The organism is Algoriphagus sp., assembly GCF_039969895.1.
Lineage (GTDB): Bacteria > Bacteroidota > Bacteroidia > Cytophagales > Cyclobacteriaceae > Algoriphagus.
Window position 1 is genome coordinate 692,059 of the sequence record NZ_JBDVMZ010000012.1, and the last position, 57,671, is coordinate 749,729.

The following is a 57,671-nucleotide window of genomic DNA, read 5'->3' on the forward strand; positions in this document are numbered from 1 at the left end:
ATTTGTCCTACCTTCCAGGTTGTTATAATTGGCATTGGTATTTACTGCATATCTTCCATCAGGGTGTAAGCCTCTTGGTGTTGCAAAGCTATATGGAAAAGGATCATCCCAGAATGCTTGATTTTGTGTATACTCTGTAAAGAAACTAAGATTGTTTGGGTCAAAATTTGTAAATGAACCATCCACGATTAACTCTTCCGCTATACTAATGGAGGTTGTACTTGTACATCCATTCGGAGAGGTAGCTGTAACGGAATATGACCCAGCGATATCAACTACAATAGATGCGGTCGTTTCTCCTGTACTCCACGCCCAAGTCGTCCCAGTTACATTTGAGTTGGCTACTAAAAGTACAGCTCCATCCACGGCGCAATAATCGGTCTGTAATGTAATGACCGGTGTGGGATCTACCGTAATCGTAAAAGATTCTGAAGGACCTGGACATCCATTCACAGTTGGGGTCACGGTAATCGTTGCCGTGATAGGTCCTGGGCTTGTATTTTGAGTTACAAATGCCGGAATGTTCCCTGTACCGGATGCCGCCAAACCAATTTCTGGATGACTATTTGTCCAATTGTAAACCACACCGGCGACTGCATTTCCAGTAAAGTTCACAGCTGCTGTGGACTGCCCGGAGCAACCTACATTTTGATCGATAGGATCATTTACTGTAGGTCTAGGCCGTACCAATACATTTACTTGGAAGGTGTTTCCAACACATCCGTCTGGTGTGGTAGGAGTGACTGTATAGGTTACTGTCTGATCCACAAGTGAAGTATTGGTCAAAGTCTGTGAAATGTTAGATTGGAGACTGGTTTGATTTGACTCTCCAGTAACATTTCCATTAGGAGAAACGGTCCAAGTGTAGGTGGTTCCTGAAGGGATTGACCCGTTTGTTCCATTCAATGGTGTGACCGTAAAAGTACTTCCGCTGCACACGATAGTTCCTGTAATGTCTGTTATAACAGGCGTCACATTGACATCCGTAGAATTGGTTACAGCAGACACTGCTGTACATCCTCCTGCATTGCTGTAATTCACCGAAACATTCTTGGTGCCGCTTGTTAACCATGTGAGTGTTACAGTATGGTTGGTAGGTCCAATGCCTCCACCAGTAATTGTATAATCAGTTCCTGCAGTTCCAGGTACTGTCCAGATATAATTAGACTGTCCGGATTGGGTAGAGTAAGTGACTGGAGAACCTATACAAAGATCAGAAGAAGGAGCTGTAGTAAAAGTCGGGGCAGGGAGTTGGTTGACATTTATAGAATTGGTAACAGCTGTGGAGGCTGTGCAATTATTAGAATTACTGTAATTAACAGAAACATTCTTAATACCACTTGATAGCCAAGTCAAGGTTACTGAGTTGTCAAATTGCCCAATACCTCCTGCTGTGATAGTATAATCGGATCCGGCAGTGCCAAGCACAGTCCATAAGTAATTGTCTTGTCCTGACTGGGTAGTATAAGTTACAGTGGTTCCCACACAGACATCAGTACTTGGTTGGATGCTGAAAGTGGGTACTGGAAGGGAATTGACGATAGTTGAATTAATTACTGCGGCAGCAGCTGTACAATTAGTTGAATTTGTATAATTAACTGATACGTTTTTAGTGCCAGCTGTCAACCAAGTAAGTGTTACCGTATTGCTGGAAGTGCCAATGCCACCAGCTGTGATGTTGTAATCAGTTCCTGCTGTTCCTGGTAAAGTCCAAACATAGTTAGATTGACTAGGCTCAGTGGAATAAGTTACAGAGTTTCCCACACAAATCTCATTCGGAGGAGTTGTGGTAAATGAAGGCACCGGGAGTGCATTTACCGTGGTAGAATTTATTACAGCTGATGCTGCAGAACAATTACTTGCGTTTCTGTAATTGACTGAGACGTTTTTCGTACCCGATGTCAACCATCTAAGTGTGACTGTGTGGCTAGATGCTCCGATTCCGCCTGCGGTAATATTGTAGTCGATTCCCGCAGTTCCTGCTATTGTCCATGTATAAATGGATTGACCTGGCTGGGTAGTATAGGTTATTGGAGCGCCGATACAGACTTCAGAAACAGCAGGTGAAGTAAATGTTGGTGTAGGTAGCGCATTTACTATTGTGGAATTTATGGTTGCAGCAGCAGCGTTACAATTATTTCCATTTGTATAATTGACGGATACTAGTTTGGCGCCATTTGTTAACCAGGTAAGTGTAACTGTATTGCTAGTATTTCCAATGCTCCCTGCAGTAATGTTATAATCAGTACCTGCTACGCCTGGAATTGTCCAGATATAATTGGATTGCCCCGATTGGGTGGAATAGGTCACTGAAGTTCCTAAACAGACTTGGGTAGGAGGTGGAGCAATAAATGTTGGAACTGGAAGCGCATTTACAATAGTAGAATTGACGGTTGCTGAAGCTGCAGTGCAATTGTTTGAGTTGTTGTAATTTATAGATACATTTTTAATTCCGGCAGTCAGCCAAGTCAAAGTAACCGAATTATCCGTTGCTCCAATTCCTCCTGAAGTAATGGTGTAATCCGTTCCAGCCGTTCCAGGGATTGTCCAAACATAGTTCGACTGACCGGTTTCAGTAGTATAGGTTATGGAAGCACCCACGCAAATTTCGCCTGCAGGTGTTGGAGTCAAGGTTGGAATTGGCAATTCGTTCACCACAAAGGCTCCAGAAATACTGGAAGTTTGATCAGGACCACAACCTCCAGAACTTGACACTACAACGTAATAATATACAGGCACGCCATTGGCGACATTTGAAGGAGGCGTAAAAGTATTAGAACTGGTTCCAACTGGGGTATCTGCTCCCGTATTAATTATACCTGTTGTATTACTGTACCATTGATAAGACAAGGTTCCAGTTCCAGAAGCGGTAACAGAAATTGGACTAAATGGACCTTGACCCTCGCAAATTATATCTCCTGAAAGATCCTCTGAGTCAATTGAAGTTAATGGATTGACGATAAATGCTCCTGAAATTGAAGATGTCACCGTACCGCAACTTGGGCTTGTAGCAGTAGCATAATAATATCTTGGTAATCCATCAGCCACACTTGCATCAGAAGGTGGAGTGAAAGTAGCGTTGTTTTCACTGGTGAGCAAAACACCTCCTGAATTATTTGCTGTAGTATTCTGATACCATTGATAGGCTGCAGCAATACCACCATCCCCTGTTGCCGCAACTTCAAGCTGAGTGAATGTTCCAGTTCCAAAACAAAACACCTCATCGGCAGCACCAGGATTCAAATCTATATTTATTGAAGTTCCTGAAGGAGAAACTATATATGCACCAGTAAGGTCTGAGGCTACCGGACCACCACAAGTGCCAGATACCACCACATAATAATAGGAAATGCCCTCTGGAGAAGAGGGTGGAGTAAAGGACGCAGAGGTGGCACCACTTACCTGTGTTCCCGGGTCTGTGCTTATTGGAGAATTGTCTGGTTTACGATACCATTGGTAACTTATACCAGATCCTGTTGCAGTAATTGTAATAGGGTCAAAACCATCTCCAAAGCATTCAGTATCACCGACCTGACCCGGATCAATCACAGGATCAATAGAAACAGGAGTGCTAATTTCAATGGAATTTGAAGCTGGTGTTGGAATGGAGCAGCCTTTCGCATCGGTGTAATTGACGGTAACGGTTTTGGTACCAGAACTTAACCACTGGATAGAGATAGTGTTACTGCCGTTTCCTATTCCTCCTCCTGTAATAGTGTAATCTACACCTTCAGTACCGGGAATAACCCAAACATAATCTGATTGTCCGTTTTGGGTAGTATAAGTTACGGCATCGTTGAGGCAAACCGGATTAGTTGGCTCTGAGGTAAAGGTAGGTAAAGGAAGCGGAGTCAGATTAATTGAATTGGAAGCTGGTGCAATTCCCGCACATCCATTTGTATCTGTGTAATTAACGGAGACTGTTTTTATGCCATCTGTTAACCATAGTAAGGAGACGGTACTACTATTATTGTTAATGCCACCTCCTGTAATCGTGTAATCTGCACCTGCAGATCCAGAAATTGACCAAACATAATTCGATTGGCCTGATTCTGTGGTATAAGTAACCTCTTCTCCGATACATACCGGATCAGATGGCTCGACTGTGAAAGTTGGAACTGGAAGCGGATCAAGTGTAATGGTATTCGAAGCTAATGAAGCACTGGTACAACCGTTTGAATTTGTATAACCAACTGTGACTAATTTAGCTCCATTGGTCAGCCACTTAATAGAAACCGTATTACTGCCGGAGCTTATTCCTCCTGCCGTAATGTTGTAGTCTGTCCCTTCAGTTCCCGACACAGTCCAGGCGTAGTTGGATTGTCCTACCTCTGTGGTATAGGTTACTACATCACCTATACAAACCGGATCTGAAGGCTCAATAGTAAAGGTAGGAACAGGGAGGGGATTCAAATCTAAAGTGCTAATTGCAGGTGAGACACCTAAGCAGCCATTTGAATTAAAATAATTTACCACAATGGTTTTTTCTCCATTTGTCAACCAAATGATAGAAATCGAATTATCACTTGTGGTTCCACCGCTTACTAAATTGTAATCAGTTCCCGCATTTCCAGAAATCAACCATTCATAGTTTGTAATTCCAGAGCCAGACTGAGTCGTATAGGTGTATTCTTGTCCTATACAAACTGGACCGGTAGGTGCTGTGAGGAAAGTGGGAACTGGTCTTTGATTTAAAGTAATTGTATTTGATGCAGGACTCACTCCTTGGCAACCATTGGAATTTTCATAATTCACAGTCACAGTTTTAGAGCCCGTCGTCAACCACTCCAGAGAAATTGAATTAGTATTGATTCCACCGGCTGTAATTGTATAATCCGTTCCCTGTACTCCTGTTATATTCCAATCGTAGTTTGCACGTCCGGATTGTGTAGTATAGGTTACCACTTGTCCTAGACAATAATCGCCAGACGGTTCAATATTAAATGTAGGTACCGGTAGGGGACTTACAGAAATAGGGCTACTAATAAAAGTAGCTGCAGAACACCCACTAGAATTTGAATAACTCAGAAATACTTGTTTTGTACCTTGGGTCAACCAGGTTAGAGTTAAAGAATTGCTGGTACTGGTTCCACCGGAAGAGATAGAATAATCTATGTTGGCCACCCCAGAGATCTGCCAATCATAGTTGAATTGCCCAAGCTGAGTAGAATAAGTAACCTCTTCTCCTATACACACAATTCCAGATGGTTGGGCTGTAAAAGTTGGCGTGGGTAGAGGGTTGATAGTTAAGGTACGTGTCGCCACATCATTTGCACAGCTCCCTGATCCAGCTACCGTATAACTAATGGTAGTAGTGCCACTTGTAAGCGCGATAACATTTCCGGTAGAGCTATTGATGGAGGCAACAGAAGGATTGCTGGAAGACCAGACACCGCCAACTGTTGTAGAAGTAAAGACATTATTGCCACCAACACATAGTTCATTTACCCCACTTAATGTTCCGGCATTTGCTAATTTGGTCACAGTAATTGATCGGGTTTCTGAATCAGGTGGACAACCTCCCGAACCAGCAACTGAATAAGTAAGAATAGCAGTGCCTGGTGCTATTCCAGTTACTATTCCTGTTGAAGGATTTACCGTAGCAACGGATGGATTACCTGATGACCAGATGCCACCAGAGCTTGTAGAAGAGAAGCTACGGGTACTTCCTTCGCAAACTTCCTGAATGCCACTCAGAGTTCCTGCATCAGGCGGTGCAGTCACGTTGATACTGATACTTGTTTCCGGTGCTGGGCATCCTCCGCTGGCGGGAAGTCTATAGAAAATAGCTACTGTACCCGCTGAAATCCCCGTCACCAAACCTGTACTGGAAACTGTGGCAATAGCTGGATTGGCCGAAGACCAAGTGCCAAAAGCAGTAGTAGATAATAGCTGAGTACCCCCACCTATACAGATATCCTGATTTCCGCTCAATGTTCCAGGGCTGATGGGCGCGTTAACAAAGACCGTCCTTGAAGAAGTAGCTACGGAACAGCCCGTTATTGTATACCGGATAGTTGCTGCCCCTGCACTTATTCCTGTAATCACTCCAGTGGATGGATTAACTGTAGCTATAGCAGGATTAGCAGATGACCACACTCCTCCCGACATAGTGGAGGTAAAAGTGGTGTTGCCTCCAACACAAATGGATTGAGGCCCATTTACAATGCCTGCGGTCAGACTATAAGAAATTTTGATTCTTCCAGCTCCGCCATCACCGCCAGTGTAATAGGTGCTACCATTCCTAGGTGATCCACCACCACCTCCCCCCCCAGGAATTTGTCCTGGTTGTCCTACAGTATTTGAAGTATTTATTCCAGGCCCACCATTTCCACCTTCACTTCCTGCTGGGATTGAACCAGGTGTAAGTACTCCTCCATTGTTACCATTTGAATTAGCATAACCTGAAGATCCACCACCGCCACTATTTGAATTATTAGAACCACCTCCGTTTCCTCCACGATAGGTTGCATCATTTCCCGTACCTATTGTGGCTCCAGCACCACCATTAAAATCGTCACCTACTCCAGAACCTCCATTAGCGCGTAAACCAGAACCAAAAGTCGTATTTCCCCCATTTATATTGCCCGTAGTGCCTCCTCGACCAACAGAGTAAACGAAAGTATCATTAGGGTTGACGGAGATTATAGATCGAGAATATCCTCCTCCTCCGCCTCCTCCAGCTGCCCAGCTTCCACTAGTTCTTCTTCCGCCTCTTCCTCCGCCTCCCCAACCTTCTACAATAACTTCAGTAACTCCATTGGGAACCACCCAAGTTCCTGACGGATTGGTAGCGAAATCAAGGGTTTCTACACATCCACAATCCTCCACGATGATAGTTCCTGTTGCAGAAGCTACTCCACAAGTGCCTAGGAGTTCTATGGAATAGGTAAACGTTCCGAGCTCTGTTGGATTACCGGTTATATTTATATCTCCAGTAGTAGAATTAAATGTAGGTGTAACGCCAGCCGGAAGATTTGTTATCGTTCCAATCCCAGTGACTCCTGTTGTGCCATGCGTAAGGTTAACATTTCCGGTAAAGAAGCAGACTGTCTCTGTAGTCACAGGAGTTACTGTCTTACCAGGATTAATCCGTATGGTTTTGGTAACAACTGCAGAACTGCAAGATCCACCACTAGCGGTAAGTTGTAAGGTGATAAGGCCCAACGCACTATCGTTTGCTCCTGCTGTGTAGGTAGCAGTGGCAGGATTATTGGCATTGGTCCAGGTTCCGTTACCATTCAGATTAGTCCAAGTACCATTTACAGCAGCTCCGCCTATGCTTCCTCCCATAGGAGCAGAAGTTTCTCCGTCACATATTGCTGCTAAGGCTGCTCCGGCATTTGCCACAGGGCTGCTCGTGATGGTTAGCGTTTTTGTAGCTGTGGCTACCCCACAGGTTCCCCCTACAGTTGTTAAGGTTAATGTGATAGTTCCTGTTTCTGATGCACCAGCTCTATAAGTAGCATTTGCCGGATCGTTCGGATTGTTCCAAGTGCCGGAGCCTCCTGACCAAGTTCCTCCAGACACGGATCCACCTACCGATCCACCCATAGAAGATGTGGTTTGGCCTTGGCAGATTCCAGTCAGTGCTGGGCCCGCATTGGCCGTAGGGAGTTGATTGACTGTTACTTCTACCGGAACTGTTGTGCTCTCACATCCGGCAGAGCTTATTGCAACTCTTCGATATTGGGTAGTTTGTGTCAATCCACCAGGAGGATCATAACTTGCCGATGTAGCTCCACCTATAATAGTCCAAGTAGTGAAAGGAATGACAGCTCTTTCCCAGCGATAACTAGACCCACTTCCTGCGACATTATTTGAGATTATTCCCGGATTTCCTCCACTGCAAATCGCTTGTGTTCCGGCGATGGATCCGGCATTTGGAGGACTTTGCACGGTAACTTGAATAGGAGCAGTCGTTGATTCACATCCGGGTGTAGCGATAGATACTCTTCGATATTGGGTAGTTACTGCTAATCCTGCAGGGGGATTATACGTCGCTGAGGTGGCTCCTCCTATAGGAATCCAAGTAACGAACGGACTTATAGCACTTTCCCACCGGTAGGAAGAACCCGTTCCGGCTGCTGTACTGGAAATTATGGCAGGATCACCTCCTTGGCAAACAGACTGTGCTCCAGAGATTGCACCAGCAGTGGGAGGTGCGACGCTATAGGTGATTAATACCTCACCTCGGGCACCATCGCCGCCACGATGTGTTACAAATCTAGAAGTTGTTCTAGACCCTCCTCCTCCTCCTCCAATAGCATCTCCGGGATCACCATCACTATTATTTTGGCCTGCACCTCCATCACCTCCAATACCTCCATTACCTCCATTGCCACCTCGACTTGAAGTTGCATTTCCTCCATTGGTCCCACCTGTGAATGTTCCGAATCCTGAATTAATACCTCTAGCTCCTCCATTTCCATTAATATTTCCTCCTTGACCACCATTAGCTTGTGCCAATGTGGATCCGCCTCTTATTACACTGGAATTACCTCCATTTTCTCCACTGTTGCCGTTCCCTCCAGCTCCTCCAGATCCTACCGATATGTTAAGAACCTGTCCTGCGAAGACTCCAACGGTTCTTGTAGAGTAAGCACCACCACCACCACCGCCACCTGGCCCACCGCTACCAAAAATCCAAAAATCATAAGACCCGGCACCGCCGCCGCCGCCGCCCCAGGCTTCAATAGTGATAGAGGTTACACCAGCCGGCACTATCCATGTATCATTCCCGGTAGAATTAAATGTTATGGTATTTGCACATTGACCTATACTTTCCCCTATTATTCCAATTCCTAGAGCCAAAATCAAGGTAAACTTGGCAAGGATAGAATTAAAAATGGTCGAAATGTTTGACTGACCCCTTAAATGTTTCACCACCAAAAAAATCCATAAAATTCCAAGTAGGAATTTCATTGTTGAAACTCCTTTATATATTGATAAAATTGCAAACCGAAGCTGGTTTTTTTGATGCATTTGGCTATAGAATTCGTGTGAAAATAAGTGAATTCTCCTCTAAAGGTAAACTTAATTTTTCAAGTACATAAAAACGTATTTTGGACTAAAAAATACTTTCTTAATCCTAGTTCTAATTAGAATCCAGTTAAATAAAAAAATATTGCATCAACACTAAAAGAAATTCATGAGCTTATATGTGATGCGTTCTGACTATCCACCAAGGTAAGATTTTATGTGGGATTAGCATCTTTTTCATTTCGATAACTGGGTCTAAGGATTGGGTTTATCGGATAATAAATTCTACAGTAATGCCTCACAATGACAAATTGTGAGCTGAGGCTGCAGAAGAAAAAGTTGCTAGAAGCATGACCTATCATGTCATGAAAAAAGCACGATCAAAACATTTCTCTGATCGTGCTTTTTTTCTACAGAACTATTGAAATCTACCTCTTCAAAATCACCTTATGATATTCCCTCCTGGCACCCCATGCGATCTCTATAGTATAGACTCCAGCAGCTTTGGATTCAAAATAACGGCTAACCAAGGCACCCATCTCTCGTATGTCGGTAACTTGAATTAGTTCATATTGGCCAGTAGGAGCAATCACCCGCAAAGTGATTGCTTCATCACGGTAGGCAGAAGGATCTAGTATTTCTATATTAAATGGATTTCCAGTAGTTGGATTCGGGAATATCCTCCAGCTAGTTACTCCAGGTAAGGCTTCTACCTTGATGGCTCGTGTCTCGCTGTAGGTGGAGTCTCCATCGAAATCGACTTGCTTTAGACGATAGAAGATATTTCCTCCAGCACCTGGAAGTTTTTGGTCTCTAAATTCATAATCCACTGGTTCATCAGAATAACCGGCGCCCGCAACCTGATCGATTGTTTCCCATTCGTCCATAGAATTTATAGATCGCTCGATCTCAAATCGATCATTTTCCCATTCTTTGGCCGTAGCCCAAGTCAGATCTCCAGATCTAAAGCCTGGGTTATACTTAGCATCGAAGTATAGGTATTCTACTGGGAGGATACGGTAGTTGGGGTAGCGGATGTAAATGACGCCAGGAAAACCATCTCCTCCGCGACTTCCTCCAGCACCTCCGCCAGATCCGAATGTAGTAGCAGTTTGGCCTACTCCAGAATTGGTTGCGCCACCTCCAGCAAAGTAGATATTTGAGTTTGCGGTATATTGACTTCCACCGAGGCCTTCAATATTTGATGTTGCGCCAATAGCTGTTCCTCCACCTCCTGCACCATAATAGGTAGCTTCTCCAGATATGTTGTAAGCAATTCCATTTCCTCCATTTCCTCCATTCATCTGAGTTCCACCTCCGGAACTTAGGCCATTGACACCAGGGCCTGTTGCACCTCCGCCACCTGCTCCAGCACTACCGAAAGAATCAGTGAAGGCATTTCCACCACTATATCCCGTACCGGCACTGATCCCACCAGTAGAAGCATTCAACAAATACGCCGCTCCACCACCACCGGATGCATCACCAGAACCATTTGCACCCTGCCTAAAAGAAGCATTCGAATCAGTAGAACCTCCCCCTGCTCCTCCCTGAGCAGTCAAGTCAGAAAATGAATTAGATCCGGAGTAGTCAAAAGTAGCTCCTGCAAAGGACGTTGCTAATCCATCTAAGCCTCTTTCACCTGCATTAGCTCCTCTTCCTTTAGTTCCTATCGATAGGTTGAAAGTTGCATTTTGAAGTCCAATTTCTCCACCCATTGTAATTCCTGTATACTGCCGGTAAATAACGGCACCACCACCTCCACCACCCGCAGCCGGACCAAAACCTCCGCCTCCGCCAGCACCGACAACCAATACTTCAAATTCTTCTAATCCATCAGGTGCAGTCCAAGTACAAGGTCCCTCAGCGCTAAATCTTAAAACAGTAAATCCTTCTGAGTCAATGTAATTGCTGCCATTATCCAGCTGAGAAGAGCAAGGAGTAACAGTGGGACAGTCAAAACTAAAAATAATCCTTCCATTTGGTCCAACTGCGGTGACAATTGCTGCTGCAATCCGGTCAGCTTTAGGCTCTGATGCGGGAACTTCAGTGGCAAATACATCACTTCCATCGAAAACAACGAATATCGCCCCACCCGGGACTACAGTCATGGTTTCAGCACTGGAAGATGAACCATCTCCAAATGCTTGAATGGTTACTTGGGATACTCCTGCAGGTACATAGAAAATTTTATTTCCATCGCTTTGCAAATAGGTTGTGCTGCAATTTACCCCATATGGAATGTTCGTGTTTGTAGGAGGGAAGTAGGTGCAATTATCCCCGTTGTTTCGAATGGAAATGATCTCTAGGATACTCGTTCCTTCATTGGAATAAGATTGGGAATTGAAAGTAAGTACTCCGTTGGTAGTTACTGTACCTGTCACAGTTTGATTAGTAGCCGAATTTACCCCAGTAGAGTTGTAAACTACGGTATAAGTTCCTGGTACAAACCCTCCACTATAGACACTAAACTCGGAAGTGTATGGAGGAGAACCAGCAGAAGGGTTTAGGACATCAATGTCTGTGATTGGATAGCTTTGATTTGTAGCTGTGATCGTACCGGTAGTAGTTGCAGTAGCGCAGGTATTTCCGGTAGTTGTCACAGTGTAAGGAAATGATCCTGAAACTGTTGGTGTACCGCTTATTGTCAGTGTTGTACCGGATACGTTAGCCATTACTCCTGCAGGCAAGCCTGTTACTATTGCTCCTGTTGCTCCGCCTCCCAAGGTTAACGTTATATTTGCCAACGCTACATTTTGGCATACCGTCTGGTTACTTCCCGCGGAGATGGTATGAATTGGACTAACGGTAATTGTACCATTCGTTGTCGCGGTAGTGCAGGCATTACCGGTTGTTGTAACAGAATACGGGAATGAACCTGATACAGTAGGTATGCCACTTATTGTTAAGGTTGTACCGGAAACACTAAAAGTTATGCCCGCAGGTAATCCCGTTACAGTTGCACCTGTCGCCCCACCTCCCAAGGTCATTGTTATGTTTGTTATAGCGACATTCTGACATACCGTTTGATTACTTGCTGCAGTGATGGTATGGACAGGAGTTACAGTGATTATTCCTCCAGTTGTTGCTACGGTACAAGAATTACCGGTTGTTAATACTGTGTAATTGAAAGGTCCAAAGACTGTAGGTGTCCCGCTTATGGTGAGGGTAGTACCGGATACATTGGCAGTTACACCAGCAGGCAGGCCTGTTACCGTTGCACCGGTCGCTCCGCCTGCCAGTGTCATAGTGATCGGAGTCATTGGAGTATTTTGGCAAACCGTTCGGTCGCTTCCAGCGGTGATGGCATGGATAGGGGCTACGGTTATAGTTCCATTTGTCGTTGCTGTAGCACAAGTATTGCCGGTTGTTGTGACTGCGTAATTAAAGGAACCTGTAACTGTAGGGGTCCCACTTATTGTTAAAGTAGTTCCCGATACATTGAATGTGACTCCTGCAGGTAAGCCTGATACAGTGGCACCGGTAGCTCCACCACCCAAAGTCATGGTGATTGGCGGCATAGCAGCATTTTGACAAACTGTTGGGCTGCTTGCTGCCGTGATGGTATGAATTGGATCTATAGTAATGGTGCCCACTGTTGAGGCGGTTGCACAGGAATTTCCGGTTGTAGTGACATTATAAGTGAATGATCCCGATACCGTTGGCGTACCGCTTATGGTCAGGGTGGTTCCCGAAACGTTCGAAGTTACCCCGGTCGGAAGTCCTGTGACCGTCGCTCCCGTAGCTCCTCCACCTAGGGTCATGGTAATAGGTGACATAGCAGCGTTTCTGCAAACTGACCGGTTGGCGGCTGCGGTGATGGTATGAATAGGAAGAACAGTAATTGTTCCAGTGGGTGCCACTTGACCTGAAGTACATCCACCAGTCATACTAACAGCATAATTGAATGATCCTCCAGCTGGTACATTTGGTGTTCCGCTGATAGTCAAAACATTTCCTGACCATACTCCCGTTACCCCGGAGGGAAGTCCAGAAACAGTAGCTCCAGTGGCCCCGGTGGTAGTATAAGTAATTGGCGTTATAGCTATACCACTACATATAGTCTGAGTAGTAGTAGCGGCAGCTGAAGTTCTAGTTATTGTATTAGTTGGATTAACTGTAATGTCAACAGTTCGCGTAGCTCCTGTACAATTACTTGACCTTGGTGTAATAACATACCGAACAACCGCAGGGGTAGACCCTGTATTGGTAAGCGTTTGATTAATCGGCCCTGCGACAAAAGAAGTTTGGTTGCTAAATCCTGTAGCTGATCCACTCACTAAGCTAGCTGTCCAAGAATAGGTAGTTGGATTATCTGTGATATTACTACTTAAGGCGATGGCTGTGGAGCCGCCGCTGCAAATATTCGATGATGCCGGTGTCGCTGTGAGAACAGGTGTTGGGCGTATCCTTACTGTGAAGGATGTAGGTGATGAGCTACAAAGCTCCGCCCCTGTAGAAAAATTATAAACTCTAGGTGTGATAGTTATAGTGGTTGTAACGGTTGCATTCGTATTATTTGTGGCCGTAAGCGATGGAAGAGTAGCTTGAGAAGTTCGGAAAAAGCCGAAGAAGAATGGAGCACTAGTTGTTCCAATTGGACCTCCTGTTGAAGGACTTATGAAATTGGGATCTGCAGTCCAAGAATATCGGACAGCTGAAGAAGAGAAATGGCCTGGAGTTTCTACCTCAGGAGCAAATGATGTACCTGGACAAATTGGTGAAGAAGGAATGGTAGAATTATCGACCTGTGCTGGAAAAGATAGACCATTTAAGTCGTTAATTACTTCCACAAATATGATATTACTTACAACTACACCACATTGGTCAGTTGCCACAAGTCTGTAATACCAGTTATTTCCATTGGCGTTAAATGGATTTGTGGTTGGAGGTTGATAGGTAATTCCTGTAGCACCGGCAATATTGTCAGCAGTGGTCCATCCTGTCGAAGATGCCCTTCTTTGCCATTGATAAGTATAGTTGTTGCTTCCACCTGTAGCTGCTGTACCAACCAATAGGGCCGGATCATTAAAAACACAAACCGTTTGTGATGAACTTACTACAGGCGCTACTTGAGGGGCATAAATAGTTACATTAACATTCACTGGTACACCACGACAAAAGGAAGGGGCAGGTCCGATCGGGGTTATGGTATAAGTGGTAGTAATGTTGGAAGTAGTGTTATTTTTAAAGGTACCAACTAGCGTAGTTCCAGACGTAGTTCCCGAAAGTGCCGTGCCTGCACCGGTTCCTACCAGACCAACCGGGTTGGTTCGGCTCCATTCATAGGTAGTTCCGGCCAAGTTTCGGGGCGCCGGAGAAAGTGTGATGATCGTTCCGGAAGCGATGTTGTCGCACCTAAATTGGGATGCAGGAGTGGCAGTAACGGTAGGTAATTGATTGACTGTAATGGTCTTTGTCGTAGAGACCGAGCAGGTTCCTAGTGAAGCAGTCAAGGTTAATGTGATTGTGCCAGACTCGGAGGTGGATGGGGTGTACGTTGCAGTAGCAGCATTAGTAGCATTAGACCATGTACCAGCACCACCTGTCCAAAGGGCTGTCGCACCTCCCGGGCCCACACTTCCACCCATTGGTGGTGAGGGTTGTCCTTGGCAAATCGGGCTGGTAAATGCAGTTCCTGATGAAACTGTTGGATTAGGATTAATAGTTATTGTCTTGGTCGAAGTGACGGTGCAAGATCCTAAGGTTGACATTAAGGTAAGAGTGATCACTCCCGACTCGGATGCACCAGCAGTATATCTTGCGGTGGCAGCATTAGTTGCATTGGTCCAAGTACCAGCACCCCCACTCCAAAGAGCAGATGCGCCTACGGTGACACTTCCACCCATGGCCGCTGATTGTTGACCTTGACAAATGGCAGCTAATGCAGGCCCAGCATTTACCACCGGATTCGGATTAACAGTTATTGTTTTGGTGCTACTAGAAACACATGATCCATTGCTTGCAGTCAGGGTAAGTGTAATGGAACCTGATTCAGATGGAGACGCGGTGTAGGTTGCTGTTGCAGGGTTGTTGGCATTGGTCCAAGTGCCCGTACCACCACTCCAGGTCCCGGTGGTAGCTCCTCCACTTACATTTCCTCCCATTGCCACCGAGGTTTGGCCTTGACAGATCGCTGGCAGAGTCGAACCCACATTTATAATTGGATTTTGATTTACAGTAATATTTTTAGTGACTGTAACTGATCCGCAAAGGCCTCCGCTAGTGGTCAGCGTAAGGGCAATATTTCCTGACTCAGATGCACTTGCGGTGTAGGTTGCTGTTGCTGGATTGTTTGCATTGGTCCAAGTACCTGCTCCACCGCTCCAAGTACCGCCTGTGGCATCACCGCCCACGCTACCTCCCATAGGGGCAGAGGTTTGTCCTTGGCAAATCGCGAACAAAGGTGTTCCAGCATTGGCGGTAGGATTTTGATTTACAGTAATGGTTTTTGTAGTGGTAGTAGTGCCACACGTACCGCCACTTGAAGTCAGGGTCAAGGTGATTGATCCTGATTCAGTTGGACCAGCAGTGTAAGTAGCTGTTGCAGGATTGTTGGCATTGGTCCAGGTACCTGCTCCACCACTCCAAGTACCTCCGGTTGCCCCGCCACCAAAACCTCCTCCCATGGGAGCCGAGGTTTGTCCTTGGCAAATTGCCGCTAAGGCAGGCCCCGGGGTTACTGTAGGATTTGGATTGACTGTAATTGTTTTTGTAGTGGTAGTAGTGCCACATGAACCGCCGCTTGAAGTTAGGGTCAAGGTGATTAATCCTGATTCAGTTGGACCGGCAGTATAAGTAGCTGTTGCTGGATTGTTGGCATTGGTCCAGGTACCGGCTCCACCACTCCAGGTTCCGCCTGTGGCCCCGCCACCATAACCTCCTCCCATGGGAGCCGAGATTTGTCCTTGGCAAATTGCCGCTAAGGCAGGCCCCGGGGTTACTGTAGGATTTGGATTGACTGTAATTGTTTTTGTAGTGGTAGTAATGCCACATGAACCGCCGCTTGAAGTTAGGGTCATGGTAATTGATCCTGATTCAGTTGGACCGGCAGTATAAGTAGCTGTGGCCGGGTTGTTGGCATTTGCCCAGGTACCTGCTCCACCACTCCAGATTCCGCCTGTGGCCCCGCCACCATAACCTCCCCCCATGGGATCCGAGGTTTGTCCTGGGCAAATTGCCGCTAAGGCAGGCCCCGGAGTTACTGTAGGATTTGGATTGACTGTAATTGTTTTTGTAGTAGTAATGCTACATGAACCTCCACTAGAAGTCAGGGTCAAGGTGATTGATCCTGATTCAGTTGGACTGGCAGTGTAAGTAGCTAGGGCGGGATTAGTTGCATTGGTCCAAGTACCGGCTCCACCACTCCAAGTACCTCCGGTTGCCCCACCACCAAAATCTCCTCCCATAGCTGCCGAGGTTTGACCTTGGCAAATTGTTGCCAGTGTAGGTCCCGGAGTTATTGTAGGAATTGGATTGACTGTAATTGTTTTAGTAGTGGTAGTAGTGCCACATGAACCGCCACTTGAAGTCAGGGTTAAGGTGATTGATCCTGATTCAGTTGGACCAGCAGTGTAAGTAGCCGTTGCAGGGTTGTTGGCATTGGTCCAGGTACCTGCTCCACCACTCCAGATTCCGCCTGTGGCCTCTCCACCAAAACCTCCCCCCATGGGATCCGAGGTTTGTCCCTGGCAAATTGCTGCTAAGGCAGGCCCTGCGGTTACGGTAGGGCTAGGAACGACTGTGATAGTACCTGTGGCTGTATTCTGACCTGTAGTACAGCCACCAGTCATTGGAATTGAATAGTTGAAAGTTCCTGAAACGCTCGGTATTCCCGATATAGTTATGGTATTTGAAAACCAAGAAGCAGTAACTCCGGTAGGTAAATTAATTGGTATTCCAATACCAGTTGCACCAGTTGTAGTATGTGTAATTGAAATACTTGTAGTATTGACGCAAAGAGTAGGACTGTTTGATGCTGCCGTGACTGTATTAGCAGGTAAGATATAGGTGATCACAATTAGTCCATCTGCTCCGGAACCTCCAATTGCAGAAGATCCACCACCCTGTCTTCGTGCACCACCACCACCTCCTCCAGGGCCCAGACCTGGAAAACCATCCCAAGGGCTTCCACCTGAAGTTTCGGGATTTCCATCACCTCCATTACCTCCTCCCGCAGGGGCAATTCCTCCGGCAGGTCTAGTTCCATCGTCTCCATTTGCTAGAGTTCCAGCAGAAGAGCCTCCTCCTCCGTTAGAACCTCCTCCTCTCGATTCACCATTTCCACCTGCATACCTAACTGATCCAACACCTAGAGCCCCGCCAGCTCCAAATTGTACTCCCCCTGGCTCATCCGTTGGAGCAGATTCTCCTCCTCTAGCCAAAACTAAGGCTGCGGCTTCATTTGAAAGCGAAAACCAAGAGTTACCCCCAGGTAAATCACTCGTGCTTCCAGAACCTACCGAAAAATTGAAATTGGTTAATGGGATCACAGTTACAACACTTCTAGAATATCCACCGCCTCCACCACCACCTCCACGGCCATTAGTAGAAACTCTTGAAGTACCTCTACCTCCTGCTCCCCACGTCTCTACTGTGATGGAAGTTACTCCCGCAGGAACTTGAAAGGTCTGGAGGCCAGTGGTTGTGAAGGTTTGGGTAGTCGGACACTGTCCATACCCCTCATATATACTCAAAATCAATGAGCAAATCGTCAAAAGAACTGAGGTCTTGAAGACCTTCTTTTGAAAAAGGTGGGATATTTTTAAAAAGGATCTGAGCATCATTAAGAATTGGATTCCTAATTTCGAGGGTGATGAATCCAATTTAAATCGGTTCAAAATACATAAAAATATCTTCAAAAAATGACCATATTTTTTAATGGTCTAATAATCAGAAAACTAAAAAAAATTCTATAAATGAAAATTTTGAATTTCATTTATTAGGGTTGGTAGAAGAGCGGAAGGTTTTTGTAGAGCTACTGTCATTTCTCCTAAGCAGATACTGACTTTCTGATTTGCAGAAAAAAGCCCCGTCCATGGGTGGGCGAGGCTAGCTTTAGTTTGGGTGAATCAGGATTTACCCATTCATACTGATCAAAAACTCCGCATTGTCGCGGGTTCCTTTCATTCGCTGAAGTAGGAATTCCATGGACTCCTGAGAGTTCATGTCGCTCATTAGCTTACGAAGGATCCATACTCGTTGCATCTCTTCTTTGTCCATGAGTAGATCTTCACGACGAGTACCTGAGTTAAGTACGTCGATAGCTGGATAGATTCTTCTATTGGAAAGCTTACGATCCAATGCGAGTTCCATGTTACCAGTTCCTTTGAATTCTTCAAAGATCACCTCGTCCATTTTCGAACCTGTCTCTACCAGAGCAGTAGCGATGATAGTCAAAGAACCTCCATTCTCTACGTTTCGTGCTGCACCGAAGAAGCGCTTTGGCTTGTGAAGTGCATTGGCATCCACCCCACCAGAAAGTATTTTTCCAGAACTTGGAACCACGGTATTGTGTGCTCGGGCAAGTCGGGTGATAGAATCCAATAGGATTACTACATCATGACCTACTTCCACCATACGCTTGGCTTTTTCCAAAACGATGTTCGAAACCTTCACATGTCTATCAGCCGTCTCATCAAATGTGGAGGAAATCACCTCTGCATTCACAGATCTCGCCATATCTGTCACTTCCTCAGGACGCTCATCGATCAGTAGGATCATCAGATGGACTTCCGGGTGATTTTTGGTAATGGCGTTCGCTATCTGCTGCAGCAATACTGTTTTACCTGTTTTGGGCTGAGCTACGATCATACCTCTTTGGCCTTTGCCGATCGGGGCAAAAAGATCTACTACTCTGGTAGAGAATTTATCGCCAGAAGTAGAGAGGTTTAATCTTTCTTCAGGGAAAAGGGGTGTAAGGTATTCGAAAGGAACACGGTCTCTGATTTCGTCTGTGGTCTTGCCGTTTACCGTGGCTATTTTTAGCAGGGCAAAATATTTTTCACCTTCTTTTGGCGGACGGATTGAGCCTTTGATATGGTCACCGGTTTTCAATCCGAATAGTTTTACTTGACTAGGTGATACATAGATATCATCCGGGGAGGCAAGGTAGTTGTAATCCAAGGAGCGAAGGAAGCCGTAGCCTTCTTGCATCATTTCCAATACACCTTCATTTTCTATCACACCGTCGAATTCGCGAGGGTTCACTCCTGGACGACGACGATTAGATGGTGGACCTGTTTCGGCTGCAGGAGCCATAGTTTCGTCCGCAGATTTGAAATTCTTTCTTTTTGGAAGTTCTATTTCTTGCTCTTGCTTAGGCTGAGAAGGAGCTGTGGCAGGTGTTTCTTGTTTGTTTTCTGTAGATGGCTCTACTTCTTCGAAGACTTTTCGTCTTGGTCTGAAGGTTTTTGGCTCTTCAGCATTTGCTTCAACTTTTGGCTGTGGCTGTGATTTTTTCTCGGGACGCTCGTTTGGAGCCTCTTTCTTAGCTTTCCAGTCTGGCCTAGCTTCCTTTGTTCTAGGTTCAGGCGCTTTTTGGGACTCTTCGGCAGGCGTTTCTTCTGCTTTAGGGATTGCTGTTACGTTCTGTCTTTTGAATTTCGGCTTGTATTCCGATTCTTCGTTTGGTTTGGCAGCAGCAGGTTTTGGGGCTTCTGCTGGTTTCTCGGCTGCTTTTGGTGGCTCTTCAGCTGCGGAAGGCTTCTTTTTTGGTAAGGCTTGCTCTGGGGTGATGGCTTGCTGGTCGAGAATTGCATAGACGAGTTCGTCTTTCTTCAGAGATTTGTGATTTTTGACACTAAGCTCCTCAGCGATTTCCTTCAGTTCAGACAGTAACCTGACTCTGAGTTCTTCTATGTTGTACATAAAGAGGGTATGAAATAAATAAAATGTAGTAAATGCGGTATTTGGGATCGTGGATGATTTTCTGAGCAAAAAAGATCTGCAGGAAACACTCAAGTCAAAGTGGGCTGACTTGCTCATTCACGGTGATGGCACAATATTAAGGTTTGAGTTTGGATAATACAAATTATTGTTTTGGAAATGTGTGATATGGAAAGGGTGGGCTTTTTGAGGCACAGAGGTTCAAAGAGAATTGAACAGGGAAGGAGAAATTGAAAGATTGTCGATAAGTTAGTAGGATGTGAAGGCAATAAGTGCGCCTTAGCGCCATGGCGGGAGACCACGAGAAATTTATTCATTGATCTGCCTCAAAATCGCCAAGGATTTCCAGTTTCCCGGATTGTCTAGGTGTTGGCTATAAAAGTCCAGCAAGTGATCCAATAGTTTTTGACGTAGGGCCTTATTGATTCTGACGGTATTGGAAAAAGACTCTTGCATGAGGATGCTTAGGTAGTTTTCGGCTAGCGTAAGCTCTGCAGGTGAAAATGGTTGAGATCTACTTTCTGCCAAAAAGCCCAGTGCTTCCTCCGGAGCGAAACCTAAATAAATGGCATTTTCCAGCAAAAACACGAGTGGGAATTGAGCTAGCTGAGCCTCTTTGTGATCAAGTTCTACAATGCAATTATGTAAAAAATCAAAAAGAGATTCATTTTGATAATTTTCATAAATAGACTTGCTGATCACCTCCGTGATAAAGAGCGCCAGACCCGTTCGGGTGAAATCAAAAGGGATTAGCTGATGAGCTCGGGCCAACTGAGCTTCAGAGATTCGTTGAAGTCCTCCATTATCTTTATCATAGACGACAAGATCGAGAAGGGTAAGTGGCTGATATAAAGCTGTTTTAGACTTGTTGCCTTGAGATCGCACACCATTGACTAGGTAGGACTTTAGTCCTAGCTCCCGGGTGAAAATCTTCACGATAATGCTCGTTTCCTTGTATCGAATGGCACTCAGCACTATTCCTTGGGTTTTTTTGAGCATTGCTTGGAATTAACAGTATTCGTCCTTTTGAGGCATTCGTTGGTTAGGTGACTTCATTTTTTTACATTCATCATTCATCATTATAGCAAGCAGAAAGGTATAACAGCAAAACATCAGTCATCCAGCATATGACATCCTACTATTTCTTATCCTCATAAAAACACTTCCTACACCGTGCTTCATAGCTTTCCTTTTCACCCAAGACAACTTTCTCTTTGGCATCAGAAAGTCTAAAGGAAAATGCAGCCAAGTCACCGCATTTCATACAGATCGCATTCACCTTGGTCACGTATTCGGCGATGGCCATCAGCTTGGGCATAGGTTCAAAGGGATTCCCCTCAAAATCCATATCCAGTCCAGCGACGATTACTCGTTTGCCTTGGCCGGCAAGTTTACGAACCACGGTCACGATCTGCTCATCAAAAAACTGCACCTCGTCTATTCCCACTACATCACAATCACCTGTCAGCAATAAGATGTCGTCTGCAAAGTTGACAGGGGTAGATCGGATGCTGCTCTCGTTGTGGGAGACTACATCATTCTCGTCGTATCGCTTATCGATGGAAGGCTTAAAGATCTCCACTTTTTGCCGCGCTATATTCGCTCGATTCAGTCTGCGGATCAGTTCTTCCGTTTTTCCGGAAAACATAGAACCACAGATCACCTCGATCTGGCCTTTTTTTCCTGAGGACTTTAGCCCACTTATAGAGGGTTCTAAAAACATACCTATTCTATTTGCTGTATGCTACGTGTGGAAACTTATTTAACTCCCCAACTCGGACAACTAGCTCGCCCGAAGTAAGTTCTGCTTGGCAAGACAGTCGTTCATCAGTTTTCAATCTTCCAAGTTTTAGGAAATCAAGTTCAGGTTTGGTGGGAGGGGAGAGGTTTTCGGATCCGGACTTGACGATGATTTTGCAAGTGGTGCATCTTCCTTTTTTCCCACAGGCATGCATCCAGTCGATTCCATTTTCATGAATAATTTCGATAACTTTACGATGAACGCTACTCGAATTAATCCTCAGATTAAATAGATTTTCTATGACGATTTGAGGCATTTGTTCGTTGACTTTTGTAAACATCACTCTTCAATGACAACTCAAATTAACAGCAATTATTTAGAAAAATACGCGGAAGACTATTCCAGAATTGTTTGTGGACAGTTTTTCTCTGGCAAACAATACATGACCGGACAAGACATCGTGCAGCTGACAAATAGCGCTCAGGTGAATTTTTTCGTCATCAAAAGACTATTTGAACTATGGCAGGAAGAGCTTGGTAAGCTGAAAAGCAGCCCGTACTTCGACTATCGGGATATCACCGTACATGAAGCGCTCACCGAGTTTATGAATGTTCTTTCTCGAAGAATCAAAATAGAAAGTGAGCAACTTCAGCCTCTACTGAAAACCGCCGTTAGACAGGCGGTTCAGGTGGCTACAGATCCGGTTTCTTTTTACCAAAACGAAATATCCAAAGCTCCGACTGGTGAGATAAATGAGTTTCTTAAGGAGAATAGGAAATATTACAAATGGCATGATCAGGTGGTTTCATTTCTGATCGATAAGGCTGGGTTTGGTCATGATGAAAGTGCCTACCTGCGCGCTATCGCGGCCAACTTCCAGGCGATAGAAGATTCTTTGGAATCTGTGAATTTATTGCTAGCAACTCTTGGCGACGTCAAGCCTTTCGATTTGGATACTTATTTGGGGAAGGATTCTTCAGCTCCCACTCCGGTGGTAGAGACGCATTCAGAACCGACTAAGGAAGCTGAATCCAAAAGCTCTTTTTTCGATCAGGTAGAAGCCCCGGCTCCTGTCAGTAGAGACGTTACACCAGAACCTGTCAAGATCGTGGAAGTAGCCCCAGAGCCAGTTAGAGTTGCACCGGTAAATCACGGAAATGGATCCGCGAATGGATTGGATGCATACCATCTTAAAGCAAAATTCGAGACCCTATCCTATAAAGGAATGAAGGGGATTTTGGGAGAGTTGGCGGAAAGTGTCGCCATTAACCAGCGATTTATGTTTACCAAGGAGTTATTTGATGGAAATGCAGATTTGCTGAAGCATGCGCTGAAATCCATCGATAAGTGCGACTCCTTTGATGAGGCGATAGGTTTGGTCAATTCCCGTTATGTAGAAGAGCTTAATTGGGAAATTGATTCGGAGCCAGTTCAGGAGTTTTTATTACTGGTCTATCGGAAATTCGAAGTATAGTTCCTTATCCCTTTTGCCAAAAAAGAGAGCTGAATCCCGGCTCTTTTTTCTTTTTATACAATCAATTCTCCTTAATTTATAGGAATTGCTTGATTGACAGATTACCTTGTTTTTCAGATGTTGTTCCTTTTGAGCTAGCTTTTTCCACCTATGCGTAAAAAATTTCAAGGACTTAAAGACGTACCGCCGCTAGATCCAGGCATAGATGCTGTAGATAATTATTGGTACCTGATCATGTATCTGCGTGATCTGATCAAAGCTTCAGAAATTAAAGCAGGGTTGGTGCTATCTTTTTACGGCTTGCTGATGAATGTTTTCTTCCAGTTTTATGAGCACCTGATCGAGATAGCGACGTCAGACTACCTGACTTATGGCTTCATGGGAACATGGTTCGTCTTCAGTGTCATTTCTATTTATTATAGTTTCAGATGCTTCATGCCACAGATAGAAGCTAATTATGATAAAAGTGTGTTCTTTTTCGGAAACATTATTTCTTCCTATGGGCCTATCAAGGACTATGTAAAAGAACTTGAAAAAGTCAGCACTGCTCGGAAACCACTTTTCGACCAACTCGGAGAGCAGGTATTTATCAATGCGAAGATTACGGCCACCAAGTTCAGAAATGTCAATCTTTCCGTCCGGTATTTGTCATTTAACATTGGCTTAGTGTTCGTCTATATTTTGTATTATGCATTCAAGACTGCTTTATAGCCTATAGCCCAGTAGAACTAATGAAAGGATATCGTTCGCTTAGAAAACAAGTTCTGTCGAAACTAAAGTCAGACTTGCCAGCATCTCTGACCTACCATGGCATAGCGCACACGCTTGATGTGTTGAATGTATGCAATCAATACATCAAGAGAGAGAAACTCTCAGAAGAAGAGCGGTATCTACTGAGGATAGGGGCGATAGTCCATGATATGGGATTCCTTAAAGGAGCAACTAATCATGAAGCAGTAGGTGCGGAAATGGCCGAAGTCCTTCTGAAAAAGTTGGGTATAGACCAGAAGAGAATAGATCTGGTGAAAGGATTGGTGATGGCTACGAAAATCCCACAAAATCCCCAAAATCATCTTCAGCGTATTATTTGTGATGCAGACCTAGATTACCTAGGTAGAAAGGATTATCCTGAGATCAGTCAGAAATTGTTTGAAGAGTTAACCAATATGAAGGTCATTTCTAACGGTCAGCAGTGGAAGGATCTTCAGATTAATTTTCTCAAGGCACATCATTTCCACACTCCTTTTGCTATCAACTATAGAGAGCCTCAGAAGCAAATCTGGCTTCAAAAACTGCTGGATTCTTAGCCCATTCTGCCCAGCTGTAAGGCTCTGGCGCTATCCATTTTGATGAATATGAAAAGCAAAATGGTAAAAGACCAGAGGGAAGATCCACCATAGCTAAAGAAGGGCAAAGGTATTCCTACTACTGGAAATAGACCAATAGTCATGGCTATATTGATCATAAAGTGAAACATCAGAATAGAGATCACGCAGTAACCATAAATCCTGTTGAACCTATTTTTTTGACGCTCAGCCATAAAAACCAATCTGGTCAGCAGTGTGACAAACAAAGCGATCACGACGAAACTTCCTAGCCAGCCAAATTCCTCTCCCAAGGTGCAAAAGATAAAATCTGTATGCTGTTCCGGCACAAAGTCAAATTTGGTCTGAGTGCCTTGCAAATAGCCTTTCCCAGCTAGCCCGCCAGAGCCAATCGCGATTTTGGATTGCGTGACGTTCCAGCCTACACCCAGTGGATCTAGATCAGGATTGAAGAGTACCATGATTCTATTTTGCTGATGCTCCGGAAGTTTGGAAACAACAAAGTCAAGGCTATACGTGAAGGCAATTAGTGCCAATCCTATAACGCTAAACCCAATGATCTGCTGAGGGGTCTTTTTCCCCATAAGTATAAGAATCACCACTATCACAACGATAGCTCCGGCGAGGTAGAGGTTGTTTTCTATCCCTAGAGCTAATAAAGCTATTGCGATTAAGCCTATTCCTAGTACATAATATTTTTGCGGCAGCCCTTCTCTGTAGAACATGATGAACATGGAGAAATAAACCATGGCTGTTCCTGTATCAGGCTGAAGAATGATCAAAATTATCGGCAGAAGTAGCACTCCAAAAGCCTGCAATTGATAGTTGGTTTTGGAGAGATCGAAGGTTGGTCTTTCCATGATTTTTGCCAACGCCAGCGCAGTGGCAAATTTGGCAAATTCCCCAGGCTGAATCCGAAAAGATCCAACCCCAATCGTAAGTATTTGGCCATTCACCTCTTTTCCTATGAAAGGAGTAAGTAGCAATAACACTAACATTACTAAATAGATGGGTATGGCTAAATTTTCGAAAAGTCTGTAATCTGCCGCCATGATCACAGTGATGATAGCGATTGCGGTACCTATCCATACGAGTTGTATGCCAGAATTAATGGAGGTGTCGAAGATGCTTTTGTCCACTTGACCGTCATAGACTGCCGCATAGATATTGAACCAGCCGATTATGACCAATGCAAAATAGATCATCACGGTGATCCAGTCCACCCGATTTATGTTGATATCCGTTTCGCGCATTAGTAAATGAAGTTTCCAGCGATCACATACTTCTCCAATTCTGGTCTGGAGATGCTGTCTCTAAGGTATTTCTCTATCATCAGCGAAGCAGTACTTGCTGCAGCTCTTCCTCCCCAGCCAGCATTTTCTACATACACGGCTATGGCGATTTTAGGATTGTCTTTAGGGGCAAAAGCAATAAAGACTGAGTGGTCTTCCCCGTGAGGGTTCTGAGCTGTACCAGTCTTGCCTGCGATCTGAATATCCTTCATCAAAGCACGCTGCGCAGTTCCATAAAGGGCTTCCACCATGGCATCCTGTACCATGTCAAAATGATGGGCGTCCACACCTACTTCATGTTTGGTCAGGTATTCTTGGGGGATTTTGCTATTGTCCCCATCTATGGCTCGGATCAGGTGAGGTGTATAATAATAGCCTTTGTTGGCGAAGATTGCTGCAAGATTCGCCATCTGAATCGGCGTGACTAACAATTCTCCTTGTCCAATAGAAAGCGAATAGATCGTTGAATATTTCCAGCGTCCGTTTCCATAGTAGCGGTCGTAGTATTTGCTGGAAGGGACGTCACCACCTTTTTCATTAGGCATATCAATTCCTAAAGTGCTGCCAAGACCAAACTTCATGACATGTTCTCGCCATTTATCAAGTCCAATCTCGGTGTCTTTGAACGTATTGCTAGAGACTTCCTGATTGATGATCTGACGAAAAGCCTGATGGTAATAAGGATTGCAGGAATTCCTGATTGCTCCAAAAAGATTGACAGGTGACGGGTGGTTGTGACAAGCTACCAGTGATCTATTACAAGCAAAAGTTGTCTCTGGAGTCAAAATACCTTCCTGTAGTCCGATGAGACTTTGGACGATTTTAAAAATCGATCCTGGAGGATAGGTAGCCATGATTGGGCGGTTGAACAGAGGCTTGGTTTCCAGTTTGTTTAGCGCCGTATAGTTTTTGCTAAAATCTGCTCCAGTCAGGGTATTTGGATCATAGAAAGGCGCTGAAATCATAGAGAGAATTTCCCCTGTCTTTGGCTCGATAGCTACCACAGATCCGGTTTTTCCCATCATCAGCATTTCGCCATACTTCTGCAGCTCCATATCTATGGAGGAGTTGATGTTATTTCCAGCGACTGACGCTGTGTCATATTCCCCGTCTTTAAATGGACCTTTGTCCACCCCTCGCACGTTGACCATTTTGTATTTTACGCCTTTTCTACCCCGCATCTCATCTTCATAAAAGCGCTCCATGCCACTGAGGCCGATGTAATCACCCTGCACATAGTAGTCAGAACTGTCGCGCTCTAGTTGCCTAGCGCTGATTTCTCCTATATATCCCAGCGCATGAGCAGCTACTGGTTCTGGATAGGAACGTACAGACCGAGTCATGATGAATAGCCCTGGATAATCAATCAAAAAATCCTGAATTCGAGCAAACTCATTGGTCGAAATCTGCTTGATAAAACTTGAAGGTTTGACGGTTGAGTATTTCCGAGCAGCTTGATAGGTTTCGATCAAATGCTCCTTGGTGATACCGAAAATCTCTAAGAAGCGCGCGGTATCTTGAACCTGAAATTCCTTAGGCACGATCATCAGGTCAAAGATCGGATTGTTGTACACCAGTAATTTGCCATTTCGATCATAGACCAACCCACGATAAGGGTGATCTACTACCCGCTGAATAGCGTTCCGTTCAGCTCTTTTCAGAAAGCTGTCGTCCATCACTTGTATCATGAAAAGCTTGGTCAAGAGGACCGCACCTACGATGAATACGAAGATGATAATTACTACGGGGCGTTGGTCGTTCATCAGATTCCTCTTCTTCGTTTAAAGAACAGTAATTGTACAATTATAGCCAAAATGACTGTGAATATCGAGGAGAAGAGCGTTTTGTTCAAGACGCCAAACAATCCTCCAGTTCCCCATTGATCAGCTATGAAAAACATAAGGGAAAATACGAATACTAAAGGCAGTGAATAGCTTATATACCAGCCTAATCCCATCTGAGGCAGAGTCGGATTCGTGCCTTCATCGTAGCCGCCATTGGGGCTAATTGCTTTGAGCCAGTATGGTCTCAAAAACGCCAAAAGCGTGGCAGCTGATGCATGCATACCTAGGGTGTCATAGAACACATCAATGAGTAAACCTAACCCGAAACTGATCAGGATTAAGGCGAAGCTTTGCATATTTATAGGAAAACTTAAAATCGCCAACAAATAAATAAAGCAGAACCCCACCCCAAACAGCGCCAGATTTTTCAAAAACAAAATCTGCACTAAGCATAGGCAAATCACCAGAAAAACGTAAGTGATCAGATTTTTAAAATTCATTTTCTATTTCTGCATTCTGGTAAAGCGAATCAAGCTCATTCGATTGGGTATTTTCTACGAGATAGACGTAGTGAGCGCTGCTGAAGTCAGTACTCAATTCTATGACAATGTCTAAGAAATTGGGGTTTTCACCTTTTTCAACGCTGGAGATGACTCCAATCTGAATGCCTTCAGGAAATACATGGCTAAATCCAGTAGTAACTATCGTGTCTCCTACATTAGCCATCACATGGCTGGCGACGTAAAGTAGTTTGGCGTGTTTAGAATCTTTCCCATCCCAATTAGTCGTACCAAATGAATTATTAGTTTTGATTTTGGAAGAAAGCGTATAGCCTGTATTTAAGAGAGATATGCCGACTGAATAGTTTTCTGAAACTGATTTTACCCGGCCTATTACTCCTTGTTCGTTGAAAATCCCCATCCCAGGCTTGATTCCATCTTTGGAGCCTTTATTGAGCGTAAGATGGTTCTGTCCAAATCGAAGAGAGTTGCTGATGATGCGGGCTCCCCTGAAATTGAATTGAACGCTCAAAGCAGAATCTAATGGAATAGCAGTACTGTCAGGAATTGCTTTGATGATTTTCTGAACCTCAAGCAACCTTGCGTTTTCAGTGACCAAGGCTTCGTTTGCTTCTGCAAGTGAAAAGAAATCCAAAACATCAGACCTAGTCTTTAACACGGACCCGGTAATCGCACTAGAACTATTATAGAAAGCTGCACCCTGAGGGGAATTATTGGAGACAATGAGTGAAATCGCCAATACTTCAAGCAAAACAAATAAAAGGAAAGACCTTAGGCTATAAAGGAATTGAAGGATGCGTAGCATTCAGGGTTTAAGTCATCAATACTGTTCGGAAATTCTGTATGTTTTTCAAGGCAGTGCCAGTTCCTCTCACTACAGCTCTAAGTGGATCTTCTGCGATGTGGATAGGAAGCTTAGTCTTTTGATGAAGTCTTTTGTCCAGACCTTTGAGCAATGCTCCACCTCCTGTGAGGTGAATACCATTGTCATAGATATCCGCGGACAGTTCTGGTGGGGATATTTCCAAGGCTTTCAAAACTGCCTCTTCGATTTTCGAAACAGATTTATCCAAAGAAAAAGCAATTTCTGAATAAGAGACTTTAATGACCTTAGGAATACCAGTCATCAGGTCACGTCCTCTGATTTCATAATCTTCTGGAGGTTCGTCCAACTCAGTTAACGCTGAGCCAATTGCGATTTTCACTTTTTCAGCAGAGCGTTCACCGATCAGCAAGTTGTGTTGACGACGCATGTAGTCAAGTATGTCCTTGGTGAAAGTGTCACCAGCTACTCTGATAGACTGATCTGCAACGATTCCTGAGAGCGCAATCAAGGCGATCTCCGTAGTACCTCCTCCGATATCCACGATCATGGATCCCATTGGTTTTTCTATATCTATACCTATACCTATAGCAGCAGCAATAGGTTCATAGACCATATACACCTCTTTGGCGCCTGCATGTTCAGCAGAGTCACGGACGGCCCTTTTTTCTACCTCAGTGATTCCCGAAGGGATACAGATCACCATTCGGTGAGATTGAGGAAACATGCCTTTTTTCTGTCCGGGAATCATTTTGATCAATCCTCTGATCATTTGTTCTGCCGCGTAGAAGTCAGCTATTACTCCGTCTTTGAGTGGGCGGATCGTTTTTATATTTTCATGCGTTTTCTCATGCATGTTCATTGCTTCCCTACCTACTGCCAATACGCGGTTGGTGGTTTTGTCGATAGCAATAATAGAAGGTTCATCTACTACAATTTTATCTTTATGAATGATCAGGGTGTTTGCAGTACCGAGGTCAATTGCAATATCACTAGAGAAAAAGTCAAATAATCCCATTTTGAGGTCTTGATTGTATTTACTGGAGTTGAGTGTTTAATATACTATGCCGAGCATTTATAATAAACGGGGGTCGGCAAAATTATTATCTTAATGGGACAAATTTGATAGAATCGGGATATTTTTTGGTAACAAAATCAAATGACTTTAAAACAGGAATAATTTGACGAAGCTTTTCTAGCGAAAAAAACCTAAATATCTCTGTATCTTCAATTAGAGGGTGCATTGTTTTTACTGCAAAATTATTTTACCTTTGCGTCGTATTCGAAAGTTTCTGGAGGGGACACCATTAGGTCCCCTCTTTCATTATACCTACTATGACTGACCTCAAACAAGCTATCGAAGGGATCGCGGAGAAGCATCTTCCAGATGAGAATCATTTCATCGTGGCAGTGAATATCTCTGAGAAAACAGGCAAAAAACATCTCAATATCCTGTTGGATGCTGATGAGGGAGTGACTATTCGCGCTTGTGCTAAACTAAGTAGAGCTATTTCGGAGGAATTGGAAGCTAATGAAATTATGCCAGATGCTTACGTTTTGGAGGTTTCTTCTCCAGGTTTGGATTTTCCTTTGAGCAGCAAAAGGCAATTTGACAAGAATATAGGTAGGGAGCTGAAGATTTCTTTGACTTCGGGAGAAGATATCCAAGGTAAACTAGTAGAAGTGACAGAAGCCGGTGTGAAGCTATTGGCGAAAAAGAAAAAGGAAAAGGGCAAAAAAGCCACTGAGGAGGAAGTTCCACTTCTTTTCGAAGACATGAAGAAATCAATTGTACAAGTATCTTTTAAATAAAACAAATGGATGCCAAAGTCTTAATAGAATCCTTCGCTGAATTTGCGAGATCTAAAAATGTGGATCGACCTACGATGATCCGTATCTTGGAAGATGTGTTCAGAGCGATGATTCGCAAGAAGTTTGAAACAGACGAAAACTTCGACGTGACCATCAATGCTGATCAAGGTGATCTTGAGATATTCCGTATCCGGGAAATTGTCGATGACAATTCTGAGGATATTTGGGATTTAGATAAAATCAGCTTCACAGAAGCCCGTAAAATCGAGCCTGATTTTGAAATAGGTGAAGAGGTTTACGAGAAAATCGAACTAGAAGCTTTTGGAAGACGTGCTGTGCAAATGGCCCGTCAGACATTGATCCAAAGAATCAAAGATCTAGAGAAAGATATTCTCTATAGTAAATATGAAGAGTTAGTAGGAGAAATAGTTAGTGCTGAAGTGTATCAGATTTTAGGAAGAGAGATCCTCCTGATGGATGCAGATGGTAACGAATTGATTTTGCCGAAAGCAGAACAAATTTCTAAAGATCGCTTCAGAAAAGGCGATACCGTAAAGGCAATTGTCCACAGAGTGGATATGTCCAATGGTAACCCAAAAATTATTCTTTCTAGAACCTCGCCTATTTTCTTGGAGCGATTGTTCGAGAATGAAGTTCCTGAAGTATATGATGGATTGATCACGATCATCAAAATCGTGAGAGAGCCGGGAGAGAGAGCTAAAGTAGCTGTGGAATCTTACGATGATCGTATAGACCCGGTGGGTGCTTGTGTGGGCATGAAAGGTTCAAGAATTCACGCTGTGGTTAGAGAATTGCAGAATGAGAATATAGATGTGATTAATTTCACAGAAAACCTTGAGCTTTATGTCACCAGAGCATTGAGCCCTGCAAAAGTGTCTTCAATCACTGCGAATGAGGAGACCAAAAGAATATCAGTATTCCTGAAGCCAGATCAAGTTTCACTTGCTATCGGTAAAGGAGGATTTAATATCAAGCTTGCGAGCAGGTTGATCGGTTATGAGATCGACGTATTCCGTGAGTTGAATGAGAGCGAAGAAGAAGACGTTGATTTGAGAGAGTTTGTCGATGAAATCGACAGCTGGATCATCGACGAATTAAAGAAAACAGGCCTAGATACTGCCAAAAGCGTATTGAGCCTGACCAAAGAGGATTTAACTCGTAGAACAGAACTTGAAGAAGAGACTGTGGACGAGATATTCAGAATCCTAGGACAAGAATTTGATCAATAAAGCGGGAACTAATCCCCGTGTAATACCCTAATTATTTAAGATTTCGAAAGAAGTTTTTGCTTATGTCAGAAGAAAAAATGATGCGTTTAGGCCAAATAGCCAGAAAACTCAACGTGGGTACGGCAACCATAGTTGAGTCCTTGGCTAAAAAGGGCTATGAGGTGGAGAATAATCCGAATTCAAAAATCAACATGAATCAAGTTGAAATGCTGAATAAGGAGTTCAAATCTTCTGCCCTGGATAAAGAGGAGGCATCCCACCTCTCTATAGGTAAGCGCCATGAGCCTATCTCAATAGAGCCAGAAACTCCAAAGGAGGAGCCAAAGCCAGCACCAGCGCCTGCTCCAACTTCTCAGCCTAAGGCTTCAGAAGCACCAAAGCCTGCAGCACCAGCGCCAACTCCAACCCCTGTTCCAAAGGCAGTGGAGGAGCCAACCCCTACACCTGCACCATCTTCTGTACCAACTCCGATTGCCGATTCGGATAAAGTTTCTGCCGAAGCCCCTAAATTAGAGGGTATTAAAGTCCTGGGTAAAATTGACCTTAGCAAAAATACTTCTGCTGTTCCTAAACATAGGCAACAACAAGGTCATCACAAGCAAGGGCAAAAGCCTGGAGATTCTAGGAAGCCGCAGCAAGCTCCTCAGCAGAACAAGCCTCAGCCGCGACCTACTCAAGATGCCAAAAAGCCAAATGCGCCTCAGGCACCTCAAGAGAAGAAGGAACAACCAAAGCCTACTGCACCACAACCAGCAACTAATACTCCTGAAGCACCAGTCGCTAAAGACCAAGTAATAGCCGCAAAAGCTGAGTCACTAAAAGGACTTACAGTTCTGGGTAAAATAGAACTACCTGCAGATCGACCTAAGAAAAAAGGCGGGCCTGTAGCATCCTCTGACGAAAGAGGAAGAGATAAAAAACGTCCACGCAAGCGTATAGATAAGCCAGGAGGACCTGGTCAAGCAAATCGCCCAAGTGGTGGACCAGGTGGCCGACCTAATCAAGGAGGTGGAAACCGTCCAGGTGGAAATCCAAGAGGTGGAGCTCCTGTAAGAGCTCAAAAGGCTGAACCAACTCAAAAAGAAATTCAAGATCAAATAAAGCAGACTTTAGCTCGTCTTCAAGGCAAAAGTACTGGTGGTGGAAAAGGCAAGAGCCGCAGAGACAAGAAGGCGGAAAGAGATCGAGATGTAGATTTCGAAACAGATGAAGTTAAGGTTTTAAAGGTTACTGAATTTATCTCAGCAAATGACCTTGCAGCCTTGATGGATGTTTCTGTCAATCAGATTATATCTGCTTGCATGTCTCTAGGAATGTTTGTTTCGATTAACCAACGATTGGATGCCGAAGCTATAACAATCATTGCTGATGAGTTTGGTTATGAAGTAGAATTTACCAAATCCATAGAAGATGAGATTGAGGCGGAAGAAGAAGATACGCCTGAGCAATTGGTAGAGAGAGCACCTATCGTCACCATCATGGGCCACGTCGATCATGGTAAAACTTCCTTGCTTGATTACATCCGTATGTCCAAAGTGACTGCTGATGAAGCAGGAGGGATCACCCAGCACATCGGTGCTTATGATGTAATGACCAAGACTGGTCATAAAATAGCTTTCCTTGATACTCCTGGTCACGAGGCCTTTACAGCGATGAGAGCACGTGGTGCAAAAATCACCGACGTCGCGATCATAGTTATTGCTGCAGATGATAGCATCATGCCTCAGACTAAGGAAGCGATCAATCACGCACAGGTAGCTGGTGTACCGATGATCTTTGCGATCAACAAAATAGATAGACCAAACGCCAACCCTGCCAAGATCAAAGAAGAGCTTGCAAACATGAATCTCCTAATTGAGGAGTGGGGTGGTAAATATCAGTCTCAGGATATTTCAGCTAAAACAGGTGAAGGTGTGGATGATTTGCTAGAGAAAGTTCTCCTTGAATCTGAAGTATTGGAGCTTACAGCGAATCCAGATAAAAATGCCTCAGGTACAGTCATAGAAGCCTCTTTGGACAAAGGGCGTGGATATGTTTCTACTATTATGGTACAAGCTGGTACGCTGAAAATTGGAGACATTATTCTAGCTGGTCAGCATCACGGACGTGTAAAAGCAATGTTTGATCACAAGGGTAAGAAGCTGAAAATAGCAGGTCCATCTACGCCAGTTCAGGTATTGGGATTAGGTGGAGCCCCTCAAGCTGGTGATACCATCAAAGTTTACGATACTGAGCGTGAAGCAAGAGATATCGCTAACTCTAGAGAGCAGATCCAAAGAGAGCAAAGCTTAAGAACTAAGAAACATATTACATTGGATGAAATCGGTCGTCGTTTGGCAATCGGATCATTTAAAGAATTGAATATCATCATAAAAGGTGACGTGGATGGATCAGTAGAAGCACTTTCTGATTCACTATTGAAGCTATCGAAAGATGAAGTAAAAGTGAGCATAATCCACAAAGGTGTTGGTCAGATCTCCGAGTCAGATGTCTTGCTAGCTTCTGCTTCTGATGCGATTATCCTAGGATTCCAGGTAAGACCTTCTTCTAACGCCAAGAAATTGGCAGAGCAGGAAGAGATCGAAATCAGACATTACTCTATCATCTACGACGCGATCAACCAGATCAAAGATGCTATCGAGGGTATGCTTGAGCCAGAATTTGAAGAAGTGATCACGGGTAACATTCAGGTACGTGAGGTGTTCAAAATCACAAAGGTCGGAACTGTTGCAGGTTCATATGTGACGGATGGTTTCATTACCAGAAAGAACAAGATTCGCGTGATCAGAGACGGTATCGTAATTCACGAAGGCGAGATCGATCAATTGAAGCGATTCAAAGACGATGTAGCTGAAGTAAAAGCTGGATACGAATGTGGTATTTCTATCAAAGGCTTCAACAACATCCAGATCGATGATACGATCGAAGGTTACGAAATGAAGGAGATCAAGCGTAAAAAGTAATTTTCGCTTAGGTATTATAAAGAAGAAGGAACAGCATTGCTGTTCCTTTTTTAGTTTTACGCTATGATTGCAGCCATAGAAGTATTGATTTGGTTTCTGTTCTATTTTTGTTTAGCCAGTTTGATTGCGGGTTTGGTCAAGCCAGTATTCGTCCTTTGGTTTTTGGATAGGATGAACCGTCTTAAAGTCCTAAAAATTTATGGGTTTGCTGCGAGTATATTTTTATTCATTGGACTATTCGTAAGATATTATTTTAAAAATTGAAATTATACGGAGTATAATTTTGTAAAGGTGTTAATTCATAAAATAATGGATTATTTATTTTTGGGTAGAGTTGGTTTTGCAATTTGAATTTTAATACTTTTCGATTTGTAATTAATTCAGAATTGAAGAAAGCCCTTTCTCTATTTCTTTTTGTGTGCTTTGCCATTTATCATTTTGGCTACTATGCATTCTATTTTTCCTACGATCAGCATATTGAGCGTAAGTGGGAGGAGAAAATTTATGGGGAGAATTCAGTGAAAATTCAAGAGATATTACTTGAAGTACCTCTTTCTGCTCCTTACATGGCCAATCAGGAAGAATTTCATCCTACGAATGCTTCATTTGAAAAAGACGGTCAATATTTCCGTGCTATCAAGCAACGTTACCAAAATGACACACTTCAAATCGTCGTGGTACCAGATACTGCCAGAGAGGTATTGGACAATACAGTTAAAAGGTGGATTTCCTTTTTGACTGACGACGAAAACTCCCAAGATCAAAATGGTAAGCTATCTATTAAGCTCATAGCCAAAGACTATATTCAGCCCATAAAAAACAACTTGGCATTCACTCAGGTAGCAAATGGGATTGATTCACCCGAGTTTCATTTCCTTATTTACACGAATCCGTTTTTTCAGCTCCATACCCCGCCACCTAGGTTGGGATAATTCTTCAATTCAAAATACTTAAATGCTAGCTGGGAATAATTCCAGCCTAGTGATCTGGTGCACCATTTAAACTTAATGGATGATACCTGCTACTTGGTGTTTAAGAACTTTTAAAATTTTGTCAAGAAATTATCCAATCTATCATGAAAAAATATTCTATACTTATAATCATACTTGCTTTTCTTCACCTTGCACCATCTGAATTATTCGCTCAAGGTTGCGTAGCCATCAGACAATTTTCCGGACTGGGAAATGCTGTGGGTCAAGGAAATATCCTCAATAAAGGTGAGTGGAACGTAAGTGCCAATTACCGCTATTTCAAGTCATTTAGACATTTCAGAGGAACTGAAGAAGAACACAATCGTATTACAGATCACACGGAAGTGATCAATATGCAGCACGGTCTGGACATCAATATCAGCTATGCATTCTCAGAGCGTCTGTATGGTCTCGTTTCTCTGCCATTTCAATACAATGAACGAAGTTCGCTTTACGAACATAATCGAACTGAAAGACATACGACCTATTCCAAAGGCTTTGGCGATATGAGAATTGGTGCTGGATATTGGTTGCTTTCTGGAGAAAAGGCTCAAAAAGGTAACACGGCAATTGGTCTTGGAATCAAATTTCCAACAGGAGATTATGCTGCCACAAGTACTTTTTACAAAGGCCTAGAAAGTGTGCCTACCGAGCAGACAGTTGATCAGTCCATCCAATTAGGTGATGGTGGCACAGGTTTGATCGTAGATTTTCAAGGGCTGTGGAACATCGGAAGTACCAACTTCTTGTATTACGATGGATTTTATATGTTCAATCCTAAGGAAACAAACGGCACGCCTACTAATAGAAGATATGAAAATGAAGCGATCATGAGTGTGCCGGATCAGTTTGCATTGAGAACTGGTGTTTTCCATTCTTTTGAAAAAGTGCATGGATTAGGAGCATCTCTAGGAGGAAGAATTGAAGGAATTCCAGTCCACGATGTATTTGGTGGAAGTGAAGGATTCAGAAGGCCTGGCTATATTATTTCCGTGGAGCCAGGCATTAGTTACATGCTGGGAAATGTGACTGGGACATTGAATGTACCTATTGCTTTATTCAGAAACAGAACGCAAAGTGTAACCGATATCGAGAATTCTACACCAGACAATGAAGTTCATGGAGATGCTGCTTTCGCCGATTATCTGATCAATTTCACGCTGGCGGTAAGAATTCCTAAAAAGGCAAAAGAGGTTTTCAATTCCTTATAAGAGCACAAAAAGTCAAAGAGCCTTTGCGGGTTCTTTGACTTCTTTTTTTAAGCTTTTTGTCGCCAGAACCATCAAGGATATAGCCAATACAAAAAGTAGAGCGGCAATGATGGAAAGCACATAGACCTCGTCTTTGAAGTTTTTCCAAGCAAAAAGTCCCAATGAAGATAAGGTAACCGTAAACATAAAAAACATGGGTATCGTCACGAAGAGCGCATTGATTTTTTTCTTAATCAGCCAGACTGCGATTGTCAATAGAGCCAGTGCTGCCAGCAATTGATTAGCGGAACCGAATATTGGCCAGAGTGTGGTAAACTCTCCTGATAACAACAGAAGAATAGAAAAGACGACCACAATTCCAGTTGATGCATACCTATTTTTTGCTAGAAATTGGCCTGCTGCCTGGGGTACATCTTCGAAGTATTCCTGTAAAGTAAATCGAGCCAAACGAGTACAAGTATCCAATGTCGTCAATGCAAAGGCAGAGACTGTCAGTGCCACAAATCCTACGGCAAACTCCTCTGAAATCCCAAGCGTTGCGATCATTCCTCCCAAGCCAGTGGAGAAAAGCGCCACCGGTCCTTCTCCTGTGAGCCTTGCCGCATATTCAGATCTCGACAGAATCACCACTGCACCAACTGAAATAATGGCCAAGAACGATTCTATCAACATTCCTCCAAAACCGACCAACTTTGCATCCGACTCCTTATTCAATTGCTTGGAAGTGGTCCCTGAAGCTACTAGAGAATGAAATCCGCTGATAGCACCACAGGCTATAGTCACAAAGAGCACAGGGAAAATATAGCCAAGATTGTCATCTGATACATGGATTTCATTGCTCATCTGGATTTCGGGATTGGCAATCACTACACCGAGGACGGCGGCAATGATCAATCCATACAGCAAAAAACTGTTGAGGTAATCGCGGGGCTGTAGCAGCATGCTGACCGGAGTGACTGATGCAAGGAAGGCATAAGCCAATAGGGCCAAAACCCAGATTTTATAATCCAGTACAAATGGAAGTTTCATTCCTAAATACACAAAGAAGTACATCAATAGTACCCCAATTACAGAGATGACGATAAATGCTGTTTTTTTGCTGCCGATCATTTTGTTGACGACACCGAAAACAATTGCCAACAGAATAAAAAGAATAGAAGCTGAAGCTACGCCGGGGTTTGTGACGAAAGTTTTGGCGATAATATCCGCAAAAACGCCAATAACTAAGATTAGGGTAGAAAAGCTAAAGATGACAAATAGCTGCTTTCCTTTCATCCCAATTTGATTCCGGATGATCACGCCGATCGATTTTCCATCTGTTTTCAAGGAAGTAGCCATGCTTCCTAAGTCATGCACAGCCCCAAAAAATATTCCACCCACCAAAATCCAAATCACAGCTGGGATCCATCCAAAAGTCACTGCAATGATCGGCCCGACAATTGGACCTGCTCCAGCGATTGATGCAAAATGATGGCCTAGCACCACTATAGGCTTGCTGGGCTCATAATCCACTCCATCCCGATGAGTATGCGAAGGCGCTGGATTTTTATCGTTTAGACCAAATTTCTTATAGACAAAGTTGCCATAAACCTTGTAAGCTATAAATAAAATGACAGCAGAAATGAGGAGTAGAACGGCTAAGTTCATGAGTAGCTAGTGGGATAGGGTTATCTAATACAGAGTAAAAGCTACTCTGAATCTTTCAATTCAAAATAAGGTAATTATTAATCCCTGAAAAAGCGATTTTCCAGATTGGTACGTTTTCCTTTGTGTAGTTGAATTGAAGAGCTATTTCTAATCAGGTTTTATTTACCAGATTTAACGACTAAATTTGTAACCTTTGACTCGTCAAAAACAACCTAAAAACTCAATATGGCTTGGTTTAAAAGAACTGACAAAGGCATCAAAACATCTACCGCTGAGAAGAAAGATGCACCTGATGGCCTTTGGTTTAAGACCCCAAATGGAAATATCATTCATACCAGAGAGCTGAAAAACAACGCTTATGTGTGTCCAGATGATGATTTTCATGTAAAAATTGGTTCGAAGGAGTATTTCGAAATCCTATTTGACAACAATAAATTCAAAGAGCTGGATGCCAATATGACCTCCGGCGATCCTTTGAAATTCACGGACACCAAACCTTACATTTCACGTATAGAAGCCACGATCAAGAAGACAGAGTTGAATGACGCTGTTCGTTCTGCCGTGGGAAAAATGAATGGGTTGGATATCGTGATTTCATGTATGGACTTTAATTTCATCGGTGGATCCATGGGGTCAGTAGTAGGTGAAAAAATAGCTCGTGCAATTGATCACTCCCTGAAAAATAAAATTCCATTCTTAATGATTTCCAAGTCGGGTGGTGCACGAATGATGGAAGCAGGATTTTCTTTAATGCAAATGGCTAAAACATCTGCCAAGCTTGCGTTGTTAGATCAAGCAGGTATTCCTTACATTTCTATGCTGACAGATCCGACCACAGGTGGAGTCACTGCTTCTTACGCGATGTTGGGCGATTTCAATATTGCAGAACCAGAAGCTTTGATAGGCTTTGCAGGGCCCCGGGTAATTCGTGAGACGATTGGTAAGGATTTGCCAAAAGGATTTCAAAGTGCAGAGTTTGTCTTGGAGCATGGATTTCTGGATTTTATTGTTGATCGACGTCAACTTAAAGGCCGATTGACCACGCTGCTAAACCTTTTAAATAACTAAAAGAGTTACTTCTAAAAGGTTTTGATTATTCGGGCCATATTTGAACATCGATTTGGTCTGTTTTAGTGATTAATAAATATATTTGTGCTCCCGTATTGGGCCAATCCATAAGAAAAATTAAACCAAAATTTCATGGGTTCAGTAATTATCACATCCATTGTAGCTTTTACAATAATCATATTGCTACTGGTATTTATTCTCCTTTTTGCCCAGTCTAAGCTGGTCAACTCAGGTGACGTTAACATTATCATTAATGGTGACGCGAGTTCTCCAATCGTAACAGCAGCAGGAACAACCTTGCTTTCTACGCTTGGTAGTCAAAAAATCTTCCTTCCATCCGCATGTGGTGGTGGCGGAACTTGTGCGATGTGCAAATGTGTGGTCGAAGAAGGTGGAGGAGAAGTTCTACCTACAGAAGTCGGTCACTTGAGCAGAGCAGAACAGCAAAGTAACGTCCGCCTTGCATGTCAGGTGAAAGTGAAAAATGACATGAAGATCCGAGTTCCGGAAGAAATCTTCGGCATCAAGAAGTGGGAATGTGAAGTTATTTCTAACTACAACGTTTCTACTTTCATCAAGGAATTCAAAGTGAAACTTCCAGAAGGTGAGACGCTTGATTTCGAAGCCGGTGGATATATCCAAATTGACGTTCCTATCATCACGGTGAACTTCAAAGGTATGGATATTACTCCACACCCTGATTTAGGTCACCCGGCAGACGTGTACCAAAGTGATTGGGACAAGTTCGGTCTTTGGGATTTGACGATGAAGAATGACGAAGAGCTATTTAGAGCTTACTCTATGGCTAATCACCCAGCTGAAGGTAACATCGTTATGCTTACCATTCGTATCGCTACTCCACCTTGGGATAGAGCGAATAACAAATGGATGGATGTGAATCCTGGTGTTTGTTCTTCTTATGTATTCTCTAGAGTTCCTGGTGATAAGGTAACCATTTCCGGTCCATATGGTGAATTCCATATTAATCCTACTCAACGCGAGATGGTTTACATCGGTGGTGGTGCAGGTATGGCTCCATTGAGAGCTCAGATTTTCCACCTTTTCCATACAGAGAAAACTAACAGAAAAGTATCTTACTGGTACGGTGGTAGATCCAAGAAAGAGCTATTCTATGTACCTCAATTCAGAGACATAGAGAAAGACTTCCCGAACTTCCAGTTCAATATTGGACTATCTGAGCCACTTCCGGAAGACAATTGGAAAATCAAGAAATCTCCTGAGGATGAAGGTGACGGTTACGTTGGTTTCATTCACCAAGTATTATATGATAACTATCTGAAAAATCACCCTGAGCCAGACGAGGTAGAATACTACCTATGTGGTCCTCCTTTGATGAACTCAGCAGTATTGAAGTTGCTAGATGATCTAGGTATCCCTCAGGAAAATATCCGATTCGATGATTTCGGAGGATAATCACTACTTAAAATCCCGCTCTCAGCGGGATTTTTTATTTAATCCCAACTTATTCTAAAAATAGAGATTGATCTAGAAATAGGAAGTCTGCTCCAAAATTCGAGGTTAGGTGCCTTTTTTGATTATTTTTACCTGAGACAATCACCCCTTATGAATATCCAATCTTACTTTGACCCTGTAGCCGAATACCTTTGGCAGAAAAAATACCCAGAAAACTCATTCTTTAAACAAATACACTTTTTTGGAGAAGAATTCCCTGACCTCAAAGGAGTACAAATTGCCCTAGTGGGCATTAAAGAGAATCGAGGCCTCGCAAAAATAGAAAGTGCTGACCGAGGTAGTAGTGAGATCCGGGAGAAACTTTATGAGCTGAAGAAAGGCTTTGGGGCATATCGTGTGGCGGATTTGGGAGATATGATCTCCGGCCAGAGGCTAAGTGATACTTATCAGAGAATGCAGGAAGTGGGAGAATACCTCATGAAGCAGCAAATTCTTCCAATCTATTTTGGCGGATCACATGATTTGGACTACGGACAGTATTTGTCCTACCAAAAAATGAAAAAACTAGTAAGTCTCTTGACAGTAGATGCTAAACTAGACATGGAGGAAGAAGGACCGCTAGCTGATCAGCACACCCAAGAAATCATTCTTCATCAGCCTAACTTCTTGTTTTCATCGGCACATTTAGCTTACCAGAGTTTCCTAGTTGATCCTTCGTTGATCAATGTGGTGGAAAAGCTATATTTCGAGCATGTTCGTCTCGGAGAGCTGAGAAGTGAATTCAAAGAAGTAGAGCCTCTGATTAGAAATGCTGATTTGCTTAGTTTCGACCTATGTGCTATACAATCTGCCGATGCTCCTGGGGCAGTCAATGCTGAGCCTTTTGGGCTAACGGCTGAGGAAGCTTGCCAGATTTGCTGGTTTGCTGGCACCAATGAAAAATTAAGCTCTCTTGGGATTTACGGCTATGATCCTTATTTCGACGATTCGGTAAATAAGACTGCAAAAGTCGTCTCTGTGATGATATGGTATTTTCTGGAGGGATTTTATTCTCGCAAAGACAGTCTTTCTTTTAAAAGTTCTGACTACACGAAATACACAGTTTCTTTAGATACCAAACCAAATACGTTGGTTTTCTACAAAAGTAAAAGAAGTGGCAAATGGTGGATGGAGATTCCACATAATGAAACAGAAAAGTTTGACCGGGTGAGCACAGTACCCTGTAGTTATGCGGATTACCAAATGGCTCAACGGGGTGAGATTCCTGAGCGTTGGATCAATGCTCAAATCAAACTTCTCTAATGCAGACCTATACCAAACAGCAACTGGCTTTACGAAATGGACAGGATAAACCAGAGATTTGGGTAGCCTATAATGGGGTCATTTATGATGTGAGTAGCTCGAGACTTTGGAAAAAAGGCATGCATTACGAACATTGGGCTGGACAAGATCTGACCGAGGAATTGCCAGACGCTCCACATACAGAAAAAGTATTTGAAAAATTTCAAGCCATAGGGCAATTAGCTAAATGATTTTAATCGCAGATAGTGGATCCAGCAAGACAGACTGGAGAGTAATTCATGCCGACAAAAGAATTAGTCAGTACAGAGGCATAGGGTTTAACCCTTATTATCAGACTTCAGAGGAAATTTCCCTTCTGATGAAGTGCGATTTCCTGCTTGATTTAGTTCCAGAGATTCAAGAGATATTTTTTTATGGAGCGGGTTGCTCTACAGATCAAAGGAGGAATGAAGTCTCATCGGCTTTGAAAACGATATTCCCAGAAGCTAAAATCACGATCGATCATGACCTCACAGCTGCCGCCAAATCTACTTGTGGTCACCTCGCAGGAATAGCCTGCATACTAGGCACAGGATCAAATAGCTGCGACTATGATGGGACGCAAATCGTCGATAAACGCCCCTCTCCAGGATATTTTTTTGGAGATGAAGGCGGCGGAGGCTATGTGGGCAGAAAACTTTTGAAGGATTTTATCAATGATGAAATGCCCCTAGATATCAAAAAAGAGCTGACCGAACGCTTTCATTTGAATAGTACAGTGATTCAGGAGAATGTCTATCAAAAACCATTTCCAAACAGGTACATGGCTAGTTTCTGTAGATTTATAACGGAACATAAGTCCAATCCCTATTGCTATATGCTGTATTACAGCTCATTTCAGGAGTTTTTCAAACAGCACGTGATGAAGTACAAAGATTACACACAGAAACCGGTGAACTTCGTAGGCTCGATTGCTTTTTACAACAGCGATATACTTCGCAAAGCTGCAGCTGATTCGCAGATCAATGTAAATTTGATCATAGAAAGCCCGATTGCAGGCTTGACGCTTTACCATCAAGAGACCTTATAAAATCAGACCATCACAGGATTCCCGATGATCCTACCTAGTTTTCTAAAATTCTTTAAGACCCGATAAAAAACACATGAAAGTAACTGAAAGTACCTCTCATTATGACAATTTGGAGCAAATGGATTTATTGGATTTGCTGCGCAATATCAACAAAGAGGATAAAAAAGTGCCTTTAGCTGTAGAGCTAGTCATTCCAAACATTCAAAACCTTGTAGCTGAGATCGTGCCCCGAATGCAAAAAGGAGGTAGGTTGATCTATATCGGAGCAGGCACGAGTGGTAGGCTGGGAGTACTAGATGCTTCTGAATGCCCACCTACATACGGTGTCCCTTTCGACATGGTGTTGGGTATCATCGCAGGAGGTGACACCGCGATCCGCAAAGCAGTAGAAAACGCTGAGGACGATACCGACCAGGCTTGGAATGATATTCTCGAGTATGGCTTCAATGAAAATGATACCGTAATCGGGATAGCTGCATCAGGCACCACTCCTTATGTAATCGGTGGAGTGAAAACAGCTAAGGCCAAAGGTCTTTTGACAGGAAGCATTACCTGCAATCCAGACTCCCCACTTTCCAAAGAAGTAGATCACCCGATTGAAGCGGTAGTAGGCCCAGAGTTTATCACGGGAAGCACACGAATGAAATCCGGTACCGCCCAAAAGCTGATTCTTAATATGATCTCAACTTCCGTGATGATCAAGCTGGGAAAAGTAAAAGGAAATAAAATGGTAGATATGCAGCTTTCCAATGCTAAGCTGGTACAACGAGGCACTAAGATGATCATGGAAGCAACTGGTCTGGACGAGGAAACCGCCCAAAAACTTTTGCTCAGTGAAGGGTCTGTTCGTAATGCGACAGAGCACTTTTACAAAAACATGAAGTAGTATCGTGTAAATCAACGCTGTTGGGTTTTAATAAAAGTGTTTTGATATAATTCGGATCTATATGGACCTGATTGAAAAACCTGGCAGATATGCGCTAACATGATTATTTTTGAAGGGTATGGTTAGAAATCTCCAGATAGGCCTTACCTTTGCGACCCGATTAAGGACTTGAAAACCAATCGCTTAATCATACACAATTAATACAGCAGTGATGTTGCAAATCTATGAGAGATAACAATTCAAAAAAGCCGTTTTTCGGCGAAGGTAAAAAAGATTCCAAACCGTCTAATTCAGGCCAAAGAGGCGGTTACAAAGGGAAGTCAGATGGAATCAAAAACAAATCTGAAGGCTACCAAGGGAAGTCCGAAGGATACAAAGGAAAGTCCGAAGGCTTTAATAAATCAAAAGACTCAGGCTTTTCTAAATCTGGCTCAGGTAAGAAGTCTTTTGGTAAAAATGAGGACGACTTCTCTGAATTCAATAAAAAACCAAGAACAAGCAATAAGCCAGGATTCAAGTCACTAGGTGAGAAGAAGTTTGGCTCCAAATCGAACTTTTCTCCTAAGAAAGAACAAGGATCGAGCTTTACAGAAAAGAAAGAAATTGGTGGAGTGAAGAAGCAATTTTTCGCTAAAAAAGAAGAAGCTGAAAGCCCGAAACCATACAAAAGAGATGCTAAATCCAGCAAACCGTCACCTAATGAAAAGCCAGAGGGCCTTATCTATAAGGGACGTGGAAGGGATCAGAAGCCAGTTTTTGCGGCGGGAAAACCTACCTACAAATCTGACAAGAAAGACGGCAAAGGCTTCGCTAAAAAGCGTTTTGTGGACCAAGACACCACCGTTGAGCGACCAGATTACAATTTTGATTCTCTCCCTCAGAAGAAGAAAAAAATGGAGAATGCCGAGAATCTTATTCGTCTGAATAAGTACATCGCCAACTCCGGTATCTGTAGCAGAAGAGAAGCCGATTCACTGATCAGCAATGGTCTGGTTACTTTGAATGGGGAAGTCTGCACAGAACTTGGTAGAAAAGTAAAGAAAACCGATCGCGTAGTATATCAAGGAAGAAAGATCAATCCTGAAAAACCTACTTACGTTTTGTTGAATAAGCCAAAGGATTTCATCACCACTACCGATGATCCTATGGATCGCAAGACGGTGATGCACCTCGTTGGGAATGCGTGTGAAGAGCGTATTTTTCCGGTTGGTCGATTGGATAGAAATACCACTGGGCTTCTGCTGTTCACCAACGATGGAGAGTTAGCTGCCAAGCTTTCTCACCCATCTAATGAGATCAAGAAAATCTATCAAGTGACCTTGGATAAGCCATTGACCAAGAAGGATGAAGAGGCTATCATTGAAGGCTTGACACTGGAAGATGGTAAAGCGGATGTGGATGATTTCCAAGTGTTATCTCTGGACAGAACGATTCTTGGACTGGAGATACATATTGGTAGAAATAGAATTGTGAGAAGGCTTTTTGCTCATTTGGGCTATGAGGTAACTGCTCTTGATCGAGTGGTTTTTGCAGGACTTGACAAAAAAGATTTGAAACGCGGGCATTACCGCTTCCTCACCGAGCAGGAAGTGATTCGCTTGAAGTTCTTTGTATAAACAGAAAAAGCTCCCAATTTGGGGAGCTTTTTTTTTATGTATTCAAAGGTAGAAGGAATTAAGATTTCTTTTCCTTTTCGTCAGATTTTAAATCGTCCCGATCTTTCAGTTTTTTGTCCTCTACATTCTTATTGAGAAACTCGTTGATTTTATCAATGGAAAAGGAGGAGGAAATTTCACCAAAGGAATTAATATTCATTTTGAAGCCGCTCAGATCTTCGTGAACTTTCGGGTCTTCGTTTTTCTTTTTCTTCTTAGTCATAGCTTGCGTGTTTAGCTGATTACTTCTAAAGTGGCTAACGCAAATCTGATTCGCTTGGCCACTTCTTCAGTTCCTAAAATAGCAAAAATCTCCATCAAATCCGGTCCTGCTCCTGCTCCGGTCACTGCCAGGCGGACTGCCTGCATAGATTTTCCTAACTTGATTTCGTTTGCATCGGCAGTTTCTCCTAGCAATGTTTTAGCCGTTTCCGCATCAAAATTAGTAGTAAATCCTTCTAGCGTTTGAGCAAAAGCGGTAAGCAATGTGACAGCGTCTGCGTTCCATCGTTTACTTGCTACATCCTGATCAAATTCAGTAGGAGCCACCACAACAAATTTACTTCCCTGCCAGATCTCAGCAGGGAAAGTCACGCGCTCTTTCATGAGAGCCGCTAAAGCCTCAGCCGTATCTTGAAGTATTATTTCTCCATCTTTGGAAGCGTCGGAGATTACAAAAGGTGCCAACGCCGCAGTGGACATAGCTTTCAAATACTGTTCATTGAACCACTTGGCTTTTGCGATGTCAAACTTAGTTCCTGACTTGCCGATTCGCTCCATAGAAAATGCCGCTATGAGTTCTTCTAAAGAAAATAGCTCACGATCATCACCAGGATTCCAACCTAGAAAAGCTAAGAAATTCAAAAATGCATCTGGTAGATAGCCAGCCTCACGGAAGCCTGCAGCTGTTTCTCCATCTGCCTTATTTTCCCAGTTTAGAGGGAAAACAGGAAAACCTAACTTATCTCCGTCACGCTTGGAAAGCTTACCGTTTCCGTCAGGCTTAAGCAAAAGTGGTAAGTGCGCAAACTCAGGCATGGTATCTTCCCAACCAAAAAACTTATAAAGTAATACGTGCAATGGGGCAGACGGAAGCCATTCTTCACCACGGATCACGTGGGTGATTTTCATCAGATGATCATCCACGATATTTGCCAAGTGATAAGTTGGCATTCCGTCGGACTTCATTAGTACTTTGTCATCTAGCGTGGAGGAGTGAACCATCACCCAGCCACGGATCATGTCATTCAGTCGGACGTCTTCCTTGAGTGGGATTTTCACACGGATCACATAAGGTTCTCCAGATGCTAGTCTCGACTTTACTTCATCCTCGGAAAGCGTAAGCGAGTTTTTCATCTGAGTTCGGGTGATACTGTTATACTGAGGCTGAACCACCCGAGCAGCCGTCAAGCGCTCGCGCATAGCTTCTAATTCCTCAGCAGTATCAAAAGCATAATATGCATGTCCTGCTTCCACTAAATCTAGCGCGTATTGCATGTAGCTGTCCTTGCGCTCAGACTGGCGGTAAGGGCCACAGTTACCAGGATTCCAAGGGCTTTCGTCAGGGGAAATACCTAGCCAAGCCAGAGATTCTTGAATGTAGGACTCAGCTCCAGGTACAAATCGCGCCTGATCCGTATCTTCTATTCTCAAGAGGAATTTCCCGCCCATTTTGCGGGCAAAAAGGTAATTGTAAAGCGCGGTGCGTACCCCGCCAATATGTAAAGGCCCCGTCGGTGATGGAGCGAATCTTACGCGAACTTCTCTACTCATGGATTTATATGTCAATAGCCTCTTCAGTAAAGTTGAGGGCCGGTTTTGGTTTTGTGATCAGGGGGCAAAGATAGGGAAATGTAGCGGAAGGGAAATTCAAGAATCTAAATGATTAAAGTCTCTAGGATGACGATTGATGTGCAATTTCAATCTTGAATTTATTTTTTATTCTTACATGCAAATGGTTGCATATTTAGATTTAATTTCAACCTCTATGTATTTTGTAGGGTTAGCAAATTTAGTTTTTAAGTAGAACTTTCCTTTTAGGACAAAACAAGGATTCTGAACTCTTGTCGCCTTTCCATGTTTATTAAACTGCGAAAAGCTTTTTGGATTCAATCGTTAGAATTCATAAAACGCTAACTTTGCGACACCAACTTAGAATCAAACCACACGCTTTTGGATCGTCCCGATTTTCTTTCCATATACCAATCAGACCCTATTTTTCAAACGATCGCCCACGAAATTTCGAGTGGTGACAAGCTCACACACCAGATAAAAGGCTTATCGGGAAGTTTGGATATGGTGCTATTCTCCTCTTTTTTTCAGACCAAAGGAGGAACACATCTGATCATAGCACAAGACAAGGAGGAAGCAGCCTACCTGAATTCTGATCTTCAGAATTTGATGAATACCGAAGCTCACATGATCTTCCCCTCGAGTTTCAAGAGGGCATATCAATACGAGGAGATAGACAATGCTAATGTGTTGATGCGTTCAGAGATTCTGAATCTCGTGCTAGAGGAGAAAGATAAATCACGCATTATCATCACCTATCCTGAGGCGATCTACGAGCGAGTGATTAACAAAAGGTCGTTACTTGAAAATACCTTTTCTGCCAAAGTAGGCGAGCAGGTGGATATGGAGTTTGTCTCAGAGATCTTGGCTAGTTATGATTTTGAGCGGACGGACTTTGTCTATGAGCCTGGTCAATTTGCTATTCGAGGTGGGATTTTGGACGTGTTTTCATTTTCCAATGAGCATCCCTATCGCTTGGAGCTTTTTGGAAAAGAGATAGAAAGCATCCGGACTTTTGATCCAGAAAGCCAACTATCTATTGCAGCTGTGGATCAGATTTCTCTGATTCCAAACGTGCAGACAAAGCTGCTGCAGGAAGTGCGGCAATCATTCTTGAGTTTTCTGCCTGAGCAGACGATTGTATGGATCAAGGATTATCAGTTGACACTGGATGTGATGGACGAGTGCTTTCACAAGGCTTCATTGGCTTTTGACCAAATAGTAAATAAAACGAACAACACGAAAGTTGTCCTCAGTCCTGGAGATTTATTTGATAAAGGAGAAAACTTTGCTTCGCTTTCAGCCAATTTTTCCAGAGTGGAATTCGGGAAGCAATTTTACTTGAAAAATGCCAAGCAATTCTCTTGGGAATCACAGCCTCAAGCTTCCTTCAACAAGAATTTTGACCTGCTCGTAGCGCAACTTGCGGAGAACGAAAAGAAGGGATTTGTCAATATTCTCACTGCCGAAAATGAGAAACAGCTAGATCGACTGCTGGGGATTTTCAGAGAGTTAGATCCAACCTTGCACGTGCAAAGCATGCTATTAGGCTTGAGAGAGGGCTTTGAAGATAAGCAATCCAAAATAGCTTGCTTCACAGATCATCAGCTTTTTGAGCGTTTTCATCGCTACAAAACCCGTGACAAAGCCAGTAAATCCAAAGCGCTCACAATCAAAGAACTGAAAGCTTTGCATCCTGGTGACTTTATCGTCCATGTGGATTATGGCGTAGGGCGTTTTGCGGGGCTAGAGAAAGTAGATGTGGCCGGCAAAATGCAGGAAGCTGTCCGGCTTGTTTTCAGAGATGATGATTTGCTTTATGTAAACATTCACTCCCTGCATAAAATCTCCAAATTTTCCGGGCAGGAAGGCGCTGTTCCTACCATGTCCAAACTGGGTTCGCCAGATTGGGAAAATAAAAAATCCAGAGCCAAAAAGCAGGTTAAAGATATTGCGAAAGACCTGATTGCACTTTATGCAAAGCGAAGATCAGCACCTGGTTTTGCTTTCAATCCAGATTCTGTACTTCAGATCGAGTTAGAATCCTCCTTCCTCTACGAGGATACCCCAGATCAAGCTGCCGCCACGCAAGACGTAAAAACTGACATGGAAAAGTCCTACCCAATGGATAGGTTGGTTTGCGGTGATGTGGGTTTTGGCAAGACTGAAGTTGCCATTCGCGCTGCTTTCAAGGCAGTGAATGACAGGAAACAAGTAGCCGTTTTGGTACCGACTACGATTTTGGCTATGCAACACTTCCATACCTTCAGTGAAAGGTTGGGTAGTTTTCCAGTGAAAATCGAATACATCAATCGTTTTCGTACAGCGAAGGAAATCAAGGAAATTATAGCTCAGGTGAAAACCGGAGAAATCGACATTCTGGTAGGAACCCATAAAATCGTCAATAAGGATATTGTCTTCAAAGATTTGGGCTTGTTGGTAATAGATGAGGAGCAGAAGTTTGGGGTGAAAGTGAAAGATCAGCTGAAAAATCTTCGGGTGAATGTAGATGTATTGACCTTGACCGCTACCCCTATTCCAAGGACCTTACATTTTTCCCTAATGGGAGCGCGAGATTTGTCTGTGATTGCGACTCCACCACCTAATAGGCAGCCGGTAACTACTGAAGTTCAGACGTTCCAAGAGGAAGTGATTCGAGATGCGATTTCGTATGAACTACGCCGTGGTGGTCAGGTTTTCTTCGTTCACAATCGGGTGGGAGAGATCGATTCCATTGCTAATTTGATCATGAAGCTCGTTCCAGATGCACGGGTAGTAGGAGCACATGGTCAGATGGATGGGAAAAAGCTGGAGAAAGTCATGGTGGATTTTATTCATCACGATTACGATGTGCTGGTTTCTACCAATATCATTGAATCAGGACTGGATATTCCGAATGCCAATACGATTATTATCAACCGAGCTCATATGTTTGGGATGAGTGATTTGCATCAGATGCGAGGACGAGTTGGTAGAAGCAATAAGAAGGCGTTTTGCTATTTGCTCACCCAGCCTATGTCAGGATTGACGGCGGAGGCCAGGAAGCGGATGCAAACGTTGGAAGAGTTCTCAGATTTGGGAGATGGCTTCAAAGTAGCGATGAAAGATCTCGATATTCGTGGAGCAGGGAATCTTTTGGGAGCGGAGCAAAGTGGGTTTATTACTGATCTAGGCTTTGAGATGTATCATAAAATCCTGGATGAAGCTGTACAGGAGCTGAAGGAAAATGAGTTTGCAGCCTTATTTGAGACTGATTTGTCAGAAAAAGTCAAAGTATTGGTTCAAGACTGTACGATAGAGACGGATTTGGAATTGCTCATTCCGGAGGAATATGTAGGGAATATCAGCGAACGATTAGGGCTTTATTCCAAGCTAGATGCGATCAAAGATGAGGAGGAATTGGCCAAATTCTCAGCAATGCTTCTGGACCGGTTTGGACCTCTTCCAGAATCTGTTGCGGATTTGATGGAGACAGTTCGCTTGAGATGGAAAGCAGAAAAGCTTGGGATCGAAAAATTGGTTCTGAAAGGTAATGTGATGAAATGTCACCTGTTACCTTCTACCCGCGATGATTATTATTCCTCTGAGATTTTCCAAAAAATCATGCGTTTTGCTCAGATGAATAGCAAGCTTTGCAAAATAAAGGAATACAAGAATCGTTTGATTCTTACACAAGCAAATGTTTCTTCCATTTCTAAGGCTCAGATTAAGCTAAATGAGATGAATGATGCATGATTTTCAAATAATTTAGTGGCATAAAAATTGCAGATTCGCCTACCGATTTTGTTGATTTTCTGGGATTTTGGCTCTTTTTTGTCAAAATGATTAAAAGGACTTCACACCAAATCATTGGAAGTGCTTGACATTGCATTTATATTAGCACACTGAAAAAGACCTTAAAACAATTATATATATGTGTCTGAGTAACAAATCTTGGGGAATGTGGGTAGCAGCTCTTGCGATAGTAGGAAGCTCTATTTTAACCTCATGTAATAAAACTCCCGGGTATGGTAGAAGAACTGCCGATAAGCCGGGTAAAAGAAGTGCTACGACCGGTGCAGAATTCAGTTTTGATGAACAAGATTCTACTCAATTTTTTGTAGCCAAAAATGCCGAGCAGATTCCGGGGCCAAACTTGAAATTTATCCAAGGTGGTAGAGCCGTACTTGGCACCCAAGAAGAAGATGTGATGGCTTTTCGGGATAATCAAGAAAGGACGGTGACGCTTTCGAACTTCTATTTGGATGAAACGGAAGTGACCAACAATGATTACCGAGAGTATCTTTTCGACATGAAGAAAAAAGTGAGCGCAGATTCACTTCTGAAATTAGAGCCAAAAGATAACGTATGGGCTGGTGGAGAGATGACATTTAATGACATGTACCAGTCTTATTACTTCAGATTCCCAGGATTCAATTTCTACCCTGTAGCTGGAGTGTCTTGGACCCAGGCAAATGCCTACTCTAAGTGGAGAACAGAATATGTTCAGGAAATCATCAGAAAAGAAAGAGAAATCGATTCCACTTTCACTAAAAACCAGCTGATCGAGAGAGGCGTAGCACTAGCCGACTATAGACTACCTACTGAAGCTGAGTGGGAGTATGCTGCTAAAGCAATGATCGGTACTCAATACTTAGACGAAAATCAGGAGTATGGCCGTATCTATCCTTGGGATGGTAGAGGTGTTCGTAATCCTTACAACGTCAAAAGAAAAGGCAAGCAAGGTGACTTCTTGGCCAACTTCAAAAGAGGTAGAGGTGATTATGGTGGGATTGCTGGTGGACAAGCTAACGATGGAGATATCATTCCTACTAATGTCTATGACATGGCCCCGAATGATTTTGGGTTGTATCACATGGCTGGAAATATGAACGAATGGGTACAGGATATCTACCGCCCGCTTTCTTTCCAGGATGTAGATGACCTCAACCCAATAAGGAATTCTGGGATTGATGATGAAGAAGAAACTTATCAAACTTCCATGCTGACGGATGAGCTCAGAGTTTATAAAGGCGGTTCTTGGAGAGATGTAGCATACTGGCTTGCTCCGGGTACACGTAGATTTATGCACCAGGACTCTGCGACCAACCATATCGGTTTCAGATGTGCGATGATTTCTATCGGAGAAAAAGGCAATTAAGCACTTCGCGCTAGGTAATAAGCCCCATCAATTAATTTTGATGGGGCTTTTTTTGGTAGTCAACTCGAGGTTCAAGCGCTCAGAAGTTTGCTTGACTTCATAGCTCCTTCAGATCCATTCCTTAACAGGCTATATCCATCCCCACTCTTGCAAAGTCCTTTAATTGAGCAACTTGATTCAGCTTACTAGATACAGTTGAGTCAACTTATACCCCGTACATTTTTAATGCTTACTGAAAACTGATTAAATTGATGGAAAGAATTTTTCACTTTTAACTAAATACTAGCATGGAAAGTAAGTACGGTTTTGTAAAAATGACAGGTGGAGAATTTGTAGCCTGGATACAATCGCAGCGTATCGCACGCACTATTATTACCATTCAGCAGCATCATACCTGGAGCCCTAACTATAGTCATTTTAATGGTAGAAATCATTTTGAAAGGCAGCTCTCAATGAAAAATCACCACGTGAGAAACAATGGCTGGAGTGATATAGGACAGCACTTCACTAGTTTTCCAGACGGAACTATTGTGACAGGAAGGTCGCTTGAGGCTACTCCCGCATGTATATATGGAGCCAATCGCGACTCCATCTGTATAGAGCATCTTGGGAATTTTGATCAAAATGGAGATACCATGACCAACGAACATCGACTGACAATTGTCCAGATGACTGCCGCTCTCTGTAGTAAATTCAGACTTCCTGTGAATACTATCAGTATTATCTATCACCACTGGTTTGAGCTCAGTACCGGAAAACGGAACAATGGAACGGGAGGAAATAAATCATGCCCAGGAACTAATTTCTTTGGCGGAAATAAGGTGGATGATTGCAGCACTTATTTTTTACCGCTGGTTCAACAACACATGGCTGGAGATGATCTACCGAGCTTGCCGCCGGCCATAGAAAATTATGTAGCCGTAACAGCTACTTCGCTAAACGTGAGAACGGCACCCAGTGGCTCGGCATCCAAAGCCTCAGGACGAGAATCCGCCTTATTGGGCGCCATATTGAGGGTGTACGATGAGTCTAACGGCTGGCTCAAAATCTCTAACAGCCAATCTCACTGGGTTTATGGTAAATATACCACTGAGGTGAAAAGAGCAACTGTAAATGCCAATGTGCTTCGGGTCAGAAGTGGGCCCGGTGCGGAATTTCCGATCGTTGACAATCTGATGAAATCTGAAGAGGTGTTTATCTCTACGATAAAAGGTGACTGGGCAAAGTTTAGCCTGGAGGAGAAATGGTTGAGCAAAAGCTATTTGGATTTCAAGTCATAATGCGGATTGACTTCAGATGCCGATTTTGAGAGGGGAATGCTCAAAATGTGGAATTATCAAATGAATTACACTTCAAAAATCCTACTCCAAGCCAATTGGAGTAGGTTTTTTATTTTGGAATAGTAATGGCAAACTACTTATAGCTTCCAAACCGAAGCTGCTTTCTAGCCAGAAAGTAATTGCCAACTTAACCACATAAATTATGAGTTTATTAAAAGATATAAGAGTAGCTATTTTGGCTACTAACGGATTTGAAGAATCAGAGCTAGTAGAACCTAAGCGTGCCTTGGAAAAGGAAGGTGCTGAGGTATTTATCATTTCTCCTGAAAACGATGAGATCAAAGGGTGGAAGGACGGAAACTGGAGCGATGCGATCAAAGTAGATGCGCGCGTTGATCAAGTGAGTTCGACAGATTTTGACTCACTCCTTTTACCAGGTGGTGTCATTAATCCTGACAAGCTAAGAAGAGATATGACCTCGGTGGCTTTTGTCAAGAGCTTTTTTGAAGATCATAAGCCCGTAGCAGCAATCTGCCATGGTCCGCAAATCCTCATTGAGGCAAATGTCACTAATGGGCGAACAATGACTTCATTCCCTTCCATACGCAAAGATCTGGAAAACTCTGGAGCAAGCTGGGTGGATGAGGAAGTAGTCGTGGATAACGGACTTGTCACGTCCAGAAGTCCGAAGGATTTGGCTGCCTTCAATAAGAAAATGATTGAGGAATTCCGAGAAGGAAAGCATGCTAGGCAAACTGCCTAAAAATCAAAAGCCTGATTAGTGTAAATAATCAGGCTTTTTTAGTTTTTATGGTGTATTCTCGAATTACCCCAAATCAGTTCCCCACATAAAGATTAAAAACAGAATTCCGATTACAATTCTATAGTAGCCAAATGCTGTAAATCCATTTTTGGAGACAAACTGAAGGAATACTTTCACGGCAAACCATGCTGTAACAAACGCTACCATTGAACCTATTCCTAAAAGCATCAACTGATTAGTAGTGAAGACTAAATCCGTTTTTAGCAAATCATAACCAGATGCTGCCATCATGGTAGGGACTGCCAATAGGAATGAAAATTCGGTCGCCTGCTTTTTATCCAAACCATTGAAAACACCACCAATGATCGTGGCAGCTGCTCTGGAAGTTCCCGGCACCATAGAAAGACACTGAAATAGCCCGATGAAAAATGCGTTTTTGTAGGAGATATCCTCCACTTCGTCCACATGAGTCTCGGAGTTGACTACTTTTTTGTCAATAAAAATCAAGATTATTCCTCCTACAATCAGGGAAACTGAGACCACGATAGGATTGAATAAATAGGCCTTGATGTAGTCATACGCCAGCAAGCCTATAATGGCAGTAGGTACAAATGCTGCAAATAACTTGAAATAGATGTCCATACCTTTCAAAAATCGATTGATGTACATCAGGGCAATCGCGAGTATTGCACCTAGCTGGATAAAGATTTCGAAGGTTTTTACAAATTCGTCATCGTGAATATTCATAGCCGCTGAGGCCAAAATCATGTGTCCTGTGGATGAAACAGGTAAAAATTCAGTCAGACCTTCGATGATGGCAATAATGATGCTTTGTGTGATCGTCATTGAGAAAAGGATGATATCATTGGTTAATTAAGCTGGCAAAGTTAATCATCTGGTTTGTACTCTGACTTATTTTGTATTCTTTCAAAACAAGAAGATTCTTAAAAATGGGTTTAACCGCTTTAGAAGATGTAAAGAGCCAAAACATTTTAGGAATTGGTTCACACAAAAATTGAAACAGCTTCGGTCACTCCTGCATTCCAGCTACTACTTTATGCCGTCCGGTTCAGCAGGGGGATTTTTGGCACTGACAAGATTGCGAATAATCATAATTTAGATTTTTTAATAACCAGCGATTTCTCAAACCGTTAAATTTTTACTTCTTTAATAGTTCAACCCACTCCCTATGAAAAAACTTACACTTTTGTTTACCCTGCATCTAGTGGCTTTCTTCGCATTTTCTCAAGAAATCAAAGAAACTACCTTCAAATCCCAGATCAAGGAAGTGACGGTATTTCTCACAGGAGCTCAGGTTTTTGAGTCGTCCAGTGGGCAGGTTTCTGCTGGTGAATCCTTTATTTTGATCAAAGGGCTTTCTCCTTATTTGGATGAAAAAAGCATTCAGGTGAAAGGAACAGGTGATTTCATTATTCAGGCTGTGAATAAGCGTTTGGACTATCTTTCTGAGCAAAAGAATGGCGAAAAACTGCAAGCGCTTCAGGACTCTATAGATGTCATTCAAAGAAACCGAAACATTCAACTCGCCAGGCTGGATGTATTGAAGGAGAAAACGAGCTTGCTGAATGCAAACAAAGACTTGGGAGGAACTCAAAGCGGATCCAGCCTGACAGCACTGAAGCAAGCCATGGATTTTTATGATAGTGAATTGATGAAAATCAAGGCAGAAGAATTAAAAATTCAAGCGAACATCCAGCAGGAGAAAAATGAAGAAATCAAGCTCGCCAGTCAGGTAGTCGCCATGCAAGCCTCAACAAATGAATCTACCTCTGAGATTAGAATACGTGTGAAGGCAGAGCGTGCGGGCTCAGCTTCCTTCGAAATTAATTACTTAGTAGCAAATGCCGGCTGGTATCCTAAGTACGATGTGCGGGTGAAAAATGTCAGCTCTCCCCTCGCACTCACTTATAAAGCTGAAGTCTTTCAAAACACGGGGGTAGATTGGAAGGATGTCAAACTGAGATTTTCCAACGGCAACCCTACTCAAGGCGGACAGATTCCAGACCTTGAAAAATGGGAATTGAATTTTGCCAGACTAACGACATTTAATCCAAGAACTCAAACTTTTGGTACCGTATCTGGGCGTATTACCAGTGCTGCTGATGGGAACCCGCTTCCCGGAGCATCTGTAGTGGTGACAGGTACTTCCATAGGAACGGTGACCGATATGGAAGGTAATTATTCTTTGACGCTGCCGTCAGGTGCCAACCAAATAAGTGCTCACTTTATAGGTTACGTATCCAGGGATGCTCTGGTGAATTCTTCCAAAGTAAATATTTCTCTTCTTGAAGATGGCGCAGCGTTGGATGAAGTAGTGGTAGTTGGATATGGGGCAAAGCAAAAGCGAGCCTCTGGAGCTGAGATTCGTCGAGAAGAGTCTAATTTATACCTAGCAGCTCCTGCTCCTATGCTTCAAACTACCGTAGTAGAAAACCAAACCACCGTAGAAATCGAAGTGGCGGAGCCGTATTCGATCAAGTCAAATGGTGAGCGAACTCTGGTAGATCTGAAAGACTATCAACTAGACGCCTCCTATCGATATGCTGTGGTGCCAAAATTGGACAATGATGCATTCTTGA

35 protein-coding genes (2 of these 35 only partly in view) are annotated in these 57,671 nt (G+C 43.3%); 20 read left to right on the plus strand and 15 right to left on the minus strand.

Translation table 11 applies throughout. The annotated features are described in order from the left end of the window. The 6 genes from ABJH64_RS09145 to ABJH64_RS09170 all read right to left on the minus strand — a co-directional run. Positions 1-8,925 carry the 5' portion of a PKD-like domain-containing protein gene (locus tag ABJH64_RS09145; protein WP_348274367.1) on the minus strand. Its footprint begins 3,654 nt before the window's first position, so the window shows 8,925 of its 12,579 coding nt (coding positions 1-8,925); it begins with the start codon at positions 8,923-8,925; its stop codon lies off the left edge, out of view. 485 nt (positions 8,926-9,410) lie between these two features. Next, complete coding sequence (locus ABJH64_RS09150; RefSeq protein ID WP_348334764.1) at positions 9,411-17,678, minus strand: glycine-rich domain-containing protein; 8,268 nt, start codon at positions 17,676-17,678, stop codon at positions 9,411-9,413. 382 nt (positions 17,679-18,060) lie between these two features. Beyond that, positions 18,061-19,851, minus strand: a complete 1,791-nt coding sequence (gene rho, locus ABJH64_RS09155) for a transcription termination factor Rho (protein ID WP_348275360.1) — start codon at positions 19,849-19,851, stop codon at positions 18,061-18,063. 327 nt (positions 19,852-20,178) lie between these two features. Further along, positions 20,179-20,868 carry a DNA repair protein RecO gene (recO, locus tag ABJH64_RS09160; protein ID WP_348275359.1) on the minus strand — a complete coding sequence of 230 codons (690 nt, stop codon included), beginning with the start codon at positions 20,866-20,868 and terminating at the stop codon, positions 20,179-20,181. A gap of 139 nt (positions 20,869-21,007) precedes the next feature. Then, positions 21,008-21,592, minus strand: coding sequence for a thymidine kinase (locus ABJH64_RS09165; RefSeq protein WP_348275358.1), 585 nt, complete (start codon positions 21,590-21,592; stop codon positions 21,008-21,010). A 7-nt stretch (positions 21,593-21,599) separates the two neighbouring features. Then, on the minus strand, positions 21,600-21,926 hold the full coding sequence (locus ABJH64_RS09170) for a 2Fe-2S iron-sulfur cluster-binding protein (RefSeq protein WP_348299253.1): 327 nt from the start codon (positions 21,924-21,926) through the stop codon (positions 21,600-21,602). Positions 21,927-21,959: 33 nt separating this feature from the next. Between ABJH64_RS09170 and ABJH64_RS09175 the strand changes: the two genes are divergently transcribed. The 3 genes from ABJH64_RS09175 (at position 21,960) to ABJH64_RS09185 (ending at position 24,391) form a co-directional block, all read left to right on the plus strand. After that, the gene (locus tag ABJH64_RS09175) at positions 21,960-23,084 is read left to right on the plus strand and encodes a hypothetical protein (RefSeq protein ID WP_348275356.1); all 1,125 of its coding nucleotides are present in this window, start codon (positions 21,960-21,962) and stop codon (positions 23,082-23,084) included. Between the two features lie 150 nt (positions 23,085-23,234). Beyond that, a complete protein-coding gene (locus ABJH64_RS09180; RefSeq protein WP_348275355.1) occupies positions 23,235-23,795 on the plus strand; it encodes a Pycsar system effector family protein in 561 nt (186 codons plus the stop codon). A gap of 20 nt (positions 23,796-23,815) precedes the next feature. Next, entirely contained in the window at positions 23,816-24,391 is a 576-nt protein-coding gene (locus tag ABJH64_RS09185) for an HD domain-containing protein (RefSeq protein WP_348275354.1), read from the plus strand. Here ABJH64_RS09185 and rodA read toward each other — a convergent pair. The 5 genes from rodA to ABJH64_RS09210 are packed head-to-tail and all read right to left on the minus strand — an operon-like array spanning position 24,388 to position 29,847. Next, positions 24,388-25,662 (minus strand): rod shape-determining protein RodA, encoded by a 1,275-nt coding sequence (gene rodA, locus ABJH64_RS09190; protein WP_348275353.1) that lies wholly within the window; start codon positions 25,660-25,662, stop codon positions 24,388-24,390. The two genes, ABJH64_RS09185 and rodA, sit on opposite strands and share 4 nt — an antisense overlap. Continuing rightward, entirely contained in the window at positions 25,662-27,464 is a 1,803-nt protein-coding gene (mrdA, locus tag ABJH64_RS09195; protein ID WP_348275352.1) for a penicillin-binding protein 2, read from the minus strand. Before mrdA ends, rodA begins: the two co-directional genes overlap by 1 nt. Next, positions 27,464-27,985 carry a rod shape-determining protein MreD gene (locus tag ABJH64_RS09200; protein WP_348275351.1) on the minus strand — a complete coding sequence of 174 codons (522 nt, stop codon included), beginning with the start codon at positions 27,983-27,985 and terminating at the stop codon, positions 27,464-27,466. The genes mrdA and ABJH64_RS09200 overlap by 1 nt, the downstream gene beginning before the upstream one ends. Further along, positions 27,975-28,811, minus strand: a complete 837-nt coding sequence (gene mreC, locus ABJH64_RS09205; protein ID WP_348275350.1) for a rod shape-determining protein MreC — start codon at positions 28,809-28,811, stop codon at positions 27,975-27,977. Before mreC ends, ABJH64_RS09200 begins: the two co-directional genes overlap by 11 nt. Positions 28,812-28,818: 7 nt before the next feature. Continuing rightward, a complete protein-coding gene (locus ABJH64_RS09210) occupies positions 28,819-29,847 on the minus strand; it encodes a rod shape-determining protein (protein WP_348275349.1) in 1,029 nt (342 codons plus the stop codon). A gap of 317 nt (positions 29,848-30,164) precedes the next feature. Here ABJH64_RS09210 and ABJH64_RS09215 point away from each other — a divergent pair, with 317 nt between their 5' ends. The 5 genes from ABJH64_RS09215 (at position 30,165) to ABJH64_RS09235 (ending at position 37,036) form a co-directional block, all read left to right on the plus strand. Beyond that, positions 30,165-30,641: a ribosome maturation factor RimP gene (locus tag ABJH64_RS09215; RefSeq protein ID WP_348275348.1), complete on the plus strand. Its 477-nt coding sequence runs from the start codon at positions 30,165-30,167 to the stop codon at positions 30,639-30,641. Between the two features lie 5 nt (positions 30,642-30,646). Then, complete coding sequence (nusA, locus tag ABJH64_RS09220) at positions 30,647-31,891, plus strand: transcription termination factor NusA (RefSeq protein ID WP_348275347.1); 1,245 nt, start codon at positions 30,647-30,649, stop codon at positions 31,889-31,891. A gap of 62 nt (positions 31,892-31,953) precedes the next feature. Then, positions 31,954-34,854 carry a translation initiation factor IF-2 gene (gene infB / locus ABJH64_RS09225; protein WP_348299255.1) on the plus strand — a complete coding sequence of 967 codons (2,901 nt, stop codon included), beginning with the start codon at positions 31,954-31,956 and terminating at the stop codon, positions 34,852-34,854. Between the two features lie 386 nt (positions 34,855-35,240). Beyond that, positions 35,241-35,786, plus strand: coding sequence for a hypothetical protein (locus ABJH64_RS09230; protein ID WP_348274550.1), 546 nt, complete (start codon positions 35,241-35,243; stop codon positions 35,784-35,786). 143 nt (positions 35,787-35,929) lie between these two features. Then, complete coding sequence (locus tag ABJH64_RS09235; RefSeq protein WP_348274551.1) at positions 35,930-37,036, plus strand: hypothetical protein; 1,107 nt, start codon at positions 35,930-35,932, stop codon at positions 37,034-37,036. 12 nt (positions 37,037-37,048) lie between these two features. On the opposite strand, the gene ABJH64_RS09240 is transcribed toward ABJH64_RS09235, so the two are convergent. Further along, entirely contained in the window at positions 37,049-38,683 is a 1,635-nt protein-coding gene (locus ABJH64_RS09240) for a carbon starvation protein A (protein ID WP_348274552.1), read from the minus strand. Between the two features lie 225 nt (positions 38,684-38,908). Between ABJH64_RS09240 and accD the strand changes: the two genes are divergently transcribed. The 7 genes from accD (at position 38,909) to ABJH64_RS09275 (ending at position 46,058) form a co-directional block, all read left to right on the plus strand. Further along, positions 38,909-39,751 carry an acetyl-CoA carboxylase, carboxyltransferase subunit beta gene (gene accD / locus ABJH64_RS09245; RefSeq protein WP_348274553.1) on the plus strand — a complete coding sequence of 281 codons (843 nt, stop codon included), beginning with the start codon at positions 38,909-38,911 and terminating at the stop codon, positions 39,749-39,751. Between the two features lie 132 nt (positions 39,752-39,883). Beyond that, positions 39,884-41,185 carry an NADH:ubiquinone reductase (Na(+)-transporting) subunit F gene (gene nqrF / locus ABJH64_RS09250; protein ID WP_348274554.1) on the plus strand — a complete coding sequence of 434 codons (1,302 nt, stop codon included), beginning with the start codon at positions 39,884-39,886 and terminating at the stop codon, positions 41,183-41,185. A gap of 150 nt (positions 41,186-41,335) precedes the next feature. After that, positions 41,336-42,487, plus strand: a complete 1,152-nt coding sequence (locus ABJH64_RS09255) for a formimidoylglutamase (protein ID WP_348274555.1) — start codon at positions 41,336-41,338, stop codon at positions 42,485-42,487. Beyond that, positions 42,487-42,717: a cytochrome b5 domain-containing protein gene (locus ABJH64_RS09260; protein WP_348274556.1), complete on the plus strand. Its 231-nt coding sequence runs from the start codon at positions 42,487-42,489 to the stop codon at positions 42,715-42,717. Before ABJH64_RS09255 ends, ABJH64_RS09260 begins: the two co-directional genes overlap by 1 nt. Next, complete coding sequence (locus tag ABJH64_RS09265) at positions 42,714-43,556, plus strand: N-acetylglucosamine kinase (protein WP_348274557.1); 843 nt, start codon at positions 42,714-42,716, stop codon at positions 43,554-43,556. The genes ABJH64_RS09260 and ABJH64_RS09265 overlap by 4 nt, the downstream gene beginning before the upstream one ends. A gap of 73 nt (positions 43,557-43,629) precedes the next feature. Then, complete coding sequence (murQ, locus tag ABJH64_RS09270) at positions 43,630-44,442, plus strand: N-acetylmuramic acid 6-phosphate etherase (protein WP_348274558.1); 813 nt, start codon at positions 43,630-43,632, stop codon at positions 44,440-44,442. Between the two features lie 224 nt (positions 44,443-44,666). Then, the gene (locus ABJH64_RS09275; protein ID WP_348274559.1) at positions 44,667-46,058 is read left to right on the plus strand and encodes a pseudouridine synthase; all 1,392 of its coding nucleotides are present in this window, start codon (positions 44,667-44,669) and stop codon (positions 46,056-46,058) included. 58 nt (positions 46,059-46,116) lie between these two features. Here the strand turns inward: ABJH64_RS09275 and ABJH64_RS09280 are convergent, their stop codons facing one another. Further along, entirely contained in the window at positions 46,117-46,320 is a 204-nt protein-coding gene (locus ABJH64_RS09280; protein WP_348274560.1) for a hypothetical protein, read from the minus strand. A gap of 11 nt (positions 46,321-46,331) precedes the next feature. After that, a complete protein-coding gene (gene gltX, locus ABJH64_RS09285; RefSeq protein ID WP_348274561.1) occupies positions 46,332-47,870 on the minus strand; it encodes a glutamate--tRNA ligase in 1,539 nt (512 codons plus the stop codon). Between the two features lie 399 nt (positions 47,871-48,269). Between gltX and mfd the strand changes: the two genes are divergently transcribed. From mfd to ABJH64_RS09305, 4 genes are all read left to right on the plus strand, one after another. Next, positions 48,270-51,623 (plus strand): transcription-repair coupling factor, encoded by a 3,354-nt coding sequence (gene mfd / locus ABJH64_RS09290; protein WP_348274562.1) that lies wholly within the window; start codon positions 48,270-48,272, stop codon positions 51,621-51,623. Between the two features lie 178 nt (positions 51,624-51,801). Further along, complete coding sequence (gldJ, locus tag ABJH64_RS09295; RefSeq protein ID WP_348274563.1) at positions 51,802-53,028, plus strand: gliding motility lipoprotein GldJ; 1,227 nt, start codon at positions 51,802-51,804, stop codon at positions 53,026-53,028. Between the two features lie 287 nt (positions 53,029-53,315). Next, positions 53,316-54,308 carry an N-acetylmuramoyl-L-alanine amidase gene (locus tag ABJH64_RS09300; RefSeq protein ID WP_348274564.1) on the plus strand — a complete coding sequence of 331 codons (993 nt, stop codon included), beginning with the start codon at positions 53,316-53,318 and terminating at the stop codon, positions 54,306-54,308. A gap of 202 nt (positions 54,309-54,510) precedes the next feature. Then, positions 54,511-55,071 carry a type 1 glutamine amidotransferase domain-containing protein gene (locus ABJH64_RS09305; RefSeq protein ID WP_348274565.1) on the plus strand — a complete coding sequence of 187 codons (561 nt, stop codon included), beginning with the start codon at positions 54,511-54,513 and terminating at the stop codon, positions 55,069-55,071. 63 nt (positions 55,072-55,134) lie between these two features. Here the strand turns inward: ABJH64_RS09305 and ABJH64_RS09310 are convergent, their stop codons facing one another. After that, a complete protein-coding gene (locus ABJH64_RS09310) occupies positions 55,135-55,917 on the minus strand; it encodes an undecaprenyl-diphosphate phosphatase (protein WP_348274566.1) in 783 nt (260 codons plus the stop codon). Positions 55,918-56,260: 343 nt separating this feature from the next. Here ABJH64_RS09310 and ABJH64_RS09315 point away from each other — a divergent pair, with 343 nt between their 5' ends. After that, on the plus strand, positions 56,261-57,671 hold the 5' portion of the coding sequence (locus ABJH64_RS09315; RefSeq protein WP_348274567.1) for a mucoidy inhibitor MuiA family protein. 464 nt of this gene lie beyond the right edge of the window; 1,411 of the gene's 1,875 nt are visible here — the first part of the coding sequence; the start codon lies at positions 56,261-56,263; its stop codon lies off the right edge, out of view.

What these genes read in the sequence shown, in the direction of transcription:
- ABJH64_RS09170 (WP_348299253.1), bottom strand. Translation starts at nt 21,926, where the DNA reads ATGCCTCAAATCGTCATAGAAAATCTATTTAATCTGAGGATTAATTCG.
- gldJ (WP_348274563.1), top strand. Translation starts at nt 51,802, where the DNA reads ATGTGTCTGAGTAACAAATCTTGGGGAATGTGGGTAGCAGCTCTTGCG.
- ABJH64_RS09265 (WP_348274557.1), top strand. Translation starts at nt 42,714, where the DNA reads ATGATTTTAATCGCAGATAGTGGATCCAGCAAGACAGACTGGAGAGTA.
- nqrF (WP_348274554.1), top strand. Translation starts at nt 39,884, where the DNA reads ATGGGTTCAGTAATTATCACATCCATTGTAGCTTTTACAATAATCATA.
- ABJH64_RS09200 (WP_348275351.1), bottom strand. Translation starts at nt 27,985, where the DNA reads ATGAATTTTAAAAATCTGATCACTTACGTTTTTCTGGTGATTTGCCTA.
- nusA (WP_348275347.1), top strand. Translation starts at nt 30,647, where the DNA reads ATGGATGCCAAAGTCTTAATAGAATCCTTCGCTGAATTTGCGAGATCT.
- rodA (WP_348275353.1), bottom strand. Translation starts at nt 25,662, where the DNA reads ATGCGCGAAACGGATATCAACATAAATCGGGTGGACTGGATCACCGTG.
- ABJH64_RS09260 (WP_348274556.1), top strand. Translation starts at nt 42,487, where the DNA reads ATGCAGACCTATACCAAACAGCAACTGGCTTTACGAAATGGACAGGAT.
- ABJH64_RS09165 (WP_348275358.1), bottom strand. Translation starts at nt 21,592, where the DNA reads ATGTTTTTAGAACCCTCTATAAGTGGGCTAAAGTCCTCAGGAAAAAAA.
- murQ (WP_348274558.1), top strand. Translation starts at nt 43,630, where the DNA reads ATGAAAGTAACTGAAAGTACCTCTCATTATGACAATTTGGAGCAAATG.
- ABJH64_RS09255 (WP_348274555.1), top strand. Translation starts at nt 41,336, where the DNA reads ATGAATATCCAATCTTACTTTGACCCTGTAGCCGAATACCTTTGGCAG.
- ABJH64_RS09175 (WP_348275356.1), top strand. Translation starts at nt 21,960, where the DNA reads ATGACAACTCAAATTAACAGCAATTATTTAGAAAAATACGCGGAAGAC.
- accD (WP_348274553.1), top strand. Translation starts at nt 38,909, where the DNA reads ATGGCTTGGTTTAAAAGAACTGACAAAGGCATCAAAACATCTACCGCT.
- infB (WP_348299255.1), top strand. Translation starts at nt 31,954, where the DNA reads ATGTCAGAAGAAAAAATGATGCGTTTAGGCCAAATAGCCAGAAAACTC.
- ABJH64_RS09310 (WP_348274566.1), bottom strand. Translation starts at nt 55,917, where the DNA reads ATGACGATCACACAAAGCATCATTATTGCCATCATCGAAGGTCTGACT.
- ABJH64_RS09300 (WP_348274564.1), top strand. Translation starts at nt 53,316, where the DNA reads ATGGAAAGTAAGTACGGTTTTGTAAAAATGACAGGTGGAGAATTTGTA.
- ABJH64_RS09180 (WP_348275355.1), top strand. Translation starts at nt 23,235, where the DNA reads ATGCGTAAAAAATTTCAAGGACTTAAAGACGTACCGCCGCTAGATCCA.
- ABJH64_RS09235 (WP_348274551.1), top strand. Translation starts at nt 35,930, where the DNA reads ATGAAAAAATATTCTATACTTATAATCATACTTGCTTTTCTTCACCTT.
- rho (WP_348275360.1), bottom strand. Translation starts at nt 19,851, where the DNA reads ATGTACAACATAGAAGAACTCAGAGTCAGGTTACTGTCTGAACTGAAG.
- ABJH64_RS09210 (WP_348275349.1), bottom strand. Translation starts at nt 29,847, where the DNA reads ATGGGATTATTTGACTTTTTCTCTAGTGATATTGCAATTGACCTCGGT.
- ABJH64_RS09280 (WP_348274560.1), bottom strand. Translation starts at nt 46,320, where the DNA reads ATGACTAAGAAGAAAAAGAAAAACGAAGACCCGAAAGTTCACGAAGAT.
- mreC (WP_348275350.1), bottom strand. Translation starts at nt 28,811, where the DNA reads ATGCTACGCATCCTTCAATTCCTTTATAGCCTAAGGTCTTTCCTTTTA.
- ABJH64_RS09305 (WP_348274565.1), top strand. Translation starts at nt 54,511, where the DNA reads ATGAGTTTATTAAAAGATATAAGAGTAGCTATTTTGGCTACTAACGGA.
- recO (WP_348275359.1), bottom strand. Translation starts at nt 20,868, where the DNA reads ATGCTCAAAAAAACCCAAGGAATAGTGCTGAGTGCCATTCGATACAAG.
- mrdA (WP_348275352.1), bottom strand. Translation starts at nt 27,464, where the DNA reads ATGAACGACCAACGCCCCGTAGTAATTATCATCTTCGTATTCATCGTA.
- ABJH64_RS09185 (WP_348275354.1), top strand. Translation starts at nt 23,816, where the DNA reads ATGAAAGGATATCGTTCGCTTAGAAAACAAGTTCTGTCGAAACTAAAG.
- ABJH64_RS09215 (WP_348275348.1), top strand. Translation starts at nt 30,165, where the DNA reads ATGACTGACCTCAAACAAGCTATCGAAGGGATCGCGGAGAAGCATCTT.
- ABJH64_RS09240 (WP_348274552.1), bottom strand. Translation starts at nt 38,683, where the DNA reads ATGAACTTAGCCGTTCTACTCCTCATTTCTGCTGTCATTTTATTTATA.
- ABJH64_RS09275 (WP_348274559.1), top strand. Translation starts at nt 44,667, where the DNA reads ATGAGAGATAACAATTCAAAAAAGCCGTTTTTCGGCGAAGGTAAAAAA.
- gltX (WP_348274561.1), bottom strand. Translation starts at nt 47,870, where the DNA reads ATGAGTAGAGAAGTTCGCGTAAGATTCGCTCCATCACCGACGGGGCCT.